Here is a 56,373-nt window from a genome sequence, read left to right on the forward strand (position 1 = left end):
TTGAACAGCGACCCCGGCGCGGCTGAACATGGCCGGCGCGACGGGAAGAAAACCGACGGCGGGCGTGCGCGCCGCGGCATCGGCGGCTCGCACGTTCCGTCAGTGCGGCGAGGTCAGGTCAGTCAGGTCAGGACTGCACGAAGGCGAGCAGATCGGCGTTGAGGACGTCGGCGTTCACGGTCAGCATGCCGTGCGGATAACCGGGATATGTCTTCAGCGTGCCGTTTTTCAGCAGCTTGATGGACTTGAGCGCCGCATCGGCGTAGGGCACGATCTGGTCGTCTTCGCCGTGCAGCACCAACGTGGGCACGCTGATCGACTTGAGGTCTTCCGTCTGGTCCGTCTCCGAGAAGGCCTTGATGCCCTCGTAGTGGGCCTTGGCGCTGCCCGTCATGCCCTGGCGCCACCAGTTCTGGATGACACCTTGATGAACCGTCGCATTCGGGCGGTTGAAACCGTAGAACGGGCCGGCCGGCACATCGAGGAAGAATTGCGCGCGGTTGTCGGCGAGCGCCTTGCGGAAGCCGTCGAATACGTCGAGGGGCAGGCCTTCCGGATTGGCTTCGGTCTTCAGCATCAGCGGCGGCACCGCGCTGACGAGCACTGCCTTCGCGACGCGTCCCGCCGGTTCGCCATGCTTCGCGACATAGCGCGCCACTTCGCCGCCGCCGGTCGAGTGCCCGATATGCACTGCGTTCTTCAGGTCGAGCGCTTCGACGACCGCGAAGGCATCGGCGGCGTAGTGGTCCATGTCGTGACCTTCGGAAACTTGCGACGAACGTCCGTGCCCGCGCCGGTCGTGCGCGATCACGCGATAGCCCTTTTGCACGAAGAACAGCAGCTGCGCATCCCAGTCGTCCGAAGACAGGGGCCAGCCGTGATGGAAGACGATGGGTTGAGCGTCCTTCGGGCCCCAGTCCTTGTAGAAGATCTCGACGTTATCCTTGGTCGTGACGAACGGCATGATGAACCTCGCTGGTTGGAAGAAGGTGGAACACGACGTCGTGCCGATGCGCGACGGCGGCACAGGTCCGACGAGCATGCGAATGGATCAGAGGAGACAACCGGCGTTCAGCCGGACTTCACGATTGAGCGCCGGCGATGAACCGCCGGGGAATTGCATGAGGCGGGTATCGGCCACGAAACGTCAAGCTTTGCGTCCGGTTTCGTCGCCCGAGTAGAACAGTACACGTTTGCTGTGTCGACTGGATGGATCGCCCGTCGGTGAATGGGGTTGTCGACGCGCGTCTGACGCATCACGCCGGTCTCCCCGTCACGACGACCGTGTTGGCGACGCGGTCATGCAAAGCCTGTTTGCGTGGATTGAACCAGATCCAAAAAAAGCCCGCACCGAACATGGCAAAGGTCAGCAGATAGCCGACGGTGCGCAGGATGGACTGGCGCGGCGTCATCGGCTCGCCGCTGTCCGCATCGACGATCCGCAGTTTCAGCACGTGCTTTCCCGGCGAGGTTCCCCAAACGGTCCACAGCACGCCGGTAATCAGTATCGGAACGCATTGCGCGAGCATCAGCCAGAGAAACATGTCGGCGGCGAGTGCATCGGGTGACAGCGGCATCGTGTCGAGCGAGGGTCCGAGGGGGACGAACAGCGCAATGAGCGTCCACCACAGCGAATCGATGAACAACGCGCGGCCACGCTCGGACACCGTGGCGAGGCGCATGGGGAAGGAATCGGGTTGGTCGGGCAACGGGCGTCCTGGGATAAAGTCACGCAATCATCCGATTTGAGCACACTCACGTGAAACGGAACCTGAAAGCGGGCATCAGGCGCGCGATGGCTGCGGCGTTCATCGCGCTGGCTGGAAGCCAGGCGGCGGCGTCGGACTGGAGGCTGATCGCGTCGAACCCGTCGTTCGATCTGTTCGCCGATGCATCGAGCTTCGTCGGCGGGCCGGTCAGCCGGGTGTGGGTGCGCTTCGAAGGCAAGCCGCCTTATAAGGAATTGAATGGCCGCGTGCAGGTGAAAGGGATGGAAAGATGGTCGATCGATTGCGCGGGCAGGCGGATTGCGACGAGCGACTACACGGGGTACGGCGCCGACGGCGAGCCGGTGGTGAGCGAGCCGGGGTCGGCCGATGATTTCCGTGACATCCCGCCGGATTCGGTCTGGGATGTGGCGGCGGAGAAGATCTGCGGAGCCGAAGGAATGGAGTGAAATAACGACGCCTCCGCAAACCTGAAGCGCATAAAGGAACGGCCGCACGGTTCATGGCTCAGGACCAGCCGCCGCCAAGGGCCTGAATCAGGCCTACGGAGGCAGTCAACCGTCGGGTGCGCAGGTCCAGCGACGAGATTTGCGCATGGAGTTCGGTGGTCTGCGCCGTCACGACATTCAGATGACTCACTGCCCCATCCCGGTAACGCGACATCGCGAGCGCCAACGTCGATTGCGCCGAAGCGAGGGCCTCGTCCTCGTTTCTGGACGCGTCCCCGAGGTGGTGCAGCAAAGCCAGTTCGTCTTCGACTTGCTGGAATGCGGCAAGCACCGTTTCGCGATAATTGGCGCCGTTCTCCGCGAGCTTCGCGCGTGCAACGGCCACCGCCGCACGTCGTCTGCCGCCGTCGAACAGCGTGAACATGAGCTGCGGTCCGATGGACCAGATCTCGTCGGGTGCGGCGAGCCACGGCGAGAAGGTATCGCTCTGATAACCGCCGTCGAGTCCTAGCGTGACATCAGGGAAGAATGCTGCCTTTGCCACGCCAATGTTCGCGTTGGCGGCGGCAACGCGTCGCGTGATGCCCGGATTGATGTCCGCCTGGCCGCCATCCGGGGCCGATCCTGCCGGTTGCGTTGCGGCAACCATGGTGTCTTGCGCTTGCGGCGTCACGGCCTGGGCGAATGCGGGAATGACAGCGGATGCCATGGCGGCGGCGGTGACTTGCACGAGCTTTTTTCATGAATCTCTCCAGGGAGGGGTTACCTGTCCAGACAAGCGGATTGCCTGCTGTCGGTATGGAGAGACTACGGATTCGCCACTGTGCGAATTGCCCGAAAACCATGAAGAGTTTTTTATCTTTCGCGTCACGCACCGGTTTCTTCCGCTGCATCGAATCCAGTTCGCCACGCATCACCGTTTTACGAAGATCAGTCTTCCCGGAATTCGGAACATTGATGTTTGAAGGTTCCTTGATCTGCCACCGCGCCTGGCAGACTGGTTCGTACGCGATTTCCGCGTGCCACACGCCGCCCACGAAACCAATCTCTTGCTCGGGGTGCAGAAGGATGAAGAAAACGATGGTGGCCGCCACACTGCCCGCTTTGATGATGATGTGCGGTGTGGTCCATGCGCAGAGCAGCGTTACGCTGTACGGCCTGATTGACGAAGGTCTGGATTTCACGAGCAACGCCAACGGCCATCATGCTTACCAGATGGTGAGCGGCGACACGATGGGCAGCCGCTAGATATGAATTTCGCATGCTCATCATTTCCCTGGAGTGGAGTGACGGGCTGGGGTCGCTGGATGAGCCGCAGTCGAGAGGACGACTGAGACAGCTTGAGTCTCATAGGTGACTGTGAGGAAGCTGCGATTGGTGTTCACCTGGCTTTGCCCTACAGGCTCGGAACGACTTTTGTTAGCTTCTCCGGGTAGTTGAATCAACTGGTTTTTTTCGCTCTTCGAACAGTCCACACAAACTCGAGCGCCCTCCTTGTCGCTCCCATCCTTTAGCCCAGATAGGAAAAACGCACGCATTAGTTCGGCGGCTATCGAGTCGAGCATAGCCATAGGGCTCCTTTCGCACGTTTGTTTCTGCGTGGTTGCTGGACATCGGTTGCGCAAGAAATTGATTCCGGCTAACTCAGGGTTAGCAGATGGAAGCAAGCGCATTGGCGCGCAACTAAGAAATCGAAATGCCTGCAACGATGCTACGAAACAGAGACGGCGAGATTGCGCCTGATACAAACGTTTGCTAATGTTTCTGGATGAAAAGCCTTTATTCAGCCTATTTGCTGAACGCTTTATAGGAAAGATTGACCAGCTGCAGTAGTTGAATCATGTAGGTCTGACTCTTGTACGTAGATTGACTTGGATGAACATCTCGTCATCCAACACCTCATACAGGGCGCCAAATGTTCACGCTGGTCAGGAAGCTCGCTCGACGACGTCCGGCCAAAACGCGCAAGCTACTATCTCGACGCGTTCGAGCCACGATTTTTTCTTTCCTTTTCATCTTAGCCGGGCAGTGGTCTTCGCCGGCAACGGCGACCGAAGGTGCGCTTGGTCGACCGGTCGCTGGCACGAGCGTCTTGTCAGGCATCGGCCTCGTTCCTCCCGAAAACATAACGATCGTCAGCCTGCAGCAGCTCTACATCGACGGGTCAATCAGTGGCGGTCGGCAGGTACCTATCGCCGGCAAGGCCTCCTTAGGCATTGACGGCGAAGTCGCGCTGACGCTTGCATCGCTCGTTCATGGGTGGGGCGGATCAGGGGGATGGAATTTTGCATCCGGCATCACGCTCCCGTACATATGGACGAAAGTTACGGGCAGCTTTGCAGCCGGACGATTCGCCAGTTCGACCAGCGACCGGGCGTCGAACCTCTACGACATGTATTTCACGCCGATTGAGGCGGGCTACAACCTCTCTGAAACGGACCATATCTCACTGAGTTTCAATTTCTGGGCGCCAACGGGCAAATATGATTCGAACGCGCTGGCAAACCCTGGATTGAACAACTGGACCTTTATCCCGCAACTCGCTTACACCAAAAGTTTCCCTGAATACGGCCTTGAGTTTGATGCAGTTGCAGCGGTTCAGTTTTACACGCGCAATCACGACACCGACTACCAAAACGCTCCGCTTTTTACGCTGGACGTGATGGGCCTGAAGAAGTTTTCCAATGGAGTCGGCCTCGGGCTCGTCATGGGCACGGTTCAACAACTTGGGAATGATTCTGGTCCGACTGCTGACCGTCTAAACGGCTTCGTGGGACATGACTTCGCGCTCGGCCCCATCGTTACCTACGACACAAAGCTGGGTGGAAAGGCGCCGTTCTCGGCGAGTCTTCGGTGGGTACCCACTATCACCAGCACCAACCGGTTGAAGAGCACAAGAAGCTTCATGGCAACGGCGACACTCATCTTCTGAGCTGCAGCCGTTCTCTATACGCAAGGTTTTGAGGATTCCCTGATGGACTTCAAAGGCTTCGTCGGCTTTTCGTCACTCGTTGTTGTAATCGTCTTCGCCGGCTGCGCGTCCCCAGCTGGCTCCTCGCCGTCAGTCAGCGACACGCCCGCGGTTGCCGCAAGCGCGCCGCAAGCAGCATCCGCAACGCCTGCGACGCAAGAAGACACGACGACCAACGTAGCACCGTACGACCAACAGGCAGTTGGTGCTCTCTCACAGATGGGGGACTACCTACGGTCCCTGTCGCAATTCGAGGTCCGTGCTGATTCATCCACCGACCTCGTGCTCGACAATGGCCAGAATGCAAGCTATCTGCATCACACGGTCATCAAAGTCAGAAGACCGAATCGACTGCGCGCCGACATATCTGGAAGTCGTAGAGACAGAGGCATCGTCTATGACGGACGAGACTTCGTCATCTTCAACACGGGCGACAAGTATTTTTCTCGAAATCCAGCTCCGCCTACGATTGATGGCCTCGTCCAGGAGCTTGCCACGACCTACAACATCGAAACACCGCTTGCCGACCTTTTTTACTGGGGCAATGGCAAGGTGGACGACCTTGCATTGACCTCAGCCCAGAATTTAGGGCTTGAGCGCGTTGAGGGTCATTGGTGCACGCACTATGCATATCGACAGTCCGGCATCGACTGGGAGCTGTGGATTGAGAAAGGCAGCCGCCCGTTACCTTGCCGCATGGTCATCACAGATGTGAGTCAAGCGTCTCGCCCTCGTCACGAGGTCACCTATCAATGGAATACCCACGTTTCCTTTGGCCCCGGCACCTTCATGTGGCGACCGCTCGCCGGTTCCCATCAGATTGAATTGAAGCCAGCCACCGGCTCGCCTCTGCAGGAGGCGCAATGAAACGTACCTTCCGTCTGACGGCACTCTCCCTGGTCGTGGTTCTGCCGTTGTCGTCAACGACTGCTCTCGCATTCCGTGGGATGGCACGTACCAGCGTTCACCCCATGCCGCACGGCAATTTCGAAGGTGGGCATGCACCTCACGGGGCGCCGCCGAGTGGGCAACTTCATGGAGCGCCGCCGCCAGGACCGGCCCCGCATCCTCCGGGGCCAAGCCCCCAGCCTGGCCCGAGCCCGCAGCCGAACCCTCATCCTCCGGGACCGCCGCCGGGGCCACACCCGCCTGGACCGCCGCCGCCGGGGCCAGGACCGCATCCGCCAGGACCTCCGCCCCCGCCGCCGCCCCATTATTGGGGGGGCTGGTACGCGGACCCCGTTGCTGTTGGCGTAGCGGTTGGTGTCACCACGGCACTTGTCGTTGGTACTGCCGTAGCGACGCTGCCTACGAGCTGCTCGGCCGTCGTCGTCAATGGCATCACTTATCAGCATTGCGGACCGAACTGGTATCAGCCGCAATACGCAGGGACGACTGTGCAATACATCGTGGTTAGTCCACCGCGATAAACCGGACCAGTGAACATAAAAAGCAGTCAACTTCCGAGGGCAACACGTGGCTTATTCAAAGGTGCGGTGGTGGGGGGTGTTCACGCTGGCGCTCGTCGGCGTGAGCGCGCGAGACGCTGGCGATAAAAGGTTCAGGAAATTGCTGGTGTTCTGCAGCGAGCCGCCGAACACCGACGGCTCGTCACCTATCAACGCTTGCACTCACTCTTCAAACCAGGCGATTCACTTACAGAGCGATATCGCTTGCTGCACGACGCGGCCGATTCCCTCTGCGATTGCGCGCGCCTCGATTACGGCTGTTTGATGGCGCTGGATAACGGCTTGCCGGGCGAGGACTTCTTCCAGCGCTTCAAGCACAACAGGCCGCACGAGTTCGAAGCAGTGATGGTTATGCGGCACCGGGGCGCTCAACGGTAAAGCGCCGTCTTGTTGCGGAGGCTGAACGAAGACGAGTCTTTCAACATGCGGCCACAACTAAGTTGCGAACGAATTCTTTCCAATCATCACCCGGCAGAGTTTGACGAAGGCGGGGGAGGCGAAATGACGAGACATGAACGGCTTGTCCTCCTCAGTAACAAAGTTCTGGGCGAAGCCCTTTGGTTGCCAGATGATGTCGCGCAGGGGCTGACTGAAGAAGCGATAGCGGAGGCGCAGAGTGAAACCACCAACGTGCGCTTCGTCATAGGCGCTGAAGCGGAAGTGGGCGGACGGAACCGTTTTGTCTCAGTTGTCTCACCCGATATTGAACTGCCTGCTAGCGACTCAGACCACAATGACCAATGACCGGAGATGGAAAGGCATGATGCTCAAGCGTGTCGCCGTCGCCTTGCTGACAATGAACCTTCCATTCGCTGCTCTCGCACAAAGCGCGGCCGAGGACGCGAACAAGAGCAACAACCCGCTGAATCTTGCCTCGTCGTTCAACATTCAGAACTTTTACACACCAAGTCTCTTCGGCGTAAGCGGTCACACGAACGATTTTTTGCTGCGTCCGACTATCCCCGTCGGTCCTAACAGTCTTATTCCGGTGCCCGAGATTTTCCGATTGACTGTACCTGTGAGTACAAGACCTGACCCATCTGGCGGATACAACACGGGCTTGGGCGACATCAATTTGTTCGATATCTTTCTCCTTCACGGAGGAGAGACACAAATCGGCGTCGGACCACTTGTGACGCTGCCCACCGCAACGGACCGAACACTCGGCACAGGCAAATGGCAGGCCGGTCTCGCTGCAGTCGTGGTGAACGCAAACAAGCAACGACTTCTGGGTGCCTTGGTTCAGTGGCAACACTCGTTCGCCGGCCAAAGTGACCGGCCGACCGTGCAATCCTTGACCACGCAGCCGTTCATCATCTGGAACTTCCCAGAAGGCTGGTACCTCCGCTCAACCGGGACGTGGACGTTCGACCTCCAACACGGCAGCTACTACATTCCGGTAGGCCTCGGCGGAGGCAAAGCCTGGAAGGGCGGCACAACCATCTATAACTTATTCGTCGAACCGCAGTATTCCGTAGCGCACTCGGGCAACGTCCCGAAATGGCAGATTTTCGCTGGCCTGAACATGACCTTTGGAAAATGACATGAATCGCGCACTCAAGAAGATTGCTTTCGCCACATTCGCCACCGCCGCTACGCATATCGCCGTTGCTCAGACGGGCCCTGCCCAACCATCGCAATCGGCTGCGGCGACTACACCGGGCCCTGTGCCCGGTTATGTGATGTCGGAGGCATATGCCCGGTCTATCGCGCGCACACTTTACGTTTGGGCGTGGCCCATGACCAACGTTTACAACCGCTTGCTGGCTGCGCGACAAGTCAAGGAGCCTGGCTTGAACGAAGGAATTGTGCCGCTCGGGCCGCCCAATCAACTCTCGATGCTACACGACTACATGGAGCCAGCGGAGCGCTTTGTCGCCTGTCCTAATCAGGACGTCGTGTATGGGTCGGCGACCTTGGACCTCGACGCATCGCCTGTTGTTGTGCAGGTGCCCAACTTCGGAAGCCGTTTCTGGGTGTTCCAGGTTGTCGATACACGAACCGACAGCTTCGCCAATCTTGGCAAGATGTATGGGACGAAGCCGGGCTTTTATCTACTCGTTGGTCCGAACTGGAAAGGCTCGGTGCCGAAGGGCATCAGCAAAGTGTTCCGCTCGCCCACGTCGACGGGCCTCGTGATTCCGCGCGTGTTCATGGACGACACGCAAGAAGACCGCCAGGCAATTCAACAAGTCATCAACGGCATTGGCGTCTATCCCGCAAGCGAGTATACCGGCAAGCCAAAAGCCACCGATTGGTCGAAGTTGCCTACCATCAATCAAAACGCCGGCAGTGGTGAAGGCGAGATTCGCTTTGTCGATCCGGAGAAATTCTGGGATGAACTTCCGTTGGTCCTGAAGGCAGCGCCACCCATGCCTGGAGAAGCCTCGCTTTACTCGCAGGCGAAGGGCCTCCTGATGGCCGCGCAACAGGACCCTGCAATCAAGGCCGCGATTATTGACGAGAGCAAGAAGGCAGAGACAGAAATCATCTCACCGCTGCTCAACTTCAACAGCTTCGGTAAGCCGCTTGCTAATCACTGGAACACCATCAGCAATGGCGCTGCGTTCGGCACCGACTACTTCACGCGTACGGCGGTTGCCAGGTCGAACATTCTCGTGAACAAGAGTAACGAGACCAAGTATTTCTACCTGGATAACGATGCCGGGGGGCAACGGCTGAATGGCTCACACGCCTACACCGTCACGTTTGCGAAAGGCTCGACGCCGCCCGTCAAAGGCTTCTGGTCGTTGACGCTTTACAACGCTCATCACTTCTTCGCGCCGAACGACATCAAGCGCTATTCGGTCGGGACAAAGAACAAGGACCTCAAGCTCAATCCGGACGGGACGCTGACCGTCTACATCCAAAGCACGCCACCGGAGGGCGACAAGCGAGCGAACTGGCTACCTTCTCCCGCGAATGAAGACTTCTCATTGTATGTGCGGGCGTACTGGCCGGAAACAGCGACCTTGGATGGGACGTGGAACCCGCCTGCGGTCCAACCTGCACAGTGAACTTAGGAGAGACTGCGAATGAACACTCGACTTCGTATTGCTGCTTGCGTTGCATCGCTCCTCGCGAGCGGTGTTTCGAGCGCGCAATCCACGCACTATAGTGAGCTTGCCAACCTTCCGTTTCCCGGCGGGTATCCCGCGCCCAAATCGGTTCAGCCGTTGCAGGACGAATGGCTGTTCCAGCGCGCAGTCCAGGTCTATCTATGGGCCTTGCCGGCTCTCAACGTCTACGCGATGAAAGAAGGCTCAGAGCAGAAGTTTGGTGCTGGTTACAACGTGCTGCCTATCTTCAAAAAGCGGCTCGACGCGAAGACCCTTATCACGACGCCGAACTCGGACGTCATCTACGCGCTGGGATATCTCGACCTCGCCAAGGACGGCCCGCTCGTCATCGAGGTGCCACCCGGTTTGCAAGGCATTCTCGACGACTTCTTCCAACGGCCTATCTGCGGTCCGCAAATCGAGGCACATACTTGGTGCGGTGATGTGGGTCTTCCTGGACCGGATAAAGGAAAAGGAGGCAAGTATCTGCTCGTGCCTCCCACATATAAAGGCGATATACCGGACGGCTACTTTGTCTACCGGCCGCGAACGAATGGAGTCTTCGTGTTCTGGCGAGGCTTCTTCAAAGACCCGAAGGACCTGGAGGGTCCGGTCAAAGTTCTGGAGCAGACGAAGATTTATCCGCTAGGCCAGGAAGCTACCGCCAAGCCGATGCAATTTCCTGACGCGTCGGGTGTTCCCGTGAACATGCTCTATCCGACTGACGGCACCGCATTTGACATGCTCAAGCGGTTCATCGACAGCGAGTATCCTGACCCTTCTGACAGCGAGATGCGCGGCATGGTCGCCAGCCTTGGCATCGTCAAGGGCCAGCCCTTTAACCCTGATGCCAGGTCAAGGAAGCTTCTGGACGAAGCGGCCAAGACTGCCGCCAAGATGGCGCGCGTAGTTGCAGTTGCGCCCCCAGCGAATGGCGCTGCTCCGAAATACTATCCGGACCGACAGTATCTAAATGTCTTCCCCGGCAATGCCGAGTTTACGTCGCCGACATTCACTTACATCGACCAGCGCACCGGTTTCTTCACATTCGCGTACTCGACAAGCCCAGGCATGGCCGTCAACATGGTCAACGTCGGGGCAAAATATCCCGTGACGTTCCGGGACGCCGAAGGCAAATTGCTGATGGGCGAACACAGCTACAAATTGCATTTGCCGCCAGACATTCCTGCCGCCATTTTCTGGTCGGTAACAGCGTACGATGCCTGGAGCGGCTCGGGTTTGCAGAACGGCCAGCCATTCCCGTCAATCAACACAATGGACCAACCGGCGAAGAACGCTGATGGCTCGGTTGACATTTATTTCGGGCCGAGCCGGCCTGCGGATGCAAAGAACTTTATCCGCACGGTTCCCAAGAAGGGCTTCTTCGTTATCGTCCGGTTGTACGGCCCGACGCAACCTTTCTTCGACAAGATCTGGAAACCCGATGACATCCAGAGGGTCGGCGTCGATTAGGCGAAGAAGGTTGCTGTGAGTAGCGGGCACGCTGACATAGATCGAGGACTTGAATCCATCGAGTCGCTGCTGACCTTTGTCTAGGCACGCTGTCGTTACGCCCGCTCCGTATCTTGTTCGTGGTATGGAAACGGTCGGTTCAGCAGCGTTTCAACGAAGCTGGCAAAAGCCCGAGCTTTTGCCGTGGCCATCCTGCCGGTTGGAAACACGGCGTACGCATCAAGGGCTGGCAGGCTCCACTCGGTTAGCACCGAGATAACTGCGCCTCTGGCCAGCTCTGGGGTGAACATCCAATTGGATGCGACAGTTAGCCCGAGGTTCGAAAGAACAGCCTCCCGTATCCCTTCGGCTGCGCTCAGCCTCGTTCGTCCTCGCATACTCACGGATTCTTCCGCGGCGTCACGCGTTAAGGTCCAGGTCGTCGGTAATTGGCTATAGATGATTGCCTCATGCTTCTCAAGGTCAGCAGGCGCGCGCGGTACCCCCGCGCGCTCAAAGTAGGCCGGCGTGCCCAGCACAAGGAGGCGGCCGCTTGCAAGCTTGCGAGCAACCACAGACGAGTCGGGCAACGACGTCATGATTCGAAGCGAAACATCGATACCTTCGGCGACGAGGTCAATGACTCTGTCGTCCATCACGAGGTCGATTGAGAGGTCTGGATGCTGCTCGAGAAATGTCGGCAGATGTGGAACAACGTGGATTCTCGAGAAAGTAGTCGTTGCTGACACACGAAGCACGCCCGAGAGGCCCACCCCCGCGCCACGCGCGGTAAGTTCGGCTTCGTCCGCTTCGGCTAACGCCGCTCGCGCGCGCTCGTAATAGCGCTGGCCAGCCTCAGTAGGAGTGAGCCCGTGAGTCGAGCGACTTAGCAGACTTACTTTTAGCCAGTCTTCGAGTTGCGCCACCACTTTCGAGACGGCCGGCTGACCCACGCCCAGTTGGAGGGCAGCCGATGAAAATGAGCCGGTGTCCACAACCCGAATGAAGGTCTCCATTGCGCGAAATCTATCCATGTCATTCCTCGATGGAATAGCCGTTATTGTATTCGCGCTTCTACCATTCCAAATCTTTGGGGCCTATCTTTCCCCTGCGCCTCGATACGAGGTATTGCCTTCAGGAGAAATCAGATGAGTCTGCAAGCCAAACTAGCCGCGTTCAAGAAAAACTTCGAAGCCGGCGGCCCGCCCTATAACGCGCCGGAATGGATTCACGAGCCTATGCGCCGCGCGACGAACGAGCTAGTCGCTGCAGGCATCGCGAAGAATGCGGAAAAAGTCGGCGACGTCGCGCCAACCTTCCGATTGCGAGACGCGGACGGAAACGAGGTGTCCTCCCTCGAAATGCTGACGCAGGGGCCGCTGGTCATTAGCTTCTATCGTGGCGTATGGTGCCCTTACTGCAATATGGAACTGCAAGCATTGCAGGAAGCACTTCCGCACATCCGGGAGCTTGGCGCCAACCTGGTCGCAATTTCCCCGCAGACGGCACCAAACAGCCGTCGCTCAGCGCGCGAAAACAAGCTCGAGTTTCCGATTCTCTCCGACCCAGGCAATGAGGTTGCTGCGGCGTTCGGACTGCGCTTTGCACTGCCAGACTACCTTATCGACCTCTACAAGAACGTGTTCAAGAATGATTTGGGAATCGTCAACGGCAACCCAAGCTGGACGCTGCCGATGCCAGCCCGTTACGTCATCGGACAAGACGGCATCATCGTCTACGCGGAGGTGAATCCTGACTACACGACGCGGCCGGACCCCGAAGAGCTCTTGCCTGCTCTGCGTAAGCTCGCTGACGCTGGCAAGTAAGCGCGGCGAATCGCTACAGTGACTATCTGATTCACCTTTATGTTGCGAATCAGATGGCGACAGATAATCGCAGGCGCCACACCTGCGATGGACACTTCTTCCTCTCCCGTAGTTGTCACACACGCGTCTGACAACCAGCCGCCGATTTCCGCGGCCTCCCTGGCTACGACTCTCCTCTGTGTTGCGTTTGGCGACATCGAATTCGTCGCACGCGAACCGGCGCTCTCACCGGCGATGGTGGCGTGCATGCGGCGGGCTGGAGCCGGCCTGCAATGTGTGAGCGAGGTTCTCGAGACAGGGGCGAAAGTGGAGTCAGACAGTCGTTTTTGTGACCAGACGCGAGGGGAAGCATGGTCGTAAGTCGTCGAGCTAGTGCGGGGTTATTTGGAAACATGGCCGGATGACCACATGAAGGTGCTCTTGGAGCAGCTCACCGAAATAGCACTGACGGTCGGCGCGGGGAGCACCGAAAGTTAATTGGCAGAGGGATGTTTGGTGCGAGGTAGTTTGCGGGTCAGGTGTGCTGGCCGCGAAAAGTTGGGAATCAGGTCGTGATTCGTCCCAATCCCGCAATCACGTACACATCGATACGTGGTCGCTCAGCCGTCGAACCAAGGCCTTCGCAGGGGATGTCCCAGTCTTTCACTTCGCCGACGAAAAATTACGCACTTTCGCGACAACTGTGCGCGGACTGTTTTGCGTTGTTACAGGTATTTGGTTCAAGCGTGCGATGCCTTTGGTGACAGGGGTTCCGGGCGTGGAACCCCATTGCCAACAAGAGTGGGTCCGCGGCCCGCGCGGACCTCCTTCGAAGTCGCTAACCCCGCCCATCCAAACCGCCCCCCTCACTCCACCGTCACCGACTTCGCCAGATTCCTGGGCTTGTCGACATCCGTCCCTCGAGCACAAGCCGTGTGATAGGCCAGCAGTTGCAGCGGCACGACGTGAAGAATCGGCGACAGCGCCCCATAATGCTCCGGCATGCGGATCACATGAATCCCGTCCTGACTGACAATCCGCGTATCCGCATCCGCGAATACATACAGCTCTCCCCCACGCGCCCGCACTTCCTGCATGTTCGACTTGAGCTTCTCCAGCAGCGCATCATTCGGCGCCACGGTCACCACCGGCATCGCTTCGGTCACCAGCGCGAGCGGTCCATGCTTGAGCTCACCCGCCGGATACGCCTCGGCGTGGATATACGAAATCTCCTTGAGCTTCAACGCACCTTCGAGCGCAATCGGATAATGCAGTCCGCGCCCGAGGAACAACGCATTCTCCTTGCGCGCAAAGTCCTCCGACCACGCGATGATCTGCGGCTCCAGCGCCAACACGCTGTTCAGCGCCGCCGGCAAATGGCGCAGCTGCGCAAAATACGCCGCTTCCTGCTTCGCATCGACACGACCGCGCATCTTCGCCAGCGTCACCGCCAGCACGAACAGCGCGACGAGCTGCGTCGTGAACGCCTTCGTCGATGCCACGCCGATCTCCGTGCCCGCATGCGTCAGGAACGCGAGTTCGGTCTGGCGCACCATCGCGCTCGTCGCCACGTTGCACACGGCGAGCGTGTGCTTGTGACCGAGCGACTGCGCATGCTTGAGCGCCGCGAGCGTATCGGCGGTTTCGCCCGACTGCGAAATCACCACGACCAACGCCTTCGGATTCGGCACCGACTCGCGATAGCGATACTCACTGGCAATCTCGACCTGCGTCGGAATCTTCGCGATCGATTCGAGCCAGTACTTCGCCGTCAGGCCCGCGTAACTGCTCGTGCCGCACGCAAGAATGAGAATGCTGTCGATGCCCGCGAACACTTCTTGCGCGCCTTCGCCGAACAGCGCCGGATCGAAGTGATCGGCTTGCGGAATCGTGTCGGTGATCGCGCGCGGCTGCTCGAAGATTTCCTTCTGCATGAAATGCCGGTACGGCCCGAGTTCCACCGCGCCGCCATACGCCGTCACCGTGCGGACTTCACGCGCCGCCGGCAGGCCTTCGCGATCGACGATCTTCACGCCATCCAGTCCGATCTCGACCACATCGCCCTCTTCGAGGAACGCGAAGCGGTCCGTGCTGCCCGCGAGCGCCAGCGCATCGGAAGCAAGAAAGTTCTCGCCCTGCCCCACGCCGACCACGAGCGGCGAGCCCTGGCGCGCGCCCACGACCGTATGCGGCTGATCCTTGTGAATCACGGCGATCGCATACGCGCCGTGCAGCATCTTCACCGCCTCGCGCACGGTCTGGAACAGGTCGCCGTGATACATGCTGTGGATCAGATGCGCGATGACTTCGGTGTCGGTCTGCGAGACGAACTCGTAGCCCTTGCCCTTGAGCATCTCGCGCAGCGTCTCGTAGTTCTCGATGATGCCGTTGTGCACCAGCGCGACCGTATCGCGCGAAAAGATCGGATGGGCGTTGTCCGTGATGGGCGCGCCATGCGTGGCCCAGCGCGTGTGCGCGATGCCGGTCATGCCGGCGAGATTCGAGTCGCGCACCTGGGCATCGAGGTCGGACACGCGCGCGACGCTGCGGGCGCGGCGCGGTTCGCCATGGCTCAGCACGGCCACGCCGCACGAGTCGTAGCCGCGATATTCGAGGCGGCGCAGCCCTTCGACCAGCACCGGGACGATGTTACGTTGCGCTACCGCGCCGACAATTCCGCACATGGGCGTTCATCCTTTGAAACCAGTATCTGAAAGCGCGGCCCACCGGGCCGCGCGCGTCTGACTGCGTCAAACCAACAGCCTTACGACTTGTTCTTGTTCTTGACCGGGCGCACGTAGCCCGTCTTGCTCACTTGCGTTTTCTCGTTGAGCACGAGTTCCTTCTCGCCGATGTCCTTCCACACCGTCGTGCCCGCCGCGATCGTCACGCCGTTGCCCACGCGCACCGGCGCGACCAACTGGGTATCGGAGCCGACGAACACGTCGTCGCCGATCACCGTGCGATGCTTGTTCGCGCCGTCGTAGTTGCAGGTGATCGTGCCCGCGCCGATGTTCACGCGCGCGCCGATGTCGGCATCGCCGATATAGGTCAGGTGGTTCGCCTTCGAGCCGCGCCCGAGCACCGCGTTCTTCACTTCGACGAAGTTGCCGACGTGCGCTTCATCGGCCAGCTGCGCGCCCGGCCGCAGCCGTGCATACGGCCCGAGTACCACGTTCGCGCCGGCCGTCGCGCCTTCGATATGCGTAAAAGCATCCACCCGCGTCCCGGCGCCGATATCGGCATCGCGGAGCACGCAGTTCGGGCCGATCGTCACGTTGTCGCCAAGCGTCACGCGCCCTTCGAACACACAATTCACGTCGATGGACACATCCGCGCCGCATTCGAGCGTGCCGCGCACGTCGATGCGCGCCGGGTCGAGCAGCGTCACGCCCGCATCGAGCAGCGCGTGCGCGACGTTGCGCTGATGAATCCGTTCGAGTTCGGCCAGCTGGACCTTGCTGTTCACGCCGAGCGTTTCCCATTCGGCGTCGGGCTGGGCGGTGACGACCTCCACGCCCGATTCGATCGCGCGTTCGACGACATCGGTCAGATAGAACTCGCCTTGCGCGTTGTCGTTCCTGAGCGATGCGAGCCAGCCTTCGAGCGCGCGCGTCGGCGTCACGACGATGCCCGTGTTGATTTCCGCGATACGGCGTTCTTCTTCGGACGCATCCTTCTGCTCGACGATCTTGCGGACCGAGCCGGCCGCATTGCGCACGATGCGTCCATAGCCGGTCGGATCGCCGACGTCCACGGTCAACACGCCATATCGGTTCTCGTCTGCCGCATCGATCAGGCGTTCGAGCGTGCTGGCGCGCGTGAGCGGCACATCGCCGTAGAGCACGAGCGTGGCCACCGAGGGATCGAGCAGCGGAAGCGCTTGCTGCACGGCGTGTCCGGTGCCGAGCTGCCGTTCCTGCAGCGCGAACTGCACGTCCGGCGCGCCGACAGCCTCACGAACCTGGTCCGCGCCATGTCCGACGACGACCACGAGGCGCGTCGGCGAAAGCGTGCGCGCCGTGTCGATGACATGGGAGAGCAGCGGCTTGCCCGCCAGTGAATGAAGTACCTTCGGCAGGGCGGAGCGCATGCGCTTGCCCATGCCGGCAGCCAGAATCACGATGTTCATGCCGGGAAGCCTTGCTGGGTGTGACGAGCCGCCAATATAGCATCCGGCTCCTTGATGCAATGCGGCGAAAGCCACGCCGCATCCTGCTCCGACAACGGTTACAGGTCGTCGAACTGCACAATTGAAATGGTGCCCGCCGACGTTGACGGTTCGCTTGCGCACGGTTCTTCGTCGAACGCGATATCGCCCTGCGGATCCGCTTCGCCCGTCGCGCGCAATCCGGCGAACGGAAACAGCGCGCCGTCCATCAGATGCGACGGCACGACATTCGACAGCGCGTTGAACATGTTCTCGACCAGCCCCGGGAAACGCTTGTCCCATTCACGGATCAGCGCTTTCATCTCGGCGCGCTTCAGGTTCGGCTGGCTTCCGCACAGGTTGCACGGAATGATCGGAAATTCGCGCAACTCCGCGTATTTCTCCAGATCGGTTTCCTTCACGTAAGCAAGCGGACGGATCACGATGTTCTTGCCGTCGTCCGATTGCAGCTTGGGCGGCATGCCCTTCAGCTTGCCGCCGTAGAACATGTTGAGCAGCAGCGTCTGCAGGATGTCGTCGCGATGATGGCCGAGCGCGATCTTGGTCGCGCCGAGTTCGCCCGCCACGCGGTACAGGATGCCGCGCCGCAGCCGCGAGCACAGCGAGCACGTGGTCTTGCCCTCGGGCACCAGGCGCTTGACGATGCTGTACGTATCCTGATTCTCGATGTGAAACGGAATGTCCAGCTTCGCCAGGTATTCGGGCAGCACGTGTTCCGGAAAGCCGGGCTGCTTCTGGTCGAGATTGACGGCGACGAGCTCGAAGTTGATCGGCGCGCGCTCGCGCAGGCGCATCAGGACGTCGAGCATCGCGTAACTGTCCTTGCCGCCGGACAGGCAGACCATGACCTTGTCGCCTTCCTCGATCATGTTGAAGTCGCCGATCGCCTCGCCAACCTGCCGCACGATGCGCTTGTACAGCTTGTTGTTCTCGTACGCTTCCTTTTGCTGGCGCTTCGTCAGCGCCTCGCGGACCGGTTTGACCTCGTCCGGGGTGTCGAGCGTGTCGCGCGCGTTCATGCCTGTTCCTCCTTGATGCGGAAGACTTCGACGCCGACCGCGTCGCAATCGGGATAGACGTCGGGCTTTTCCGTCGATACGGCCACCGCGCGCACGTCCGGATGCGCCAGCAAGGCGGCGGCGACGTCGTCGCACAGCGTTTCCTGCAGATGGATATGGCCGCGCTTCACGCGTTCCGCGATGGTCGAGCGCATGAAGTCGTAATCGACGACTTCGGCCAGCTTGTCCGCGACGGGCGTCGACAGCGCGAGCGGCACGTACAGCTCGACATTGATCACGACGCGTTGCTCACCGCGCTTCTCGAAGTCATGCACACCGATGTTGATGCGCACTTCGTAGTTGCGCAGAAAAAGCCGCCGGCAATCGGTCAGCCGGGGGTGCGAAAGTGCGGCAAGCATGGTCTCATCCAAAAGTTGGGCGCGTCAGTGATTCTGCGCGCCGATCATGTACATCACGTCGCGCGGGCTCGGCACGAGGTGCTGGCCGCCATCGACAACCAGCGTCGTGCCGGTCACGCCGTGCGCATTCGCGAGATAGCACGCGGCCTGCGCGACATCCTCCACCGTCGACGCGCGATTCAGCGGCGTCACGCGATGCGCCGCCGCGAACGTCGCAGGCGTCTGCCCGGCGGAGATCATCGTCAAACCCGGTGCCAGGCCCACCACGCGCAGCTTCGGCCCGAGCGCCTGGGCCAGCGCCACCGTGGCGTTGTCGAGCGCGGCCTTCGTCAGCGTGTACGACAGGTAATCCGGGTTCATGTTGTAAAGCTTCTGGTCGAGCACGTTGATGACCACGCCGCGCAGTTCGTCGCGATCGGACGCGGCGTCCGGCAGGATCTCGTGCAGCATGCGCGCGAGCAGCAGCGGCGCGGCGACGTTGATCGCGGTCATCTCCAGCAGCTTCGCGTAGTGGAAATCGCCGGCGGTGTCCTCGTCGAAACGCGATGCGCAGTTCACCACGCACTGCAGACCGCCGAACGCCTCGACGCACGCCGGCACCAGCCGTGCGACTTCGGCTTCGACGCCGAGATCCGCTTTCAGCGCCACCGCGCGCCGCCCGAGCGCCTCGATGAGCGCCACGGTTTCGCGCGCTTCGTGCTCCGAGCCGCCGTAATGCACCGCCACGTCCCAGCCCTGCCGCGCGAATTCCAGTGCGATGCCGCGTCCTACCCGCTTCGCCGCGCCGGTCACGAGCACGGCGCGGGAACGATGGGCGGCGCCGGAAGACGGCGCGTTAGCGGAAGAAAACGGTGTGGAGGCGCTCATTTACAATGCGGGGATGAACTCGAATGCTCGACAATCCGATAGTTTACCTGCTCCGGGCGCCGACGCGCTCGCGCAATCCGAAGCGCTGACCGGGCTGATCCGCGAACGCATCGCCGCTGCGGGCGGCTGGCTGCCGTTCGACCGCTATATGGATCTGGTCTTGTACGCTCCCGGCCTGGGCTATTACAGCGGCGGCGCCATGAAATTCGGCCGCCGCTGGGAAGACGGCAGCGACTTCGTCACCGCGCCCGAGTTGTCCCCGCTGTTCGCGACCACGCTCGCCCGTCCCGTGGCGCAGGCGTTGCAGCAGAGCGGCACGCGGCAGCTGATGGAGTTCGGCGCCGGCACCGGCAAGCTCGCCGCCGGCCTGATGAGCGCCCTCGCCCAACTCGACGTGCCCTTCGACAGCTACGCGATCGTCGATCTTTCCGGCGAATTGCGCGCGCGCCAGCGTGAAACCATCGAACGGGACGCGCCCGCGCTCGCCGCGAAGGTGCAATGGCTCGATTCGCTGCCGGACAGCTTCGAAGGTGTGGTGATCGGCAACGAGGTGCTGGACGCGATGCCCGTGCGCCTCGTCGCGCGCAAGCTCGGCGCGTGGCACGAGCGCGGCGTGGTGCTGCTGGACGACCGCCTGGCCTTCGACGACCGGCCGATCACGCCCGACGCGCAAGTCGAACTGATCGATGCCGCCATCGACGACGCCAACGACGAACCCTTCGCCGAATACGTGACGGAAACGCACGAAGCGGCGCTGGGCTTCACGAAGACCGTCTGCACGATGCTCGTGCGCGGCGCGGCGTTTTTCATCGACTATGGATTTCCGCGCCGCGAGTTCTATCACGCGCAGCGGGCGGGCGGCACGCTGATGTGTCACTACCGGCATCGCGCGCATCCGGATCCGTTTCTCTATCCGGGCTTGCAGGACATCACCGCGCACGTGGAATTCACGGGCATCGCGGAAGCCGGGGTCGAGACCGGCGCGGATCTGCTCGGCTTCACCTCGCAGGCCCGCTTCCTGTTGAACGCGGGCGTCACCGACGTGCTCGGCGAACTGGATCCGTCCGATGTGCGGCGTTTCCTGCCGGCCGCCAATGCCGTGCAGAAACTGCTCTCCGAGGCCGAGATGGGCGAGCTGTTCAAGGTGATCGCGTTTTCGCGCGGCATCTCCGGCACGCTCGACGCCTTCGCCACCGGCGACCGAACTCACACCCTGTGATTTTTATCCATCATGATCCGCTGGCTGCTGACCACCTTCATCGCGCTCGCGATCCTCTCCGGCTCGATGCCCTGGCTCAGGAAGTTCGGCATCGGGCGGCTGCCGGGTGATTTCACGCTGCGGCTGTTCGGCCGGGAATACTCGTTTCCCTTCATGTCGACGCTGCTGCTTTCCCTTTTGCTCTCACTGATCGCGCGCGCACTCTGAGGTCGGACGATCAGACGCCCAGCGCGTCCTTCACGGCGGCGACCCGTGCGTCGTGTACCGCATCCTTGATCTTCGACGGCTGGGCCGCGTGCTGTTGCGCGACGGCGCCGGCATCGACGGAACGGGCCGCAACGAGCGCCTCGCGCAGCCGCTCCGCCTGCGGATACGGTTGCCGGTCGAGTCCCAGCCGGCCGCGCGCGTCGGCCACGCACGCCTGCAAGGCCTCGGCGAAACGCGCCGGCTTGCGCAGCGCATCGGCGCGTTCGAACAGCCGCACCAGCGCGGCCGCGCCCATTTCCATCACGCGATGGATGTTGCCGTGCTCCCGCGCGACCAGCACCGCCAGGTCGCGGCATTCGTTGGGCACGCGCAGGCGTTCGCACAAGGGCCGCAGCAGATCCACGCTGCGGCCCTCGTGACCGAGATGGCGCGGCAGGATGTCTTCCGGCGTGGTCGCCTTGCCGAGATCGTGCGTCAGCGCCGCGAAACGCACCGGCAGCGCGAAGCCTTGCGACGCGGCGTAGTCGAGCACCATCATCACGTGCACGCCGGTGTCCACTTCCGGGTGATAGTCGGCGCGCTGCGGCACGCCCCACAGCGCATCGACTTCGGGCAGGATGCGCGCCAGCGCGCCGCAGCCGCGCAGCACCTCGAACATGCGTGACGGCTTCTTCTCCATCAGCCCGCGCGACACTTCCTGCCACACGCGCTCGGGCACGAGCGCATCGACTTCGCCGGCCGCGACCATCTTTTGCATCAGCGCGGCGGTCTCGGGCGCGATGTTGAAATCGGCAAAGCGCGCGGCGAAACGCCCGACGCGCAGAATCCGCACCGGATCCTCGATGAACGCCTCGCCCACGTGCCGGAACAGCTTGTTCGCGAGATCGGCCCGGCCGTCGAAGGGATCGATGACGGGACCCGTCAGCTCGCCCGCCGGCGTGACTTCGCGGGCCATGGCGTTGATCGTGAGATCGCGCCGCGCGAGATCTTCTTCGAGCGTCACGTCCGGCGAATAGTAGAACTGGAAGCCGTGATAGCCTGCGGCCGTCTTGCGTTCGGTCCGCGCGAGCGCGTATTCCTCGTGCGTCTCGGGATGCAGGAACACCGGAAAATCCCGCCCGACCGGCCGATACCCCTGCGCGACCATCTGTTCGGGCGTCGCGCCCACCACGACGTAATCGCGATCCACTACCGGCACGCCGAGCAGTTCATCGCGGATCGCGCCGCCGACCGCATAGATGTTCATCGCGCCGCCTCGCGCGCGCCGTCGATCCACGCGGCCACTGCCGACAATGCCGTGACGCGCCGCGCGTAGTCCAGCGAGATCTGGCTCAGCTTCGGCGCATAGGAGTTGAAGCGCATGACGACGGGCGCGTACATCGCGTCCGCAATGCCGAACTCGCCGAACAGGAACGGCCCGCCCGACGCCGCGAGGCACTCGACCCAGATGGCTTCGATGCGCGCGATGTTCGCGAGCGCACCCGGCGTCGCGCCCGTGCCCGGCGCGTGGACCGAGAGGTTCATCGGCATGTTCTGGCGCAGGTCCGCGAAACCCGCGTGCATCTCGGCGCTGATGCTTCGCGCGCGTGCCCGGGCGGCGGCATCGCGCGGCCACATCGCGTGCTGCGGGTGCAGTTCGGCAATCGTCTCGGCAATCGCCAGCGATTCCCACACGGCAGCGCCCGTATCGGTGATGAGGCATGGCACCTGGCCATTCGGCGAAAGCGCCAGAATCTGCGCCTTCGTGTCGGGCTGGTTCAGGCGGATCAGCGTCTCCTCGAACGGGATGCCGAAATGCGTGAGCAGCACCCACGGACGCATCGACCAGGAAGAATTGAGCTTGTCACCGATAACGAGTTTCATGCGATCAGAGTAAGGGGTTCAGCGGTGCGCGGTGGCGCGGAAGGCGTCGAAGCGCGAGCGCGATGCATTGCCGGTCAGGTACAGCGGCGCGATGGCCTCGATGCTCGCCGGTTCGTCGATGCCGAGTTCAGGCGCAAGCGGCCCGCTCGCGATGTTCGGCGTTTTCATCGAGTCGAGATTGTCGCGCGAAATGAGCGGCTCGCCGGGCGCCATTTCCATGGTCATCGCCTGCAGACGGCCAAGGCTCTCCGGCAGCTTGATGATGCGCGAATGCTTGCCGATGGTCGCGCCCGCGAAGCGCACCAGTTCCGCCAGCGTATAGACGCCGGGACCCGCGAGTTCATAGACCTGATGGCCGGCGGCGTCGAGATCGAGCACGTTGACCATGGCCTTCGCCACGTCGCCAACGAAGACCGGCTGGAACTGCGCGTCGGCGCATGCGAGCGGAATCACCGGAAACATGCGTTCGAGGAACGCGAACTGATTGAGCAGATTGTCTTCAGGGCCGAATACGACCGAACTGCGGAACACGGTCCAGTCGAGTCCGGACTCGCGCACGATCTTTTCGCCCTCACCCTTCGAGCGCAGATACATGCTCGGGCCGTCGACATCGGCGCCGAGCGCGCTCATGTGCAGCAGCCGCCTCACGCCCTTCGCCGCGCACGCCGCCGCGATCTTGCGCGGCAACTCGACATGCGCCTTCGCGAACTCCGGCCCATACGGATCGCCGCGCCGGCCCTGCAGCACGCCGACGAGATTGATCACCGCATCGCACTGGTCGATGAAGGCGGCCAGCTGCACGGGATCGTGGACATCGGTTTCGATCACGTCGATGGGCAGCCGCGTCAGATGTGCGGCACTGGCGCGACGGCGCGTGGCCACGCGCACGTTCTTGCCGAGATCGACGAGTGCATTGACGAGATGGCTGCCGATGAATCCCGATCCGCCGATCAACGCTATGTGTTGGTGTCGCATGGCTCGCCTCTTGGGTCGTGGCTGGACGGACGTGTCTTGAAAACCGTCTTGAAAATCTGAAGCGGGAAAGACAACGCCCGCGAATCCTTTCCAGGACACGCGGGCGTGAGGTTCGCTTGGGGACGCCGTCAGGGAGCGATGTAGCCCAGACGCGCCTTCAAGGACTGCGGACGGCCTTCGAACAGCGCGGCATAGTAGACGGTGTTCGACAGCACGTTCTTCACGTAATCGCGAGTCTCGGTGAACGGGATGGTTTCAGCAAAAACCGCGCCCTCCACGGGCGCCCGCAAGTCCTGCCGCCACTGCCGCGGCCTGCCCGGCCCGGCGTTGTAGCCGGCGGTGGCGAGCACAGGCGAGTTGTCGAATTGATTGTAGATCATCGACAGGTAATTCGTGCCGAGCAGGATGTTGGTGTTTATCTCGTTCATCTGCGCGCGCGAGACCGGACCCATGCCGATCTTCTTCGCGACGAGCTGCGCCGTGCCCGGCATCAGCTGCATCAGGCCGCCCGCGCCCACTTCCGAACGCGCGTTGATGATGAAGCGCGATTCCTGGCGGATCAGCCCGTACGCCCACTCGACGTCCAGGCCGGTGTTCTGCGCGTCACGCTCGACGATATCCCGGTACGGCGACAAGTAGCGCAGCGAGAAGTCGTGCTCGGCCTTGGTCTTGTCGGCGGTGTTGACGGTGCGGTCGAGCAGTTCGATGCGCTTCGCATACTGCGCGGCGGCGAGCAACTGGCGGTCCGTCATCGTGCGCAGCGGCCAGTTCCATTCGCGATTGCCTTCGAGCCGCATGTTCAGCGCATAGAACCGTTGCGCCAGCGCGAAGCCCGGCACCGACTGCATCTGCGCGATTTCCTCGTCCGTCACGGTGGTGCGCGGCGGCACGGTGATCTTCTGTCCCAGTTCTTCCAGCGCGAGCTGGCCATAGAAGTTGAACTGGTCCGCGATGCTCTGGAATTCCTGATTCGCCGTGGCCGTGTCGCCGGCCTGCTTGACGGCGCGTGCATGCCAGTAAACCCACGACGGCTGGCTGCGCAAGCCGGGCGGCATCTGCTCGATGGACCAGCGCACCATGTTCCAGTCGCCGGCGAGCAAGGCGCTGCGAGTACGCCACTCATACGCCGGGTTCGACAACTGCGCATTGGCCGAGAGCCGGTACCAGTCCGCCGCCGACGGCATGCGCTTGACCGCCGCCTGATAGCCGATCGTGCCCCAGCCGATGGCGCGCTCGGTCGGCGTCAGGCTCGGCGCGACGGAGCTGAACGTGGCCGCGGCCATGGCCGGATCGTTGCGGGCCATGCGCGTGATGGCGAGCAACGTGAGCTGATGCGCCGGGGTGTTGGGCATCACGCCACGCGCGAGATAAATGGGCGGCTTGCTGACGGCGTCGTCGAGCAGCGAGTCCTTGGGCTTTTCCTGACCCAGCGTCTCGACGATGTTGCCGCCGGTGTTGGTGTAGTTCTGCTCGTAGGCGAGACGGATCTGCTGCCAGATGTCATCGCTCGTGAACTGGCCCGACTCGGCCAGCGCGCCGATCAGGTCGACACAGCCGTCGCCGTACCATTTCGGATCGACAAGCAACGCGCGCGCGGCATCCGCGACGTTTTCACCGCGCGACAGGCGCGCCTCCAGCGCGTAGCACTTGACCTGCGTGTCGTCGTTGAGCACGAAGCGCGCGTATTGCTGCTCGAAGTTCTTCCAGTCGTGACGGCTGCCGAGCACCACCAGGTAGTCGTTGCGCATGCGGTCTGCAATGGCCTGGCCGTCATAGCGCTGCAGGAACGACAGCACGGGCGCATCCGGCGCGTCGATGCGCGCGTGACCCTGCGAATCGAACAATTGCGGCTTGAGCGTGAAGTATTCGAGATAGCTCGGCGCCGGATAGGACGGAATCTGCGCGGCGAGCGCAGCGGCTTTGCCGGCGTCGTTTGCGCGGGCGGCGTCGCGCAACTGCAGGAAGATGCGGTCGTCGGAACCGGGGGTGAAATCGGCGTCGGGAGGGACAGCGGAGGCCGTGCCGCAGGCAACGAGGGAAAGCGCGGCAAGGGCGGCGCAGACCGCGGGATATACTCGGTTGAGGCGTTTTGACATCTTTATTTCTGGAGCGCGAATGGTCTTGAAGCGAGTCCTGAGGTCGGAAGAAAGCATATCACGCAACGTTTGCGCGACATCGGAACACGCGCCGGAGAAATTGCTTAAGAGTGAGCCCAAGAGTGCGCTGCGCGCGACCCTGCTCGAACGTCGCGAAGCGCTGGCTGAACAGCCGGGTTACGCCGCCCTGCACGCCGCCCTCGCCGCGCGCCTGCGCGAGGCCCTCGAACGCCACGCGGCGCAGTGCGTCGGCTTCTACTGGCCGGTGGCGGGCGAGTTCGACGCGCGCGATGTCATCACGCGCTGGCTCGCCGAAGACGCGTCACGTGAAGCGGCGCTGCCGGTCGTCGTCGAGCCGCGCGCGCCGATGGTCTTTCACGCATGGCGCGCCGATATGCCCATGAAGGAAGGCCGCTACCGGATTCCGGTGCCTGCCGAAGAACGCGTCGGGGTGCCGGATCTGCTGCTGATTCCGTGTGTCGGTTTCGACGCGGATGGTTATCGGCTGGGATATGGCGGCGGCTATTACGACCGCACGCTGGCCGCGTGGCCGGGTGCGCGGCGGCCGGTCACGCTGGGCGTCGCGTTCGAGGCATGCCGCTGCGGCGCGCTGCCGCGCGAAATCCACGACCTGCCGCTCGACGCGATCGTCACGGAAGCCTGAGCCGGGCGCTACCTTGATTTATAGCGATGCCGCCGCGCGTGCGGCGGTGTCATACAGACCGGAAGCATTGCGCATCAGCTGCGCCGCTTCGCCGATCTGCTCGTTGGTGAGGCCGCTCTCGCGCAGCGTCTCGATCAGGCAAGCCTCGCGCACCTCGCGATACCGCCCGCACAATTCGCGCCCTGCCGGCGTCGCGGAGAAGAACACTTCCTTGCCGGTCTTCTCGCTCTGCACATAGCCGCGCCCGACCAGCTTCTTGAGCGCATAGGTGGCGACGTGCGTGTCCTCGATATTCAGCACGAAGCAGATGTCGGCGAGCTTCTTCTTGCGGTCGCGATGGCTCACGTGGTGCAGCAGCGACACCTCCACTGCGGTCATGTCCTTGGCTCCCGCTGCCGACATGCAGCGCACCATCCAGCGATTGAACGCGTTTCCCGCCATGATGAGCCCGTACTCGAACTCCGACAGTTCCGCGCTGGTTTCGGACACGAGATGTTCGGAGGAGACGATCTTGGTGGGATGGCGCGGCATGGCATTCGCCCGTTATTAGTGTGCGTTGGAGTGTAGCGCAGGGCGTTTTTACCAGCGTACCGCGCGCCTCGGCGAAAACCTGTATTGATAATTTCTTGATAATTTATTGACAATGTACCATTCTGCGACGATGCGATGAGCGCCCGACCGGCACTTTTTCTTGTCGCGAAACAGCGAACTCAAGGCATGACCCAACCCAGTATTCATCCGCTCGGCGATTCCGCGCTGGTGCTCGACACCGCGCCGCCCGCCACGCTCGACTGCCAACGCCGCGTCTGGGCGCTGGCGGAACACGCCCGCCTGATGCCGCACGTCGTCGAAGTCGTGCCGGGCATGAACAACCTGACCCTCGTGTTCGACCCATTGGAAGTGGACTACGAAACGCTCGCGGCGCAGCTGCAGAGCGGCTGGGACGCCGTCCAGGCCACTGAAGCCGAGGCGGCTGAGATCGAGATTCCGGTGCGCTACGGCGGCGCGGACGGCCCGGATCTCGTCGAACTGGCGCGGCAGGTGGGCCTGTCCGTTGATGAAGTCGTGAAGCGGCACACGCAAGCCGAATACATCGTGTTCTTCCTGGGCTTCCAGCCGGGCTTCGCCTACCTGGGCGGGCTCGACCCCGCGCTGCACATGCCGCGCCGCGCCGAGCCGCGCCTCGAAGTGCCGGCGGGATCGGTGGGGATCGGCGGGGCGCAGACGGGCATTTATCCGGCGGTGTCGCCGGGCGGCTGGCAACTGCTTGGCCGCACCGAACTCAAGCTGTTCGATCCGGCCAAAAACCCGCCGACGCTGATGCAGCCCGGCGACCGCGTGCGCTTCACGGCGCTGGAGGTCCGCGCATGATCGACGTGATTCGCGCGGGCGTGCTCAGCTCGGTACAGGATCTTGGCCGCCCCGGCTATCGCCATCTGGGCGTGAGCTCGGGCGGCGCGCTCGATGCGCTGTCGCTCGAAGTGGGCAACCGCATCGTCGGCAACCGGCCGGATGCGGCGGGCATCGAGGTCACCTTCGGGCCGACCGTGCTGCGCTTCAAGCATGCGACACGCATTGCCATCGCTGGAACCGATTTCGGCGCCACGCTCGACGACAAGCCGGTCTATTCCTGGTGGAGCCTGCCGGTGCGCGCGGGCCAGGAACTGACGCTGCGCGCGGCCAAGCGCGGCATGCGCTGTTATGTGTGCATCGCGGGCGGCATCGACGTGCTGCCGATGCTCGGTTCGCGTTCCACCGATCTCGGCGCCTGCTTCGGCGGTCTCGGCGGCCGCGCGCTGCGCGACGGCGACCGTTTGCCCGTCGGCGTGCCGCAGCCGCACAAGGGCATTGCGTTCTCACCGGAAGAGCCCGCGTTCGGCGTGAAGGCGCCGGCGTGGTGCAAGTTCGTGCTGGTCGACGAACCGGTGCGGCGCGGCCGTCACGCGCCGGGCCTGGCGTGGGCGGTCCCGGTGCGCGTGCTGCGCGGTCCGGAATACGACAGCTTCGGCGATGCCGCCCAGCAGGCCTTCTGGAACGAGGAATGGACCATCACGCCAAACAGCAACCGCATGGGCTTCCGCCTCGCGGGCACGGCGCTCGAACGAACCCGCAAGGTGGAACTGCTGTCGCACGCGGTGTTGCCCGGCACGATCCAGGTGCCGCCGAACGGCCAGCCCATCATCCTGATGGGCGATGCCCAGACCACGGGCGGCTATCCGAAGATCGGCGCGGTCATCCGCGCGGACGTGTGGAAGCTCGCGCAGGTGCGGCTGAACGGCGGCGTGCGCTTCATCGAGACATCGGTGGAAGAGGCGCGCCATGCGCTCGCGGAAGAACGCCAGTATGTGAGCCAGGTGGAAACGGCCATCGCCATGCACGAGGAACGCATCGCGCGCGCAGGCGCATGAGGGCCGCGCCGGACGCCGCGCGTCGCGCGCAACATTCAACGTAAGGACTTGTACGAAACATCATGGAAATCGATCTCAATGCCGATCTCGGCGAAGGCTGCGGCACCGACGAAGCGCTGCTCGACCTCGTCAGCTCCGCCAACATCGCGTGCGGCTGGCACGCCGGCGGCGCCACCGCGATGCGCGACTGCGTGCGCTGGGCCGTCGAGAAAGGCGTGGCCATCGGCGCGCATCCGAGCTTCAACGACCCGGAGAACTTCGGCCGCAAGGAAATGGACCTGCCGCCCGAAGAGATCTACGCGGGCGTGCTGTATCAGCTGGGCGCGCTGTCGGCGATCGCGCAGGCGGAGGGCGGGCGCATCGCGCACGTGAAGCCGCACGGCGCGCTCTACAACCAGGCGGCGAGAAGCACGGACATCGCCGATGCGATCGTCTCCGCGGTGCGCGACTTCGACCCGTCGCTGCTCGTGTTCGGACTCGCCAACAGCGGGCTGGTGGAGGCCGCGCGGCGCGCCGGACTCATCGCGATCGAGGAAGTGTTCGCGGACCGCGGCTACCGCGCGGACGGCTCGCTCGTGCCGCGGAAGGAACCGGGCGCGCTGCTCGACGATGAAAACCTCGTGCTCGACCGCACGCTCGCGATGGTCCGCGAACAGCGCGTGCAGGCCGTGTCGGGCGAATGGGTGCCGCTCAACGCGCAGACCATCTGCCTGCACGGCGACGGCGCGCACGCGCTGGCGTTCGCGCGCCGGATCCGCGGCGCGCTCGCCGATGCGGGCATCGAGGTTCGCGCGGCGCACGCCGAATGACGCCTTCTCACTGAGTCAAAGCGCATCCCGCGCAACCGGGGCGCGTCAGCAAGCGGCCGGCAGAGCCGCGCAGTCGCAAGCAGCAAACCACAAGCAATAAAACCACGCGCCCGGTTCGAGGCGTGACGCTTGATCCGTTTGGAGAACTCATGGCAACCGCAGTCAACACCGCAGTCAACCTATGGCCGCTCATTGGCGTGGCCGTCATCATCGTGGGCTTTGTCCTGCGCTTCAATCCGATGCTGATCGTCGCCGCCGCCGCGATCATCACCGGGCTGGCGGCGCACTTCCCGGTCGAGAAAATCCTGACCGCGATCGGCAGCGGCTTTCTCAAGACCCGCAACATTCCGCTCATCATCTTGTTGCCGCTCGCGGTGATCGGACTGCTGGAGCGTCACGGCCTGCGCGAACGCGCGCAGATGTGGATTTCCAGCATCAAGGCGGCGACGGCCGGGCGCCTGCTGATCGTCTATCTGTTCGTGCGCGAGATCACGGCGGCGGTGGGCCTGACCGGGCTCGGCGGTCATCCGCAGATGGTGCGCCCGCTGCTCGCGCCGATGGCCGAAGGCGCCACCGAAGCCCGCTACGGCAAGCTGTCCGATACGGTGCGCCACAAGCTGCGCGCCTACTCGGCGGCGACTGACAACGTCGGCCTGTTCTTCGGCGAGGACATCTTCGTGGCGTTCGGCGCGATCGTGCTGATGACCACCTTCCTGAAGGAGGCGGGCATCGTGGTCGAACCGATGCATGTCGCCGTGTGGGGCATTCCCACGGCGATCTGCGCCTTCCTGATCCATGGCTTCCGCCTGTGGCTGCTCGACCGCAGGCTCGCGCGCGAACTCGGCGCCCTGACACGCAACGTCGCCGGAGAGAAGGCATGACGCTCACGATCAACTATCTGTTCTATCTCGTCGGCATCGTGCTCGTGGTCGTCGCGGGCATGATCCTCACGGACAAGTCGCATCCGCGCCGGCTCACCGCGGGCGGTTTCTGGCTGATCTACGCGCTGATCTTCCTGATCGGCGACTGGATTCCGGTGCCGGTCGTCGGCGTGCTGGTAGTCGCGATGGCGCTGATCGCCGGGTTCGGCGGCGTCACCGGCGCGAAGCCGAAGATGCTCTCCGAAGAAACCCGTCGCCAGAGCGCCGTGCGTCTCGGCAACAAGCTCTTCATTCCGGCGCTGACCATTCCGGTCGTGACCGTCGTCCTCACGCTCGGCGCGAAGTATCTGGTGTTCGGCGGCACGCCGCTGATCGAACTGAAGAACGTGACGCTGATCGGCTTCGGCGTCGGCTGCGTGATCGCGCTGGCGATTGCCTGCGTGATGACGCGCGATACCGTCGGCCAGTCGATGCGCGAAACGCGCCGCCTGATCGACGCGCTGTCGTGGGCCGCCGTGCTGCCGCAGATGCTCGGCATGCTCGGGCTGGTGTTCTCGGATGCGGGCGTGGGCAAGGCCGTCGCGCACGTGACGACCGCCTACGTCAACATGGACTACCGCTTCGTCGCGGTGGCGGTGTACGTGATCGGCATGGCGTTGTTCACGATGGTCATGGGCAACGGCTTCGCGGCGTTCCCGGTGATGACGGGCGGCGTCGGCGTGCCGATCCTGGTCGGCGTGTTCCACGGCAATCCCGCGACGATGGCCGCCATCGGCATGTTCTCGGGCTACTGCGGCACGCTGATGACGCCGATGGCCGCGAACTTCAACATCGTGCCTTCCGCGCTGCTCGAACTGCCCGACAAGAACGCGGTCATCAAGGTGCAGGTGCCGACCGCGCTGACGCTCCTGATCGCCAACATCTTCCTGCTGAACTGGCTGATGTTCATCTGAGCATCGGCGTGAGAGCACGCGGCTTCCGCGTGCTCTCGTGAAACTTCCCTCCTCGCAGTCCCCTTCCTTTCTTCCGCTTGTTTCCGCTTGTCAACCGCGCGCCTGCGTCCATAGCCGAGGCGGTTCGTCTCGTCCACTTCCCACGCGGCATCAGAACTTCGACGCAGGTCCGTCCGGATTTTTTGATGCTCGTCATCAGCATTGCAACCCGTGAGCATTGCGCTCAGGCATTCGAATGCGCGCGTGTGATCGCGATATTGGGCGCGGGAGTCAGAACCCTCTGACGACTGTCATTTGCACGAATCGGACACCGTCCAGATTCAGAGCGCGCCTATGGTTGCATCCCGCGTCGATCAAGGAGACTGCGCACGTTTGGTTCGGCGCTCGCTCGACAAGTGAGGATGCAGAGTTGCTCCGCAAGTAACTCGTTGGCGTACTGCGTGCGATGCCGATCGCGTGTTTCCTGAATGAACCGAGGCGTGGCTTTTTCCGCCTTTCGCACATCGCGACTTTCGGGGAACTGATCTTTCGTCATCGATCCTGTCATGCGTTTGCCGACTTACAGCCATTTTCTGAATTTCCCGGCGGCCCCCGATTTGCTGTTTCGTTTGCTCGAGACGCTGCTCGTCATGGTCTGCTCGCTGGTCGCCGAAAGCCGCTTCGGTCACGCGGCCAACGCGGGTTACGACAGCGCCGTCACGGCCTTCGCGATCGTATTCGCGTTGAGTCTGTCGTCCGGTCTCCGTCTCAAGCGTCCGGCCCGGCGGGCATTGGCGCGGCACGTCCTGCTGCCGGCGCTGGGCTGGATCGTGTGCGAAGCGCTCGCGGTCGGGGTGGTCAACCGGATGCATCGCGGCTACGCGCCTTCGATGGACTGGTTCGTCTGCCTGAGCGGCCTGACGGCGGGTGGCGTGATCCTCTGCCGACTTGGTGAACGCATGGCGGGCGCGCGACGCTTTTCAGTGGCGGTGGTCGGTCGCGGCGAGCGCTGCGCGGCATTCGTGCGGCGCGTGATGGCGATGCGCGACGCGGGGTGCGGGATCGGCGCCGTATTCGACCTGGATCCTGAATCGGATGCGCGTTACCCGGGCGCGCTGCGCTTGCGCGACATCGAGACATTCGCCGCGCACGTGCGCGCGCATCGCATCAACGAAGTGTGGCTCGTGCTGCCGCTCACCGACGAAGCGACGCTGCAGCGCTTTCTCGAGACATTCCGTAACGATTTCGTCAACATCCGGTTCATTCCGGACGTCCGCGGCGTCGCGCGCTTTCGCAGCGAGAGCGCCGATCTCGATACCACGCTCGCCATCAACCTTGTCGCGGCGCCCCTCACCGGCGATGCGGTCGCCGCCAAGACGCTGTTCGACCTGGTCTTCGCCACCTGCGCGATCGTGGCGTGCGCGCCGCTGCTGATTGCGATCGCGCTGGCCATCAAGGTGTCGTCGCGCGGCCCGGTGCTGTTCCAGCAGCGGCGTCACGGTGCGAACGGCCAACCCTTCCAGATTTACAAGTTCCGCACGATGCGCGTGCATCAGCGCGAAGACGGCGTGGTGGTGCAAGCCACCCGGAACGATCGGCGCATCACGGGCGTCGGCGCCTTCCTGCGCCGCACCAGCCTCGACGAGTTGCCGCAGTTCTTCAATGTGCTGCGCGGCGACATGTCCGTGGTCGGCCCCCGGCCGCATGCGATCGAGCACGACGCGCTGTATCAGAACATCGTCGACGACTACATCCACCGCTATCGCATCAAGCCCGGCATCACCGGCTGGGCCCAGGTCAACGGCCTGCGCGGCGAGACGAGCTCCGTGGAGATGATGCGGCAGCGCGTCGAACACGATCTCTTCTATCTCAGCAACTGGTCGTTCGCGTTCGACTTGCGCATCGTCGCGGCGACCGTCGTGCGCGGCCTCGTGCATCGCAACGCGTACTGAAGTGCAGGAACCCGACATGAAGCACTCGATACCGTCCCACATCGTCGCCGCGCTCGCGCTGACGGGGCTGCTGGGCGCCTGCGCGTCGGCGCCGGGCTTTCACATGCCGGTCGGCCCGAACGTGGCGGCGGGTCAGGAGGACAGCCGCTACACGGAGCCTTCGGCAGCCGCGCCCGCGCTGCCGGTCACGGAACTCGACCTGAGTCTCGTCCAGCGCTTCGCCGCCGAGCGCAAGGGACGGCAGGACCAGCAGGCAAAGCGTCTGTTCGCTGCGCCGGAGACCTATACGGTCGGCGCAGGCGACGTGCTGCAGATCGTCGTCTGGGACCACCCGGAGTTCGCCGCGGCGCTCGGACCGGCGCAGGGCCAGGGATCGGCGAAGGCGAGCGATCCGGCGGCAGGCTTCGTCGTGGACCAGGACGGCACGCTCCAGTTTCCGTACGCGGGCACGCTCAAGGTCGCGGGCCTGCGCACGGAGCAGATCCAGCAGCGCCTGCGCGCCGCGCTCGCGGCCTATCTGATCAAGCCGCAGGTCACCGTACGCATGGCGTCGTACCGCTCGCGCCAGGTCTATGTCGACGGTGAAGTGCGCAGCCCGGGCGCCCTGTCGTTGACCGACGTGCCGCTCAGTTTCTACGACGCCGTCGCCCGCGCGGGCGGCTTCAGCGAGAACGCGGATCAAAGCGATGTAGTCCTGGTGCGCGAGGGCGTCTCGCAGCGCATCGACGTGCCGCAGCTGCTTGCGCAGGATCTCAGCCCGTCACGGCTCTACCTGAGGGCCGGCGACATGTTGCGGGTCGCATCGCGCGATGAAAACGCGGTCTATGTGCTGGGCGAAGTCAACAAGCCGGGTTCCGCGCGGCCGCGCCGCGACGGCCGCCTGTCGCTCGCGGACGCGCTCGCTCAGGCGGGCAGCATCAATGCGAACACGGCCGACACGGCGCAGATGTTCGTGATCCGTTCACTCGATGGCACGCCGCAAGTCTTCCATCTCGACAGCCGTTCGCCGGTGTCGATGCTCGTCGCGAAGGACTTCGAGCTGCAGCCGAACGACGTCGTCTATGTCGACGGCAACGGCCTCGTGCGGTTCAACCGCGTGCTGACCTTGCTGATGCCGCTGATCAGCTCGGGACTCACGGCGGGAGTGATCGCGAAATGATCCGCTCCGTGCTGATGGTCTGTGAGGGAAACATCTGCCGTAGCCCGTTGGCGGCGGCGCTGCTCGCTCAGGCGATGCCGGGGATCGAGGTGGGATCCGCCGGCACGCATGCGCTGACCGGCCAGCCGGCGGACCCGCAGGCTGTCGAACTGATGCGGGCGCGCGGCATCGACCTGTCGGGTCACGTGGCGCGCCCGGCGAGTTCCGTATTGCTGCGTCGTCACGATCTCATCCTCGTCATGGCGCTCGGCCAGCGCGAGACGCTGCTCGCGCGCCACCCCTTCGCGCGCGGCCGTGTCTACCGGCTGATGCACGCCGCCCAGCGCGATGTCGGCGATCCATACCGGCAGGGCCGCGCGGCCTTCGAAGCTGCGCTCACGCACATCGAATCCGGCCTGCGCGAATGGCTCGGCCGTCTGCGCCCTGCCTCGCATGCCACGCCCTGAACCCGACCAGCGCAATCGCACCGTCCGACCGGCCGCTGCCCCGGTGCGCCGCGCTCCACTTTCCAGATAGATCCATTCATGCCCTACCCCGATCGACACGGCCTGGCCGCCAGCGCCGAACTCGATGTCATTACGCTCCTCGACACGCTTCTCACGAACGCGCGGCGCATCGTCCTGATCGTGTCCGTGGTCGGGCTGGCCGGCATCGGCTGGAGTTTTCTGTGGCCGCCGAAGTATCAGGCGGACATCCTGATCCAGGTCGAGGACGGCGCCGCCGCAGGCTTGGCCGGCAATCTTCCCAGCCAGATGTCGACGTTTTTCGACGTCAAGTCCTCCGCCGCGGCGGAGGCTCAGATCATCACGTCGCGCCTCGTGGTCTCGCGCGCCGTCGAGAGGCAGTATCTGCACATCGAGGCGGCGCCGGTGCGTTTCCCGTTGATCGGCGATTTCGTTTCGCGCTTTCAGGAGGGTCCGCTCGCTCCCGGCGTGTTCGGCTTTGGCGGCTACGCATGGGGCCGCGAGCGCGCCGACGTGAGCCGCTTCGACGTGCCGGCGCCATGGCAGGACGAGCCCTTCATGCTAAAGGTGGAGGCCGGAGGCCGATACACGCTCGCCGGCGCCTTGCTCGACGTCCCGCTGCACGGGCGCGTCGGCGCCGAGAGCCGCGTGAACACGCCGTCCGGGCCGCTGATCATCACCGTGGCGAGCCTCGACGCGCGTCCGGGCACCGCCTTTTCCGTGATCCGGCACGGCTTCGACGACACCGTCGTCAAGCTCCAGCAACGCCTCGACGTCCAGGAAAAGGTCAGGCAGTCGGGCGTGATCGTCGCGACCTTGCTGGGACGCGACGCAGAGCGCACCAGCCGCACGCTGCGCGAGATTGGCGAGCAGTACGTCCGCCAGAACGTGGAGCGCAAATATGCCGATGCGGCTCAATCGCTCGGCTTCCTGATGGCGCAACTGCCTGAGCTGAAACGGCAGCTTGATGACGCGCAGGCGCGCTACACCCGCATGCGCGACGAGCGCGGCGTCATCGATGTGCCGACGCAGATCGCGACCGGAATGCAGCAGCAGGCGGAAGCGCGTGCCCAGTTGATCGTCCTGCAGCAGAAGCGCGCGGAACTCGCGACCCGCTACACGCCGCAGCACCCGGGCGTGGTGGCGGCGGACCGGCAGATCGCGCTGCTGCGTGCGCAGATCGCCGCCTTCGACTCCGCGCTGGCCCGCCTGCCCGATATCGAACAGACGGCCGCCCGGCTCACGCTGGACGTGAAGGTCAGCACCGACCTCTATACCTCGACCCTCGCCAACGCGCAGCAGTTGCAACTCGTCAAGGCCGGCAGGGTCGGCAGCGTGCGGATGATCGACGCGCCGATCGTCGCGCAAGATCCCGCGTGGCCGAAACGGCCGCTCGTGGCGGCCGCTTCGCTGCTGGGCGGCCTGCTCGCCGGCCTTGCCTATGCATTCGTGCGGGAGTTCCTGGCCGGCGCGGTCCACTCGGCCGATGAAATCGAGCGCGGCACGGGCTTGCCGGTGCTGGCGACGGTGCCCTTTTCAGCCGCGCAGCGTTTGCTTCGAACTGCGCTCGCGAGCCCGGAAGCCACGCGTGCCGCGCTGCTCGCCGTCGAGGCGCCGCACGATCGAGCCATCGAAAGCCTGCGCAGCCTGCGCACCGCGTTGCGCATGACCGGGCCGGATACGCCGGGCAAGGTGGTCGTAATCACGGGCGCGGCACCGAATGCCGGCAAGTCGTTCATCGCGCTCAATCTCGCCGCGGTGCTGGCCGCGACGGGCTTGCGTGTGCTGCTCATCGATGGCGATCTGCGCAGACCCTCCCTCAATGTCTGTCTGGGCGTGACGCGTGGCCCCGGCTGGTCGGACCTGATTGCGGGAAGCGTGAGCCCGGAGCGTGTCATTCACCGGATCGAAGCGCCTCGTCTGGATTTCGTCGCGGCGGGCTCACCGTCCGACCGCCCCGCCGAATTGCTGCTGTCCGCGCGGGCCGGCGAGCTGATCGACGCCCTGCGCGGCGCGTACGACTTCGTACTCGTCGACACGCCGCCGGTTCTCGCGGTGGAGGACGCGGCGTCGTTCACGTCGCAGGCCAGCGCGGTGTTGCTGGTGGCGAGAGCCGGCGAGACCCGGCTCGGCGAACTGAACGAGACGGTCAAGCGCCTCGGACATGGCGGCACGAAGCCCGCAGGCCTGATCCTCAACGGGCTGTCGATGCGCTCCGTCCGCGCGTCGCTGGGCAGAACGGGCTACCGCAGTTATGGCTACGGCGAGCCCCCCAGGGCGCAATGGCGAACCGCCCTTTCGTTGCTGCGCAGCCGGATGAAACGCACATGAAGCCGCCCGTTTCCATCAAGGGCAGCATGACGCCTGCCCGCGGGCGGCAGGCGCGCGCGGCCGACGTCGCAGCACAGCGCCGCCTGCGCGTCGCCATCGTGGTGGAAGCCGCGGCCGGCGGCATCGCCACCCATCTCGCCGATCTGCTTCCCGGTCTCGCGAAGCGCGGCGTCGAGGTGCATCTGATCGCGCGCCCCGATGGGGATCGCTTCGATTCTCACTGGCTGACCGCCGACTGCCTTGCCTCATGCTCGACGGTCACGCGCCTGCCCATGCAGCGCGCCATCGGCGCACGCGATCTCGTGTCCTTCGCGCGGCTCTACAGGACGCTCGCCGCGCTGCGACCGGACCTCGTGCACTCGCACAGCTCCAAGGCCGGCGTGCTCGCGCGCGCATGCCGCGGGCCCTGGCGTCACGTCTACACGCCGCACGCGGTCTTCACGCTGAATCCCACGCTCGGCGCCGTCGCGCGGCGGGCGATCGGCGCTGTCGAGGGCGGTTTCGGGCGCAGGCTGACCGATCGCATCATCGCTGTTTCGGATGACGAAGCGCGTCACCTGCACGAGGACCTGCACATCGGCCGCCCGCGTATCGCGACCATTCATAACGGCGTGCCCGAGTTCGAGCGCGTGAGCCGTGAAGCGGCGCGGCGCCGCCTGGGCCTGCGCGATGACGCCTTCGTCGTCGGCCTGGTGGGGCGCTTCGCGTTCCAGAAGGGTATCGATCGCTTCGTGTCGATCGCACGTCAGGTCGAGGAGCGGCTCGGCCGGCGCGTGCAGTTCGTCTGCATCGGCAGCGGCGACTTCTGCGCCGCGGCCGGCGTGGCGCTCGACGCGCTGCCGGCCAATCTGCACGTCGTCGGCGCCGTGCCCAACGCCCGGCGCTACTTCGGCGCATTCGATCTCTGCGCGCTGCCGAGTCGCTACGAGGGCTTCCCCTACGTCTATGTCGAATCGGTCGCCGCCGGCGTGCCGATCGTGTCCACGCGCGTCGCGGGCGCGGACGCGCTGGTCGCCGCACGCGACACCGGCGTCGTCGTGCCGAATCACGACGACCCGACGCCCTTCGCCGAAGCGGTGATCGCGCTCGCGACCGATGCGCAACGGCTCGCGCGGCTCAGATCCAACTGCGCGAGCGCTGCCGCCCATTTCACCTCCGAGCGGATGGTGGACGAAACCCTCGCCGTCTATCGGCAATGCATCCACGCCTGAACCATGAAAACGATCGAAAACATCGTGCTGTTGCACGCCTATAGCCGTCGCAATTCCGGTGACGGGTTGCTGGTCGATCTGTCCGCCGCCCTGTTGCGCGAGGCCTTCGGCGCACGCATTCGACTGGCTGTCGTTGCCGCGGACCCGTCGTCGTTCCCGGAATACGACGACGTGCTGCCCGCGCCGGTCATCGCGTCGAGCGGTCTTGCGCGGGTCGCCGCCGCGGCGGGCACCGCCTGCCGCGTCGTCACGCCCGCGGCGGCGCGATTGCGCGAGCGTCTGTCGCAGTGCGATCTGATCGTCGGGGTCGGCGGCGGCTACTTGCGTGCGCGCAATGGCGTCGAGGCGGCCAAGCTGGCGCTCGGGCATCTCGTGCAGGCGGACGCCGCACGCGCCGCGCGCAAGCCAACGGTGTATCTGCCGCAAAGCATCGGGCCGGCGATGAGCTGTTCGTCCGCCCTGTCGGATCGGGCCGCCGGCCGGCTGCGCGAAGCACTGGCGGGGTGCGCTACGGTGTGCGTGCGCGACGACCGCTCCGAGGCCTTTCTTGCCGGCAACGCGAACGTCATGCGCATGCCGGATCTGGCCGTGCTCGAATTCGCCCGGTCGCGCGACGCCGCGCTGGCGCAGGCCGCAGCACGTCCGCACGGCGTGCGGCACGTCGCCCTGGTGCTGCGCGACGCGCCGAGCTGGAGCCGCCCGCAACGCGAACGCTACGCGCAGTCGACGCGCGAACTGATCGCCTTGCTGCGCAACGAGTGCCGGCTCAGTTTCGCGGTGCAGAGCACGGGGCGCGGCAACGACGACGCCGCCTACTACCGGCGGCTGGGCATCGGCGAAACGCTGCCGGGTCTGCGCCATCTGCTGGAGCACGACACGCCGGATGTGGTCGTGTCGGTGCGCCTGCACGGCGCACTCGAGTCCCTGTTGCATGGCGTGCCCGCGTTCCATCTCAGCTACGAGCGCAAGGGCTTCGGCGCGTACGGCGACCTCGCCATCCCGCGCTGGGTGGCGAATGCCGCGGATTTCGACGCCTCGTCGGTCGTGCAGCGCCTGTTCGCGCCGCACGCGCTGCCGGCGTTCTGGGACGCGACGGAGCGCGCGCTGACGCGTATCGCCGGGCAGCGGGCCGCGCTCATCGAGATACTGCGCCACGCCGCGGGCACGAAGACGATGCTCGGCCATCCGCGCCGCGACGCGCAGCGTCCGGTCGAAGCCTGAGGAACCGCGACGATGGTCTGGCGCCTCCTGTCGCGTGCGCTGTCCCTTGCGGCCAAGTTCGGACTGACGATCGTCCTCGCACGCACCTTGGGCCTGGGCGCGGTCGCCGACTACGGCTTGGCCGTCGCCGCTTCGGTCATCGCGTCGAAATTGTGCGGACTTGGTTTCGGCGCCGAACTGAACCGGCGCTTGAGCGAAGCGGATCCGCGTGCCGCGATCGCCACGGCGCGTGCGCTGCGGCGCGTCTATGGGATGCTCCATGCGAGCGCCCTGTGCGGCGCCATGACGGCTTCGCTGTGCGGCTGGCTCCCGGGCGCCGCATCCGACCCGCGAACGCTGGGTCTGCTGCTGTTGGTCGCGGCCAGCGAACACTATGCGATGGAGGTCAACGCCTATGTGTTTTCGGTGCACCGCGCGCGCGCCGGCTCCGCGATGTTGTTCGTGCGTACCGGCGGCTGGTCCGTCTTCGCCATAGCCGGTCTGCTGACGGGCGCGCTTGACGACGTGCGGGCCGTCTTCGTGCTGTGGACGGTGACGAATCTCGCGGTCATCCTGTGGGGCTGGGCGCTGCTTTCACGGCTGGCATCGGACGGCCGCATGCAGCATGGCGCGGCGCGTCCGGCAGCGGCGCTGCGCCCGGTCTGGCGCGCAGGCGTGCCGTTCCATGTCGGCGGCGTGCTGCTCGCCGGTTTGCAGTACGCGGAACGCCTTATCGCGTCGGCCTTGCTCCCGGCCGGGGAAGTCGGGCGCTACGTCTTCCTGTGGTCGGTCGCGAATGCGGTACAGACGATCGCGTTCGCGAGCGTCGGGGTGATCGCGGGGCCGCGTCTGGCGCGGGCGGCGGGTGGCTTGCAAGAGACCTGGCGCGCCACGCTGCGTGCGTCCCTGCGCAGTAACGCCGCCGTGAGCGTGGCGGTGGCGCTGGGCATCGGCTGTGCCGCTCCACTCATCTTCTGGATGGCGAAGGAGCGCGCCACGGGGTTTGCCTGCCTGACCCTCGCCGTTCTGCTGGTTTCGTTCCTGCTGCGCTCCACGGGCGATGTGCTCTGGGCCGCCTGCATCGCGCGTAGCAGGGGGCGTCGGATCGTCGTTGCCCTGTGCTGCGCGGCGCTCGCTTCGCTGCCCCTTTCTTTCTGGCTCATTGCCGGTGACGGCGCGGGTCCGGGTACCGTCCGGATCGCGCTGGCTCATCTGCTCGCCAGCACCACGGCGCTGATCGCGCTCGGATGGGCCCAGCGCGGCCAACCGGCGGGAGCGCGCGCCGATGCTTGAGCGGATCATGCTCACGGGTCCCCGTCTCAGCCGCGGCGTGACGGCCTGGCTGGCGGGACTGGCTTCGTGCGCGTACCTTCTGCTGTTCGTGGCGGGCAGGTCGCTGCTGCCCGACTTTCTGTTTCGGGACGCCGACAAGATCCAGGCGCAGATGGACGGCGCGAGCACCTACGAGGGTTCGTCCTTCGATGCGGTGGGCCAGTTTTTTGCGCTCTTCGGTCCGACGCTGCTCGATGTCCTCGTGGTCGCGATTGGCATCGGGTTCATCCAGTGCATGCTGGCCCGCGCCAGACATGCCGGGGCGCTGGGGGTGGCGCTTCTGCTCGGCGCGCCCTGTGTCTTCTTCAACTTGTTCGTTGCATCGAAAGATACGCTGGTGGTGGCGATCTCACTGCTGATCGTGTGGTCGCTCGCGCGATGGCGCGTGGCGTTCACGGTGGCGGTCGGCGTGGGCGCCTATGTCGTCTACGCGCTGCTGGTGCGCCGCTATTTCCTGCTGATCGGCGCGGCTGCCGCGGCCGTGCTGCTGTTCCGGCGTGCCGGCCGGCGCGGACGGATCGTGCTGGCGGGCCTGCTCGTGCTCGCCCTGCTGCTGTTGCCGTCGGGCGCGTACACCGCGCTCTTGCTGCCCCGCGACATGGCGGTCGACTATCTCATGGTCCAGTCGCCCTTCGGCGCGCGCACGAGCTTTCACAATCTGATGCCGCCGGATTCCTTCGCGGCGTTCTGTATCGACTATCTCCATGCCGTGGTGAGGCTGCATCTGCCGCTGCTGTTTTCGCCCGATCCGCGCGGCCCTTCCGGCACATCGCCGACGCGAACCCCGTCATGGACGTGCTCGCGTGTCTGGTCATGGGGCATATCGCCGTTTCAATGCTGTTCGAGCCCGATCTCGGCAGCTACGTGCGGCATCTGTCGAGCGTGTCGCTCTTCTGCATGACCCTGCTCGCTGCCCGGGCCGATGCCGCCCGGTCCCTGCATGCCGGGCATCAGCGGCCGCCGGACGCCTTGCCGACATAGTCGAGCACCGGTGCGAGCGCGGGCTTGGGCGCGCCGTCGGCGTCGACGAGGCCGAAACTGCGTTCCCGCTCATTGCCCGCCCGCGCGGTGTCCTTCCACTCGTAAAGGGAGACGAGGGAGGCGCTCAGTGTGTCGAGCGCGGCAACGAACGCATCGACGCGGCTTGCCTGCCCTGCCGGGCTGCTCGTGACTGCGCCCCGGGACGGCGCGCCCCATTCGGTGATGGCCGCAGGCAGCCCGTAGCGGTCGCGCAGACGTCGGGCGGTGGCGTTGATCTGGGCGGAGGTCATTCCGTATGCGTGATACGACACGGTATCGATGCAGCCCGGCGACGCTGCGAGCACGGCGTCCAGCAGCGCTCCGGCCGTATTGTCGCGGCGCGGCGCGTGCGCAAAGCCGAAGCCCGCCACTGGAACGTGAAGCGGCGCGCGCCGGAGTTCGTCGCAGACGCCGTGCATGAACGGCGCAAAGGTCTCGCGGACGTTTCCCGTGGGCCAGTAGCGGTCCAGATCCGGCTCGTTCCACAGCTCGATGCCGATCAGTTCGGGCGCATAGGTGCGCGCCACGGCGCGCACCTGCATGCCGAAACGCTTGCCGGCGAGGTTCAGAAGCCGGCCGCCCGTCTCGCCCGATGCCAGCAGCGGACGGGTCGAGCGCAGGGTCAGCAGGACGGGCAGCCTGGCGCGCGTCGCGAGGTCGAAAGCCGACGCGACACGCTGCATGTAGGCGGTATCGTCCATGTGGTCCGTCCATACGCCAAGGCGAATGAAACGGAAGCCGGCGCGCGCGATCGCTCTGGCGTCCTGCTCAGTGAAGGTCTCGATCTTGACCTGCACGCCGACAGGCGGAGGACCCGCGCTTGCGGAGATCGGCGCGGCATCGCCGGAACGGGCTCGGGCCGGCGCCAACGAGAAGATGAATGAGAGGATGAGCGCGATAGCCCATGACATCGCGATGAAGCAGCGAATCAGCAATGGCGTGCGCACGGGTGGAGACAGGTGTGCGCGGTCGGCGCAGCGGATAGGAAGCAAAGACGCAGTGTAGAGTCTTTCCCTCACCGCGCATGTGAAGAAGTGTCGTCACGCGGGGAAGCATCGTCAATCGATGTGGATCGGCCTCACGCCGGCTCGACCACGAAGCCTCGCTTCCTGAGCAGCTCCAGCACGCCGCGCGGCCCGCCCAGATGCAATGCCCCGATGGCCACGAACACGGGTTTATCCGGCGCCGCCATCTGCACCATGCGCTGCACGAAGCGCCGGTTGCGTTCATACACCACGCGATTGTCGACCTGGGCGGCCAGCGACCGGTTCCTGGCCAGCTTGCTCGACTTCGCATCGTCCCAGGCCTTGAGCGCGTCCGCATCGCCGATGCGCCACAGCCGGTGCAGTTCCTTTACATCCGCGATGTTCTCGGCCGGCGTCTGCACGAGATCCTGTCCGAGCATCTCGCGCTGCTGCGCCGACGTCAGCCGCGTGAAGGTGGAAATCTGTTCGTTCAACGACTCCAGCCCGACAATCTTTCCGCGCGCCCGCAGATAGACGTTCTGCAACTGCGCCTCGGTGCCGTACTCGCTTTCGAAACCGGCCTTGAGCGTGTCGTAGGTTTCGATCAGCATCGACGCCAGCCATGGCCGCGTGTGCCGCAACTGCTTCAGCGCTTCCGGATGCGAGCGCATGCGCGTCTCGACCTGTTGCCACATCGGATCCGGCAGATAGTCGAGCAGGCACTCGCTGCGGCACATGCCGTAGCGGTTCACGTCTTCCTGGGACAGCAGGAGGTCGTCGGGGGAAATCTCGAGCGCGAGCGTAGGCGACGCTTCGAGCGCGGCGAGTATGCGTGCGCGAAACGGTTGCTCGGGCGGATAGTCGTTCGGGAAACCGACGTGCAGCGTGCCGAGCACGTAAATGGTTGTGGCGCCCTTGGTCGCGACGTAGAACGGCATGCGCGGCGGCTGCGCGCGGACCGGGCCGCTTGCCGTGGTGCCGTTCGAGCGGTCGGTGCGCGGCGGAGGTACTTGCCGGGAAGGCGCGGCGGCCGGTCCGGCGTCGCCGGCGGCCTGCGGGGTGCGCGAACCGCCGACGGCAAAACTGTCGGAAGCGACGCAAAGTCCGGCCGTAAACAGCACGAGCGACAGCGCAAGGGCTGTCGCATGGGCGAACGCCGCGCGGAAGAAGCGCGGCTTGACGTGTGAATCCGGCACGACCGACATCTTAAAACATTCGTGTGTCGGCCCGTCCATTCGTCTGCATGAAGCAACGCGAAGTCGCGCAGCGCCGACCGGGAAATCAGCCCTCGTCTTCGCCGACCTCCTCCGCGCGATGACACGACACCTGCCGTCCGTCCACCACGCGCAGCTTCGGCTCCTCGGCGCGGCAGCGTTCGATCGCATACGGGCAGCGCTGATGGAACGTGCAGCCCGAAGGCGGATTGAGCGGCGACGGCATTTCGCCCTGCAGCTTGATCTTGATGCGCCGGTCTTCCTCGAACAGCGCGGGCGTGGCGGACATCAGCGCGCGCGTGTACGGATGGCGCGGCCGGGCGTAGATGGTCTCCTTGTCGCCGAGTTCGGCGATGCCGCCAAAGTACATCACCATCACATCGTCGGCAATGTGCTCGACCACCGAGAGATTGTGCGAGATGAACACATAGCTCGTGCCGAACTGCTCCTGCAGGTCCATGAACAGATTGAGGATCTGCGCCTGGATGGAGACATCGAGCGCGGAGACCGGCTCGTCCGCGACGACGATCTGCGGATCGAGGATCATCGCGCGCGCGATCGCCACGCGCTGGCGCTGTCCGCCGGAGAACATGTGCGGATAGCGCGACGCATGCTCCGGACGCAGCCCGACCGTGCGCATCATGTGGGCGATGCGCTCGGCGCGTTCGGTGGCGCTGAGCTTGGTGTTGATCGCAAGCGGTTCGCCGAGCGTCTGCTCGACGGTCTTGCGCGGGTTCAGCGAAGCGAACGGGTTCTGGAACACCATCTGGATGCGTTGCCTTAACTCGGCGACCTTCGCCTTGCTCGCGCCGGCGACATCATCGCCTTCGATCAGCAGGCGGCCCGACGTCGGCGTTTCGATCATCGTCAACTGACGGGCGAGCGTTGACTTCCCGCAGCCCGATTCGCCGACGACCGCGAGCGTATGCCCGCGCTTCAGTTCGAACGACACGCCGTTCAGCGCCTTCACCGTGCCGTGCTGGAACGCGCTGCGCTTCACGTCGTAATGTTTCGCGAGCTGGTCCGCCGCCAGCACGATGTCCTGATTCAGCTGCTTGGGTACGGCGTTCATCGCGCGCCTCCTTCCACCACTACGTCGATGTTCAACGGCTTGATGCAGCGCGCGCGCACCGCCGGATCGTTGCTGTCGAGCGAGAACAGGTCCGGCCGGCCCTTCCAGCATGCCTCGACGACATACTTGCAGCGCGGCGCAAACAGACAGCCGCTCGGGCGATCGTCCTTGCCCGGCACCATGCCCGGCAGCGCCGCCAGCCGTGCGGCGCCGCGGCTATGCTCGGGAATCGCGGCGAGCAGCGCTTCGGTATAGGGATGATGCGGCTCACTGAAGATCGTCGGCACGTGATTCGTTTCGATGATCTCGCCCGCGTACATCACCGCCACGCGCTGCGCCACTTCGGAGACCACGGCAAGATCGTGCGAGATCAGCACCAGCGCCATGCCGCGTTCCTTCTGCAGGCGCACGAGCAGTTCCATGATCTGCGCCTGGATGGTCACGTCGAGCGCGGTGGTGGGCTCGTCGGCGATCAGCAGCTTGGGGTTGCACGCCACCGCCATCGCGATCATCACGCGCTGGTTCATGCCGCCCGACATCTGGTGCGGGAACGACTCGATGCGGCTCTTTGCATCCGGAATGCCGACCTGGTCGAGCAGTTCGACCGCGCGCTTGTGCAGCGCGTCGCCGCGCAGGCCCTCGTGCAGCTTCAGCACTTCCTTGATCTGATAGCCGACGGTGTAGCTCGGGTTCAGGCTCGTCAGCGCGTCCTGGAACACCATCGCGATGTCCTTGCCGATGATCCTGCGACGCTCGCGCGCCGAGGCCTTCAGCAAGTCCTTGCCGTCGAAGGTGACCTGGTCGGCGCTGACCTTGCCGGGCGCGTCGATGAGGCCCATCAGCGCCATCATCGTGACGCTTTTTCCCGAGCCGGATTCGCCGACCACGCCCACCACTTCGCCGGGCTTCACGGACAGGTCGATGCGATCGACGGCCTGCGTGCCGCCGAACGTCACCTGCAGATTGCGGATAGTCAAAAGGTCATTCATGTCGTCAGCCCATCCGCTTCAGTTTCGGATCGAGCGCGTCGCGCAGCCCGTCGCCCAGGAGATTGATGACGAGCACCGAGATCAAAATCGAGAGGCCCGGCATGGTGACGATCCACCAGGCGCTTTCGATATAGTCGCGCGCCGAGGCCAGCATCGCGCCCCACTCCGCCGCCGGCGGCTGCACGCCGAGGCCGAGGAAGCCGAGCGCGGCGGCATCGAGAATGGCGGACGAGAAACCGAGCGTGGCCTGCACGATCAGCGGCGCCGCGCAGTTGGGGAGCACTTGCGAGAACATCAGGCGCACGGTGCCCGCGCCGGCCACGCGCGAAGCCGTCACGTATTCCTTCTGCAACTCGCCGAGCGCGGAGGCGCGCGTGAGCCGCACATAGCCCGGCAGCGCGACGATGGCGATGGCGAGCATCGTGTTGACGAGTCCCGGCCCGATGATCGCCACGACCGCGACCGCCAGAAGCAGCGAGGGCAGCGCGAGCAGCACGTCCATGACGCGCATGATCGGCGTGTCGAGCCAGTGGAAGAACGCGGCCATGAGACCGAGCACGATGCCCGGAATCAGCGCCAGCACCACGGACACAAAGCCGATCCAGAACGACAGCCGAGCGCCGTACATGAGACGCGAGAGGATGTCGCGGCCGGCTTCGTCGGTGCCGAGCAGGAACATGCGGTTGCCGCCATCGAGCCACGCGGGCGGGATCTTCACGTAGTCGCGATATTGCTCGATCGGGCTATGCGGTGCGATCAGCGGCGCGAACAGCGCGACCAGGATCAGCAGCAGCACGATCAAACCTGCCACCACGGCGCCGCGATTGCGTGAGAAGTTGGCCCAGAATTCGCGGGCGGCCACCATGCGGCCGGAAGGCGGCGGCGTGATCGCTTGCGAGGGGAGATTGTTTTGGATGTCAGCCATGATCGTGTCGTGATTACCTCGTATGGCGAATGCGCGGATTCAGCACGCCGTAGAGCAGATCCACGACCAGATTCACGACGATCACGAGCGTCGCGATCATCAGAATGCCGCCCTGCACGACGGGATAGTCGCGCCGCGAGATGGCGTCGATGAGCCACTTGCCGACGCCCGGCCACGAGAACAGCGTCTCGGTCAGCACCGCGCCCGCGAGCAGCGTGCCGACCTGCAGGCCGATCACCGTGACGACGGGAATCAGCGCATTGCGCAGCGCATGCACGATGACCACGCGCAACGGCGAGAGCCCCTTGGCGCGCGCGGTACGGATGTAGTCCTCGCGCAGCACTTCGAGCATCGAGGAGCGCGTCATGCGCGCGACCACTGCCAGCGGAATCGTGCCGAGCACGATGGTCGGCAGGATCAGATGGCTCACGGCCGAGGTGAACGCGCCTTCGTCGGATGAGAACAGCGCGTCGATCAGCATGAAGCCGGTCACGTGCGGAATGTCGTATTCCACCGCGATGCGGCCCGACACCGGCGTCCAGCCGAGCTTCGCCGAGAAGAACATGATGAGGATCAAGCCCCACCAGAAGATCGGCATCGAATAGCCGGTGAGCGCGGTGCCCATCACGCCGTGATCGACGACCGTGCCGCGTTTCAGCGCCGCCGCGACACCCGCCGGCAGGCCGACGACGAGCGCGAAGATCATCGCGCAGATCGACAGTTCGACCGTGGCCGGAAAGCGTGCGAGGAACTCGCCCATCACGCTGGTGTTGGTGATGATCGAGGTGCCGAGATCGCCCTTGAGCGCATGCCCGACATAGGTGAGGTATTGGAGCGGAAGCGGCTGGTCGAGGCCGAGGCGCTTCATGGCTGCGGCGTGCATGGCCGGGTCCACGCCGCGCTCGCCCATCATCACTTCGATGGGATCGCCCGGAATCAGGTGGATCAGCGCGAACGCGAGAATCGTGATGCCGATGAACGTCGGTATCACCATGCCTATGCGTCGCAAAACGAATCGGAACATGATCGCCCTTTTCGGTCTTGGGGGGACAAAAACGTATCCGGCGGCTTGGATCTCGTGGACCCGCGCCGCCGGACCTTGTACTTGTTATTTAGTGCAAAAAGCGTTCTGCTGCAAAGACTTGCCGCAAAGCTTATTGCATGCCGACGCCATCGAAGCGCACGTAGCCAAGCGGCTCGATCTTCATGTTCGTCACCTTCTTGCTGACCGGCTGATAGACCGTCGAGTGCGCAATCGGCGAGAAGGGCAGCTGCTGCGCGAAGATCTGCTGGGCGTCGGTGTAGGCCTTGGTGCGCGCGGCGACGTCGGTGGTCGAGCGGCCCTTCACGACGAGATCGTCGAACGGCTTGTAGCACCACTTCGAGAAGTTGCTGCCCTTGACCGCATCGCAGCCGAGCAGCGTGCCGAGCCAGTTGTCGGGATCGCCGTTGTCGCCGGTCCAGCCGATCAGCAGCGCATCATGCTCGCCCGCGTGCGCGCGCTTCAGATACTCGCCCCACTCGTACGACACGATGTTCGCCTTCACGCCGATCTTGGCCCAGTCGGCCTGGATCATCTCCGCCATCAGGCGCGCGTTCGGGTTGTAGGCGCGCTGCACGGGCATCGCCCACAGCGTGATCTCCATGCCGTTCGGGAAGCCTGCCTTCGCGAGCAGCGCCTTCGCCTTCGCGGTGTCGTACGCCTGGCCCTTCAGGTTCTTGTCATAGGACCATTGCGTGGGCGGCATCGGTGCGGTGGCCGGCTGGCCTGCGCCCTGATACACGGAATCGATGATCGCCTTCTTGTTGATCGCCATGTCGAGCGCGCGGCGCACGTCGGTGTTGTCGAGGCCCTTCTTGGTCACGTTGTACGCCACATAACCTTCGTTGAAACCCGCCTGCGACGGCGTATCGACGTTCGATGCCGACTTCAGCGCCGCGATGTCGCCCGGACGCGGATAGCTCATCACCTGGCACTCGTTGCTCTTCAGCTTCTGCACGCGCACGGCGGCGTCCGGCGTGATCGAGAAGATCAGCTTCGAGATCTGCACCGCGTTCGGCTTCCAGTAGTCCGGGTTGCCGTCGAAGCGGATGGTCGCGTCCTTCGTATAGCTGCGGAAGATGAACGGGCCCGTGCCGACCGGCTGCTGGTTGATGTCGGCGGCCTTGCCGTCCTTCAGCAGCTTGTCCGCGTACTCGGCGGACAGGATCGATGCGTATTCCATCGCCATGTTCTGGATGAACGGCGCGCTGACTTCCTTCAGCGTGAACTTCACGGTGTACGGATCCACCTTCTCGATCTTCGAGATCAGCTTGTCCATGCCGAGGTCGGTGAAGTACGGGAACTGGACGTTGTATGCCTTGCGGAACGGATTGTTCGGGTCGAGCATGCGGTTGAACGTGAAGATTACGTCGTCCGCGTTGAATTCGCGCGTGGGCTTGAAGAACGACGTCGTCTGGAACTTCACGCCATGACGCAGGTGGAACGTGTAGGTCAGGCCATCCGGCGACACATCCCATTTTTCGGCGAGACCCGGCTCGACCTTCGTGCCGCCGCGCTCGAATTCAACCAGGCGGTTGTACACGGTGAACGTGTTCGCGGTGAAGTCGGTGCCGGTGGTGTACTGGGCGGGATCGAAGCCGGCGGGGCTGCCTTCCGAGCAGTACACCAGCGTCTTGTTGGGGATCGCGGCGTGCGCGACGGTGGCCGCGAACAGCGTCGCCGTAGCGATGGCGCCCGCGAGCGCAGGTCCGCGGACGGCTCGCAACAGGCTGTTTTTGTTCATGTTTTCCTCCAGGTCGATGCCGGCTTTCATTCCGGCGTAGCGCGAGTGTATAGGATCGCGTCGGGTGCTTTTTCAAGCGTTTGCGCGAATGCGGGCGCTACCGTAGCACGAACAAAAGTGGCTTGCGTAGTTGGTTTTCCCCACTAGAGTTTGTCGCCGATGGCGGGTCGATAAGGGCAGGTTATCGACCATACGCGCAAGTAATAGACCTTGGCGCGTCCATGCGCAAAGAGGAGATTCGTAAGGGAAGGGAAAGAACCGCGCGACGGACGCCGCGCGGTCAAAGCAGAAAGTGAAACTCAGGCAGACACTCAGGCGCTCTTGAAGCCGAGCCGCTCGCACACGGTCTTCGCGGCCCACGCGCCGTTCAGCGTGTAGAAGTGCAGGCCGGGCGCGCCGCCGTCGATGAGGCGCCGGCACAGGCCCGTCACCACATCCACGCCGAAGGCGCGGATCGACTCGCGGTCGTCGCCGAAGCTTTCCAGCCGGCGCGCGACCCACTTCGGCACTTCGGCGCCGCACATGTCGGAGAAGCGCATCAGTTGCGAGAAGTTGGTGATCGGCATGATGCCCGGCACCACGGGTACGTCCACACCGAGCTTGCGCGCTTCCTCGACGAACCTGAAGTACGAGTCCGCGTTGAAGAAGTACTGCGTGATCGCGGAATTCGCGCCCGCCTTCACCTTGCGGGCGAAGTTCTCGAGATCGGCGCGCGGCGACTTCGATTGCGGATGAAACTCCGGATATGCGGCCACTTCGATGTTGAACCAGTCGCCGTGCTCCTGGCGGATGAACGCCACGAGTTCCGACGCATAGCGCAACTCGCCGACTTCGCCCATGCCCGAAGGCAGGTCGCCGCGCAGCGCGACGATATGGCGGATGCCGTGCCCGCGATAGTTCGAGAGGATCGCGCGCAGATTCTCCTTCGAGGAGCCGATGCACGACAGATGCGGCGCGGCTTCGAAGCCTTCCGCGGCCATCTCGAGCACGGTATCGAGCGTGCCTTGCTGCGTGGAGCCGCCCGCACCGAAAGTCACGGAGACGAACTTGGGCGAGAGCGTCTTCAGTTCGGCGCGGGTGGCGCGCAGCTTGTCCACGCCCTCTTGCGTCTTCGGCGGGAAAAACTCGAATGAAAGTTCGATCGGTTTCATGATGAGAAGGGATCGAGCGGCGGCGACGCAGGGGCGATCTGACTCAGCCGAAGTTGCGGTTGCCGAAAATCAGCGCCGACAACAGCCAGGACACGATGCTGTACAGGATCGAGCCGAAGAACGCGGACCAGAACCCCGAAACCTCGAACCCCTTCAGCAGTGACGAGCACAACCAGAAACACAGCGCGTTCACCACGAGGATGAAGAGGCCGAGCGTCAGGATCGTGACCGGCAGCGTAAGGAGGATGAGGACCGGGCGCAGGATGGCGTTGATGAGCCCCAGCACCACAGCGATGATGAGCGCCGTGCCGAAACTGCGAATATGAATCGACGGCACGAGATAGGTGATGATCAACAGCGCGAGCGCGTTGATCAGCCATGTCAGCAGCACGGTCATCGATGATTCTCCGGTTGATGCGTCAGGTCGCCGGCGCCGCACGGATGCGCGGGCATCCGTGCGGACGCGGGTCGCCGCCGGCGGTTAATAGCGGTAGTGGTTCGGCTTGAACGGACCGTTCTTGCCGACGCCGATATAGCCGGCCTGCTCGTCGGACAGCACGGTCAGTTCCGCGCCGATGCGGCCCAGATGCAGGCGCGCGACCTTCTCGTCGAGATGCTTCGGCAGCACGTAGACCTTGTTCTCGTACTTGTCGCCCTGGCAGAACAGTTCGATCTGCGCGAGCGTCTGGTTCGTGAACGAGTTCGACATCACGAAGGACGGATGGCCCGTTGCGCAGCCGAGGTTCACGAGGCGGCCTTCAGCCAGGATGATGATCTTCTTGCCGTCCGGGAAGATGATGTGATCGACCTGCGGCTTGATGTTGTCCCAGGTGTACTGGCGCGTCGAGGCGATGTCGATTTCGGAGTCGAAGTGGCCGATGTTGCAGACGATCGCGTTGTTGCGCATGGCCTTCATGTGATCGTGGTTGATCACGTGATAGTTGCCGGTGGCGGTCACGAAGATGTCGGCCTTGTCGGCGGCGTATTCCATCGTCACGACGCGGTAGCCTTCCATCGCGGCCTGCAGCGCGCAGATCGGATCGATTTCCGTGACCCACACGGTGGCGCCCAGACCGCGCAGCGACTGCGCGCAGCCCTTGCCCACGTCGCCGTAACCCGCAACCACGGCGACCTTGCCGGCGATCATCACATCGGTGGCGCGCTTGATGCCGTCCACGAGCGATTCACGGCAGCCATACAGGTTGTCGAACTTCGACTTCGTGACCGAATCGTTGACGTTGATGGCGGGGAACGGCAGGCGGCCTTCCTTTTCCATCTGATACAGGCGGTGCACGCCCGTGGTGGTTTCTTCCGTCACGCCCTGGATGTGCGACAGGCGCGTGGAATACCACGTCGGATCGGCATCCAGATGCTTGCCGATGGACTTGTACAGCGCGACTTCTTCTTCGTTGGTCGGCTTGCTGATGACCGAGCGGTCCTTTTCAGCCTTCGCGCCGAGGATCAGCAGCAACGTGGCGTCGCCGCCGTCGTCCAGGATCATGTTGGCGAATTCGCCGTTCGGCCATTCGAAGATGCGGTGCGAAAATTCCCAGTACTCGTCGAGCGATTCGCCCTTGAACGCGAACACCGGCGTGCCGCCTGCGGCGATCGCGGCGGCGGCGTGATCCTGCGTCGAGAAGATGTTGCACGATGCCCAGCGCACGTCCGCGCCCAGCGCCGTGAGCGTTTCGATCAGCACGCCCGTCTGGATGGTCATGTGCAGCGAACCGGCGACGCGCGCGCCCTTCAGCGGCTGCTGCGCCTTGTACTCTTCGCGCGTCTGGATGAGACCCGGCATTTCCGTTTCGGCAATGTCGAGTTCTTTCCGGCCCCATGCGGCCAGCGACATGTCGGCGACGACGTAATCCTTGGAATCCTTGGAATCGAGAACTGCGGCGTTCATCACGCCCTCCTTTTCTAAAAAGACTAGAAATGTTGACGTGAGCGCCGTTCGAATGCGGGGGCTCTGGGGGGCATTGCACATGCCTTCGAACCGTCCGGATTGAATGCTCCGAGCCTGGCGGGCGTTTTGAAAGCCCGTCGCAACGCTCCTCGGAAGCGAACGCCGATTGTAGCAAAGACTCGTCGGACGAAGGCGCAACGGCCGCGCGCCGAAGCGGGTTTTTGGCGGGCCGGTGCGAGACTGCCGGGCCGCGTTTCGGGATCAGAAAGGAAGGATGGACAAGAGCGGCGCGAGCAGGACCATGGCGACGCCCGCGATCATCATGGTCAGGCTCGCGACGACGCCTTCCTCGCTGCCGAGCTCACGCGCCTTCGCCGTGCCGACGCCATGCGCCGCCGCGCCGAACAGCGCGCCGCGCGCGAGCCGCGTGCGCAGCGGCAGGAGCGCCAGCACGATTTCGCCGAACAGCATGCCGCACACGCCGGTGGCGATCACGAACAGCGCGGTGAGGTCCTTGGGCGCATGGATCTTGTCCGACACGGCCAATGCGAACGGCGTGGAGACGGAGCGCGTTGCGAGGCTGCGCTGCAGTTCCGGCGACAGATGCAGCAGCTTGGCCAGCGCCAGCGAGCCGCCCACCGCCACCAGAATGCCGACCGTCACGCCGACGGTCAGCGAGATCCAGTGCCGCTTGATGAGCGTGCGGTATTCGTAGATCGGCACGGCGAAGGCCACGGTGGCAGGGCCGAGCAGCCACATGAGCCAGCGCGTGTCGGCGAAGTAGACCTGGTACGGAATGCGGGCCATCACGACGATGATCCCGAGCACCACTGGCACCGCCAGCAGCGGCGTGAGCCACGGACGCCGGAAGCGTGCGTAGAGCTGCTTGGCCGCGAAGTACAGCGCCACGGTCAGAACCAGGCAGCCCGCCGCGATCAGACGGGCGGAATCGTCGGCGAACAGGGATTCGTAGAAGTGGTTCATGGCGGCGCTCGGGGTGTTCAGACGCGGGCGGCGTGCCGCGTGACGAGCGCGCGGCGCAATGCGAGACGCCGCTCGAGACGCGCGGCACGATCGACGGCGAAGGCCACCGCGACCATCACCATCAGCGTTCCGCCGACCACCACCAGCGCGAGCCGCCAGCCGTCTTCCAGAAACAGGCCGCCGTACTGGACCGCCGCGACGGCGGCCGGGATGAAGAACAGCAGCATGTCCGCCAGCAGCCAGTCGGCGCCGGCCTTGACCCAGCGCGGCGCGATGCCGCCGCAGAACAACAGCGCCAGCAGCGCGACCAGCCCCACGACGCCGCCCGGAACCGGCAGCGACAACTTGCGCGCGACAAAATCCGCGGCGGCCCAGATCGCGGCCAGCACTGTCGATTGCAGTGCGACGCGCACGAAGCGGCCAAACGCGCCACGGGCGTTGCGGGTTTGGGCGGGGCTGGCGAGGGCGGCGGACATGGCGGTCTTCTCGGGGTCTTGGGCGTTGAACTAGGGTTAACCTGTAGACCGAGTATATGGGCGCCCCAAGCATAATAAAAATGACTTAACCTTATTCAAATCATTCCAATCCGGAATCCGGGAGCCGACGATGGAACTACGCGCTTTGCGGTACTTCATCGAAGTGGTGAAGCAAAAGAGCTTTACCGCCGCCGCCGAACACATGTTCGTGACCCAGCCGACCATCAGCAAGATGGTGAAGGCGCTGGAGGACGAGGTCGGCTCGCCGCTGCTGCTGCGCGAAGGCCGTCAGATGGTGCTCACCGATGTCGGGCAGATCGTCTGGCAACGCGGCGCCGAAGTGCTGGCCGCGCACGCGCGTCTGGAAGCCGAACTGAACGATCTCGGCACCTTCGGTCGCGGCACGCTGACCATCGGCATTCCGCCGATGGGCGGATCGCTGTTCACGCCGGCCATCGCCGCGTTCCGGCAACGGTATCCGAAGGTCGAACTGAAGCTGTTCGAGCGCGGCTCGAAGGCGATCGAGGCGGCGCTGCTCGACGGCGAACTGGAACTGGGCGGCGTGCTGCAACCCGTCGATGCCGACCTGTTCGACGTGCTTCCCGTCAGCCGCCAGCTGCTGTGGCTGGTGGCGCAGAAGGGCTCGCGCTGGGACGACGCGCAGGAAGTCGCGCTCGCCGATCTCGCCGCCGAACCCTTCGTGTTCTACGGCGAAAGCCTCGCGCTCAACGATGTCGTGCTCGCCGCGTGCCGCGACGCGGGTTTTGCGCCGACCATCGTCGGGCGCAGCGGGCATTGGGACTTCATCTCGGCGCTGGTGCAGGCCGGCATCGGCATTGCGTTGCTGCCGGCGCCGTATTGCCGGCGGCTGGACGCCGAAGCGTTTACGTGCCGACCGGTGGTCAAGCCGGAGATCCACTGGGACATGGCGCTCGGCTGGCGGCGCAACGGCTATCTGTCGCATGCGGCGCGCGCGTGGATCGAGGTGGCGCGCGAGATGCTGCCCGCCAATCTCGACCAGGACTTCATGGCCGACGGATTTTCTCGCGGGCGCCGTGGCAAGCCGGCCGAATAGCGGCGCGCGGTGAACCTGCACAGCCTATGATTTGTTGAGTATCCGTCGAGCGGGACCCCGCCTGCCCGCCGACAACCGGCGCGGCCCGTCCGGTGCGCGCCGCGCCCAGGAGACCGAAGATGTCCGCGATTTCGCCCGCCTCATCCGACACCGCTGCTCTGCCGTTCCAACAAACCCACGAAGTCACCAATCAGGTCGAGCCGCTTGTCGGCTATGACGCATTCGCCTTCGATCACGCGCTCGTCGCGGCGCTCCGCCGCGAGGGCGCGCAATGGCACGCGGAGGCGCTCTCGAACGATGGCATGGCGCTGACGCAGCCGGATGTCGTCGCGCTCGCGGAGCTGGCCAACCGGCACGAACCGGCGCTTTCGACCCACAGCCCGCGTGGTCAACGCATCGACGCGCTGGAGTTTCATCCGGCCTGGCACGAACTGCTGCGGCGTCTGCGCCGGGCGGGCGCGCACGCGATGCCGTTCGAGCCGTCCGCGCAGCCGGGATCGATGGCCGCGCGCTGCGCCGCGTATTTCCTGCACGGGCAGCTGGAATCGGGTTCGCTGTGCCCGATCACGATGACCTTCGCCAGCATTCCGGTCTTGCGCAACGAGCCCGACCTGTACGCGCGGCTTGCCCGGCCGCTGCTGTCGCGCGAGCACGATCCGCGCGACATCCCCCTGGAAGCCGGCAAGCATTCGATGATGATCGGCATGGGCATGACCGAGAAAC

General features: G+C 64.3%; 52 protein-coding genes, 2 pseudogenes and 1 riboswitch (1 of these 55 cut by a window edge). Of the genes and pseudogenes, 28 read left to right on the forward strand and 26 right to left on the reverse strand.

Annotation, left to right across the window (positions count from 1 at the left end):
• Positions 1-127: 127 nt before the first annotated feature.
• On the reverse strand, positions 128-964 hold the full coding sequence (locus QCE62_RS14340; RefSeq protein ID WP_309811730.1) for an alpha/beta hydrolase: 837 nt from the start codon (positions 962-964) through the stop codon (positions 128-130).
• Between the two features lie 292 nt (positions 965-1,256).
• Positions 1,257-1,682, reverse strand: a complete 426-nt coding sequence (locus QCE62_RS14345; RefSeq protein ID WP_309919867.1) for an RDD family protein — start codon at positions 1,680-1,682, stop codon at positions 1,257-1,259.
• Between the two features lie 77 nt (positions 1,683-1,759).
• On the opposite strand from QCE62_RS14345, the gene QCE62_RS14350 reads away from it, so the two are divergent.
• Positions 1,760-2,176, forward strand: a complete 417-nt coding sequence (locus tag QCE62_RS14350) for a surface-adhesin E family protein (protein ID WP_309918985.1) — start codon at positions 1,760-1,762, stop codon at positions 2,174-2,176.
• A 58-nt stretch (positions 2,177-2,234) separates the two neighbouring features.
• On the opposite strand, the pseudogene QCE62_RS14355 reads toward QCE62_RS14350, so the two are convergent.
• Positions 2,235-2,753 (reverse strand): annotated as a pseudogene (locus tag QCE62_RS14355) (TolC family protein); the annotation flags it as partial.
• 491 nt (positions 2,754-3,244) lie between these two features.
• Between QCE62_RS14355 and QCE62_RS14360 the strand changes: the two are divergent.
• The 8 genes and pseudogenes from QCE62_RS14360 to QCE62_RS14395 form a co-directional block, all read left to right on the forward strand.
• Positions 3,245-3,421 (forward strand): annotated as a pseudogene (locus QCE62_RS14360) (porin); the annotation flags it as partial.
• A gap of 670 nt (positions 3,422-4,091) precedes the next feature.
• Complete coding sequence (locus QCE62_RS14365) at positions 4,092-5,108, forward strand: transporter (RefSeq protein ID WP_309918988.1); 1,017 nt, start codon at positions 4,092-4,094, stop codon at positions 5,106-5,108.
• Between the two features lie 42 nt (positions 5,109-5,150).
• Entirely contained in the window at positions 5,151-6,014 is an 864-nt protein-coding gene (locus QCE62_RS14370) for a DUF2092 domain-containing protein (RefSeq protein WP_309918990.1), read from the forward strand.
• An 806-nt stretch (positions 6,015-6,820) separates the two neighbouring features.
• Complete coding sequence (locus QCE62_RS14375; RefSeq protein ID WP_309918993.1) at positions 6,821-6,994, forward strand: hypothetical protein; 174 nt, start codon at positions 6,821-6,823, stop codon at positions 6,992-6,994.
• A gap of 45 nt (positions 6,995-7,039) precedes the next feature.
• Complete coding sequence (locus tag QCE62_RS14380; protein WP_309918995.1) at positions 7,040-7,360, forward strand: hypothetical protein; 321 nt, start codon at positions 7,040-7,042, stop codon at positions 7,358-7,360.
• A 16-nt stretch (positions 7,361-7,376) separates the two neighbouring features.
• Positions 7,377-8,159 (forward strand): hypothetical protein, encoded by a 783-nt coding sequence (locus QCE62_RS14385; RefSeq protein ID WP_309918997.1) that lies wholly within the window; start codon positions 7,377-7,379, stop codon positions 8,157-8,159.
• A 1-nt stretch (position 8,160) separates the two neighbouring features.
• Positions 8,161-9,633 carry a DUF1254 domain-containing protein gene (locus tag QCE62_RS14390; RefSeq protein WP_309919000.1) on the forward strand — a complete coding sequence of 491 codons (1,473 nt, stop codon included), beginning with the start codon at positions 8,161-8,163 and terminating at the stop codon, positions 9,631-9,633.
• Between the two features lie 18 nt (positions 9,634-9,651).
• Entirely contained in the window at positions 9,652-11,148 is a 1,497-nt protein-coding gene (locus QCE62_RS14395; RefSeq protein WP_309919002.1) for a DUF1254 domain-containing protein, read from the forward strand.
• A gap of 95 nt (positions 11,149-11,243) precedes the next feature.
• Here QCE62_RS14395 and QCE62_RS14400 read toward each other — a convergent pair whose 3' ends face one another.
• Positions 11,244-12,161 carry a LysR family transcriptional regulator gene (locus QCE62_RS14400; protein WP_309919004.1) on the reverse strand — a complete coding sequence of 306 codons (918 nt, stop codon included), beginning with the start codon at positions 12,159-12,161 and terminating at the stop codon, positions 11,244-11,246.
• Positions 12,162-12,275: 114 nt separating this feature from the next.
• Between QCE62_RS14400 and QCE62_RS14405 the strand changes: the two genes are divergently transcribed.
• Complete coding sequence (locus QCE62_RS14405) at positions 12,276-12,953, forward strand: peroxiredoxin-like family protein (protein ID WP_309919008.1); 678 nt, start codon at positions 12,276-12,278, stop codon at positions 12,951-12,953.
• An 845-nt stretch (positions 12,954-13,798) separates the two neighbouring features.
• Here the strand turns inward: QCE62_RS14405 and glmS are convergent.
• The 5 genes from glmS to QCE62_RS14430 all read right to left on the reverse strand — a co-directional run bounded on the left by glmS (position 13,799) and on the right by QCE62_RS14430 (position 19,387).
• Positions 13,799-15,616, reverse strand: coding sequence for a glutamine--fructose-6-phosphate transaminase (isomerizing) (glmS, locus tag QCE62_RS14410; RefSeq protein ID WP_309919010.1), 1,818 nt, complete (start codon positions 15,614-15,616; stop codon positions 13,799-13,801).
• 80 nt (positions 15,617-15,696) lie between these two features.
• Positions 15,697-17,064: a bifunctional UDP-N-acetylglucosamine diphosphorylase/glucosamine-1-phosphate N-acetyltransferase GlmU gene (gene glmU, locus QCE62_RS14415; protein ID WP_309919012.1), complete on the reverse strand. Its 1,368-nt coding sequence runs from the start codon at positions 17,062-17,064 to the stop codon at positions 15,697-15,699.
• A gap of 98 nt (positions 17,065-17,162) precedes the next feature.
• Positions 17,163-18,122 carry a tRNA 2-thiocytidine(32) synthetase TtcA gene (gene ttcA, locus QCE62_RS14420; RefSeq protein WP_309919015.1) on the reverse strand — a complete coding sequence of 320 codons (960 nt, stop codon included), beginning with the start codon at positions 18,120-18,122 and terminating at the stop codon, positions 17,163-17,165.
• Positions 18,119-18,520 carry a dihydroneopterin aldolase gene (locus QCE62_RS14425; RefSeq protein ID WP_309810591.1) on the reverse strand — a complete coding sequence of 134 codons (402 nt, stop codon included), beginning with the start codon at positions 18,518-18,520 and terminating at the stop codon, positions 18,119-18,121. The genes ttcA and QCE62_RS14425 overlap by 4 nt, the downstream gene beginning before the upstream one ends.
• A gap of 24 nt (positions 18,521-18,544) precedes the next feature.
• Complete coding sequence (locus QCE62_RS14430) at positions 18,545-19,387, reverse strand: SDR family oxidoreductase (RefSeq protein WP_309919018.1); 843 nt, start codon at positions 19,385-19,387, stop codon at positions 18,545-18,547.
• Positions 19,388-19,400: 13 nt separating this feature from the next.
• Here QCE62_RS14430 and QCE62_RS14435 point away from each other — a divergent pair, with 13 nt between their 5' ends.
• Together QCE62_RS14435 and QCE62_RS14440 are read left to right on the forward strand one after the other, a co-directional pair.
• A complete protein-coding gene (locus QCE62_RS14435; RefSeq protein ID WP_309919021.1) occupies positions 19,401-20,606 on the forward strand; it encodes a class I SAM-dependent methyltransferase in 1,206 nt (401 codons plus the stop codon).
• 12 nt (positions 20,607-20,618) lie between these two features.
• Complete coding sequence (locus tag QCE62_RS14440; RefSeq protein WP_309810593.1) at positions 20,619-20,813, forward strand: DUF2905 domain-containing protein; 195 nt, start codon at positions 20,619-20,621, stop codon at positions 20,811-20,813.
• A gap of 10 nt (positions 20,814-20,823) precedes the next feature.
• Here QCE62_RS14440 and QCE62_RS14445 read toward each other — a convergent pair whose 3' ends face one another.
• From QCE62_RS14445 to QCE62_RS14460, 4 genes are all read right to left on the reverse strand, one after another.
• On the reverse strand, positions 20,824-22,059 hold the full coding sequence (locus QCE62_RS14445; RefSeq protein WP_309919024.1) for a multifunctional CCA addition/repair protein: 1,236 nt from the start codon (positions 22,057-22,059) through the stop codon (positions 20,824-20,826).
• On the reverse strand, positions 22,056-22,676 hold the full coding sequence (locus tag QCE62_RS14450) for a glutathione S-transferase family protein (RefSeq protein ID WP_309919027.1): 621 nt from the start codon (positions 22,674-22,676) through the stop codon (positions 22,056-22,058). Before QCE62_RS14450 ends, QCE62_RS14445 begins: the two co-directional genes overlap by 4 nt.
• A gap of 18 nt (positions 22,677-22,694) precedes the next feature.
• Positions 22,695-23,651, reverse strand: a complete 957-nt coding sequence (locus tag QCE62_RS14455; RefSeq protein WP_309919031.1) for a complex I NDUFA9 subunit family protein — start codon at positions 23,649-23,651, stop codon at positions 22,695-22,697.
• 128 nt (positions 23,652-23,779) lie between these two features.
• The gene (locus tag QCE62_RS14460) at positions 23,780-25,747 is read right to left on the reverse strand and encodes a transglycosylase SLT domain-containing protein (protein ID WP_309919034.1); all 1,968 of its coding nucleotides are present in this window, start codon (positions 25,745-25,747) and stop codon (positions 23,780-23,782) included.
• 19 nt (positions 25,748-25,766) lie between these two features.
• Here QCE62_RS14460 and QCE62_RS14465 point away from each other — a divergent pair, with 19 nt between their 5' ends.
• Complete coding sequence (locus QCE62_RS14465) at positions 25,767-26,411, forward strand: 5-formyltetrahydrofolate cyclo-ligase (RefSeq protein WP_309919037.1); 645 nt, start codon at positions 25,767-25,769, stop codon at positions 26,409-26,411.
• A gap of 18 nt (positions 26,412-26,429) precedes the next feature.
• On the opposite strand, the gene QCE62_RS14470 is transcribed toward QCE62_RS14465, so the two are convergent.
• Complete coding sequence (locus QCE62_RS14470; protein WP_309810607.1) at positions 26,430-26,942, reverse strand: winged helix DNA-binding protein; 513 nt, start codon at positions 26,940-26,942, stop codon at positions 26,430-26,432.
• 186 nt (positions 26,943-27,128) lie between these two features.
• Between QCE62_RS14470 and pxpB the strand changes: the two genes are divergently transcribed.
• From pxpB to QCE62_RS14535, 13 genes are all read left to right on the forward strand, one after another.
• Positions 27,129-27,782: a 5-oxoprolinase subunit PxpB gene (gene pxpB, locus QCE62_RS14475; RefSeq protein ID WP_309919040.1), complete on the forward strand. Its 654-nt coding sequence runs from the start codon at positions 27,129-27,131 to the stop codon at positions 27,780-27,782.
• Positions 27,779-28,819, forward strand: coding sequence for a biotin-dependent carboxyltransferase family protein (locus QCE62_RS14480; protein ID WP_309810612.1), 1,041 nt, complete (start codon positions 27,779-27,781; stop codon positions 28,817-28,819). The genes pxpB and QCE62_RS14480 overlap by 4 nt, the downstream gene beginning before the upstream one ends.
• A 62-nt stretch (positions 28,820-28,881) precedes the next feature.
• On the forward strand, positions 28,882-29,628 hold the full coding sequence (pxpA, locus tag QCE62_RS14485; protein WP_309810614.1) for a 5-oxoprolinase subunit PxpA: 747 nt from the start codon (positions 28,882-28,884) through the stop codon (positions 29,626-29,628).
• Positions 29,629-29,777: 149 nt separating this feature from the next.
• The gene (locus QCE62_RS14490) at positions 29,778-30,509 is read left to right on the forward strand and encodes a DUF969 domain-containing protein (RefSeq protein WP_309919044.1); all 732 of its coding nucleotides are present in this window, start codon (positions 29,778-29,780) and stop codon (positions 30,507-30,509) included.
• Complete coding sequence (locus tag QCE62_RS14495; RefSeq protein ID WP_309919047.1) at positions 30,506-31,462, forward strand: DUF979 domain-containing protein; 957 nt, start codon at positions 30,506-30,508, stop codon at positions 31,460-31,462. Before QCE62_RS14490 ends, QCE62_RS14495 begins: the two co-directional genes overlap by 4 nt.
• A 545-nt stretch (positions 31,463-32,007) precedes the next feature.
• On the forward strand, positions 32,008-33,393 hold the full coding sequence (locus tag QCE62_RS14500; protein WP_309919049.1) for an undecaprenyl-phosphate glucose phosphotransferase: 1,386 nt from the start codon (positions 32,008-32,010) through the stop codon (positions 33,391-33,393).
• Positions 33,394-33,409: 16 nt separating this feature from the next.
• Positions 33,410-34,552, forward strand: coding sequence for a polysaccharide biosynthesis/export family protein (locus QCE62_RS14505; RefSeq protein ID WP_309919051.1), 1,143 nt, complete (start codon positions 33,410-33,412; stop codon positions 34,550-34,552).
• Positions 34,549-34,998 (forward strand): low molecular weight protein-tyrosine-phosphatase, encoded by a 450-nt coding sequence (locus QCE62_RS14510; protein ID WP_309919054.1) that lies wholly within the window; start codon positions 34,549-34,551, stop codon positions 34,996-34,998. The genes QCE62_RS14505 and QCE62_RS14510 overlap by 4 nt, the downstream gene beginning before the upstream one ends.
• 78 nt (positions 34,999-35,076) lie before the next feature.
• Positions 35,077-37,347, forward strand: coding sequence for a polysaccharide biosynthesis tyrosine autokinase (locus QCE62_RS14515; RefSeq protein WP_309919057.1), 2,271 nt, complete (start codon positions 35,077-35,079; stop codon positions 37,345-37,347).
• Positions 37,344-38,558, forward strand: a complete 1,215-nt coding sequence (locus QCE62_RS14520) for a glycosyltransferase family 4 protein (protein ID WP_309919060.1) — start codon at positions 37,344-37,346, stop codon at positions 38,556-38,558. Before QCE62_RS14515 ends, QCE62_RS14520 begins: the two co-directional genes overlap by 4 nt.
• Before the next feature lie 3 nt (positions 38,559-38,561).
• Entirely contained in the window at positions 38,562-39,779 is a 1,218-nt protein-coding gene (locus tag QCE62_RS14525) for a polysaccharide pyruvyl transferase family protein (protein ID WP_309919062.1), read from the forward strand.
• A gap of 12 nt (positions 39,780-39,791) precedes the next feature.
• Positions 39,792-41,051, forward strand: coding sequence for a polysaccharide biosynthesis protein (locus QCE62_RS14530; protein ID WP_309919065.1), 1,260 nt, complete (start codon positions 39,792-39,794; stop codon positions 41,049-41,051).
• 7 nt (positions 41,052-41,058) lie between these two features.
• Positions 41,059-41,991, forward strand: a complete 933-nt coding sequence (locus QCE62_RS14535; RefSeq protein WP_309919068.1) for a hypothetical protein — start codon at positions 41,059-41,061, stop codon at positions 41,989-41,991.
• 49 nt (positions 41,992-42,040) lie between these two features.
• Here QCE62_RS14535 and QCE62_RS14540 read toward each other — a convergent pair whose 3' ends face one another.
• The 12 genes from QCE62_RS14540 to QCE62_RS14595 all read right to left on the reverse strand — a co-directional run bounded on the left by QCE62_RS14540 (position 42,041) and on the right by QCE62_RS14595 (position 54,575).
• Positions 42,041-42,811: a hypothetical protein gene (locus QCE62_RS14540; protein WP_309919071.1), complete on the reverse strand. Its 771-nt coding sequence runs from the start codon at positions 42,809-42,811 to the stop codon at positions 42,041-42,043.
• A 377-nt stretch (positions 42,812-43,188) separates the two neighbouring features.
• Complete coding sequence (locus tag QCE62_RS14545; RefSeq protein ID WP_309919074.1) at positions 43,189-44,280, reverse strand: TraB/GumN family protein; 1,092 nt, start codon at positions 44,278-44,280, stop codon at positions 43,189-43,191.
• Positions 44,281-44,356: 76 nt separating this feature from the next.
• The gene (locus QCE62_RS14550; RefSeq protein WP_309919076.1) at positions 44,357-45,361 is read right to left on the reverse strand and encodes a peptide ABC transporter ATP-binding protein; all 1,005 of its coding nucleotides are present in this window, start codon (positions 45,359-45,361) and stop codon (positions 44,357-44,359) included.
• On the reverse strand, positions 45,358-46,350 hold the full coding sequence (locus tag QCE62_RS14555; protein ID WP_309919079.1) for an ABC transporter ATP-binding protein: 993 nt from the start codon (positions 46,348-46,350) through the stop codon (positions 45,358-45,360). Before QCE62_RS14555 ends, QCE62_RS14550 begins: the two co-directional genes overlap by 4 nt.
• Before the next feature lie 4 nt (positions 46,351-46,354).
• Positions 46,355-47,275: an ABC transporter permease subunit gene (locus QCE62_RS14560; protein ID WP_309919082.1), complete on the reverse strand. Its 921-nt coding sequence runs from the start codon at positions 47,273-47,275 to the stop codon at positions 46,355-46,357.
• Between the two features lie 13 nt (positions 47,276-47,288).
• Positions 47,289-48,299 (reverse strand): ABC transporter permease subunit, encoded by a 1,011-nt coding sequence (locus tag QCE62_RS14565; protein WP_309919084.1) that lies wholly within the window; start codon positions 48,297-48,299, stop codon positions 47,289-47,291.
• Between the two features lie 130 nt (positions 48,300-48,429).
• The gene (locus tag QCE62_RS14570) at positions 48,430-50,061 is read right to left on the reverse strand and encodes an ABC transporter substrate-binding protein (RefSeq protein WP_309919087.1); all 1,632 of its coding nucleotides are present in this window, start codon (positions 50,059-50,061) and stop codon (positions 48,430-48,432) included.
• A gap of 311 nt (positions 50,062-50,372) precedes the next feature.
• Positions 50,373-51,212 (reverse strand): methylenetetrahydrofolate reductase [NAD(P)H], encoded by an 840-nt coding sequence (gene metF, locus QCE62_RS14575; RefSeq protein WP_309919091.1) that lies wholly within the window; start codon positions 51,210-51,212, stop codon positions 50,373-50,375.
• Between the two features lie 43 nt (positions 51,213-51,255).
• On the reverse strand, positions 51,256-51,609 hold the full coding sequence (locus QCE62_RS14580) for a phage holin family protein (protein ID WP_309810664.1): 354 nt from the start codon (positions 51,607-51,609) through the stop codon (positions 51,256-51,258).
• Positions 51,610-51,693: 84 nt separating this feature from the next.
• The gene (gene ahcY / locus QCE62_RS14585) at positions 51,694-53,115 is read right to left on the reverse strand and encodes an adenosylhomocysteinase (RefSeq protein ID WP_309810667.1); all 1,422 of its coding nucleotides are present in this window, start codon (positions 53,113-53,115) and stop codon (positions 51,694-51,696) included.
• A 32-nt stretch (positions 53,116-53,147) separates the two neighbouring features.
• A riboswitch (S-adenosyl-L-homocysteine riboswitch) is annotated at positions 53,148-53,273 on the reverse strand.
• A gap of 103 nt (positions 53,274-53,376) precedes the next feature.
• Positions 53,377-54,099, reverse strand: a complete 723-nt coding sequence (locus tag QCE62_RS14590; RefSeq protein ID WP_309919095.1) for an LrgB family protein — start codon at positions 54,097-54,099, stop codon at positions 53,377-53,379.
• Between the two features lie 17 nt (positions 54,100-54,116).
• Positions 54,117-54,575 carry a CidA/LrgA family protein gene (locus tag QCE62_RS14595; RefSeq protein ID WP_309919098.1) on the reverse strand — a complete coding sequence of 153 codons (459 nt, stop codon included), beginning with the start codon at positions 54,573-54,575 and terminating at the stop codon, positions 54,117-54,119.
• 130 nt (positions 54,576-54,705) lie between these two features.
• Here QCE62_RS14595 and QCE62_RS14600 point away from each other — a divergent pair, with 130 nt between their 5' ends.
• Both QCE62_RS14600 and QCE62_RS14605 read left to right on the forward strand, forming a co-directional pair.
• Complete coding sequence (locus tag QCE62_RS14600; RefSeq protein WP_309810676.1) at positions 54,706-55,650, forward strand: LysR substrate-binding domain-containing protein; 945 nt, start codon at positions 54,706-54,708, stop codon at positions 55,648-55,650.
• A 119-nt stretch (positions 55,651-55,769) separates the two neighbouring features.
• Positions 55,770-56,373: the start of an isovaleryl-CoA dehydrogenase gene (locus QCE62_RS14605; RefSeq protein WP_309919100.1), read on the forward strand. Its footprint extends 1,115 nt past the window's final position; 604 of the gene's 1,719 nt are visible here — the first part of the coding sequence; it begins with the start codon at positions 55,770-55,772; its stop codon lies beyond the right edge, outside the window.

The sequence above is a fragment of the Caballeronia sp. LZ033 genome, assembly GCF_031451265.1.
Lineage (GTDB): Bacteria > Pseudomonadota > Gammaproteobacteria > Burkholderiales > Burkholderiaceae > Caballeronia.

What these genes read in the sequence shown, in the direction of transcription:
- QCE62_RS14340 (WP_309811730.1), bottom strand. Translation starts at nt 964, where the DNA reads ATGCCGTTCGTCACGACCAAGGATAACGTCGAGATCTTCTACAAGGAC.
- QCE62_RS14345 (WP_309919867.1), bottom strand. Translation starts at nt 1,682, where the DNA reads ATGCGCCTCGCCACGGTGTCCGAGCGTGGCCGCGCGTTGTTCATCGAT.
- QCE62_RS14365 (WP_309918988.1), top strand. Translation starts at nt 4,092, where the DNA reads ATGTTCACGCTGGTCAGGAAGCTCGCTCGACGACGTCCGGCCAAAACG.
- QCE62_RS14370 (WP_309918990.1), top strand. Translation starts at nt 5,151, where the DNA reads ATGGACTTCAAAGGCTTCGTCGGCTTTTCGTCACTCGTTGTTGTAATC.
- QCE62_RS14380 (WP_309918995.1), top strand. Translation starts at nt 7,040, where the DNA reads ATGCGGCCACAACTAAGTTGCGAACGAATTCTTTCCAATCATCACCCG.
- QCE62_RS14385 (WP_309918997.1), top strand. Translation starts at nt 7,377, where the DNA reads ATGATGCTCAAGCGTGTCGCCGTCGCCTTGCTGACAATGAACCTTCCA.
- QCE62_RS14390 (WP_309919000.1), top strand. Translation starts at nt 8,161, where the DNA reads ATGAATCGCGCACTCAAGAAGATTGCTTTCGCCACATTCGCCACCGCC.
- QCE62_RS14395 (WP_309919002.1), top strand. Translation starts at nt 9,652, where the DNA reads ATGAACACTCGACTTCGTATTGCTGCTTGCGTTGCATCGCTCCTCGCG.
- QCE62_RS14400 (WP_309919004.1), bottom strand. Translation starts at nt 12,161, where the DNA reads ATGGATAGATTTCGCGCAATGGAGACCTTCATTCGGGTTGTGGACACC.
- QCE62_RS14405 (WP_309919008.1), top strand. Translation starts at nt 12,276, where the DNA reads ATGAGTCTGCAAGCCAAACTAGCCGCGTTCAAGAAAAACTTCGAAGCC.
- glmS (WP_309919010.1), bottom strand. Translation starts at nt 15,616, where the DNA reads ATGTGCGGAATTGTCGGCGCGGTAGCGCAACGTAACATCGTCCCGGTG.
- glmU (WP_309919012.1), bottom strand. Translation starts at nt 17,064, where the DNA reads ATGAACATCGTGATTCTGGCTGCCGGCATGGGCAAGCGCATGCGCTCC.
- ttcA (WP_309919015.1), bottom strand. Translation starts at nt 18,122, where the DNA reads ATGAACGCGCGCGACACGCTCGACACCCCGGACGAGGTCAAACCGGTC.
- QCE62_RS14425 (WP_309810591.1), bottom strand. Translation starts at nt 18,520, where the DNA reads ATGCTTGCCGCACTTTCGCACCCCCGGCTGACCGATTGCCGGCGGCTT.
- QCE62_RS14430 (WP_309919018.1), bottom strand. Translation starts at nt 19,387, where the DNA reads ATGAGCGCCTCCACACCGTTTTCTTCCGCTAACGCGCCGTCTTCCGGC.
- QCE62_RS14435 (WP_309919021.1), top strand. Translation starts at nt 19,401, where the DNA reads ATGAACTCGAATGCTCGACAATCCGATAGTTTACCTGCTCCGGGCGCC.
- QCE62_RS14440 (WP_309810593.1), top strand. Translation starts at nt 20,619, where the DNA reads ATGATCCGCTGGCTGCTGACCACCTTCATCGCGCTCGCGATCCTCTCC.
- QCE62_RS14445 (WP_309919024.1), bottom strand. Translation starts at nt 22,059, where the DNA reads ATGAACATCTATGCGGTCGGCGGCGCGATCCGCGATGAACTGCTCGGC.
- QCE62_RS14450 (WP_309919027.1), bottom strand. Translation starts at nt 22,676, where the DNA reads ATGAAACTCGTTATCGGTGACAAGCTCAATTCTTCCTGGTCGATGCGT.
- QCE62_RS14455 (WP_309919031.1), bottom strand. Translation starts at nt 23,651, where the DNA reads ATGCGACACCAACACATAGCGTTGATCGGCGGATCGGGATTCATCGGC.
- QCE62_RS14460 (WP_309919034.1), bottom strand. Translation starts at nt 25,747, where the DNA reads ATGTCAAAACGCCTCAACCGAGTATATCCCGCGGTCTGCGCCGCCCTT.
- QCE62_RS14465 (WP_309919037.1), top strand. Translation starts at nt 25,767, where the DNA reads ATGGTCTTGAAGCGAGTCCTGAGGTCGGAAGAAAGCATATCACGCAAC.
- QCE62_RS14470 (WP_309810607.1), bottom strand. Translation starts at nt 26,942, where the DNA reads ATGCCGCGCCATCCCACCAAGATCGTCTCCTCCGAACATCTCGTGTCC.
- pxpB (WP_309919040.1), top strand. Translation starts at nt 27,129, where the DNA reads ATGACCCAACCCAGTATTCATCCGCTCGGCGATTCCGCGCTGGTGCTC.
- QCE62_RS14480 (WP_309810612.1), top strand. Translation starts at nt 27,779, where the DNA reads ATGATCGACGTGATTCGCGCGGGCGTGCTCAGCTCGGTACAGGATCTT.
- pxpA (WP_309810614.1), top strand. Translation starts at nt 28,882, where the DNA reads ATGGAAATCGATCTCAATGCCGATCTCGGCGAAGGCTGCGGCACCGAC.
- QCE62_RS14490 (WP_309919044.1), top strand. Translation starts at nt 29,778, where the DNA reads ATGGCAACCGCAGTCAACACCGCAGTCAACCTATGGCCGCTCATTGGC.
- QCE62_RS14495 (WP_309919047.1), top strand. Translation starts at nt 30,506, where the DNA reads ATGACGCTCACGATCAACTATCTGTTCTATCTCGTCGGCATCGTGCTC.
- QCE62_RS14500 (WP_309919049.1), top strand. Translation starts at nt 32,008, where the DNA reads ATGCGTTTGCCGACTTACAGCCATTTTCTGAATTTCCCGGCGGCCCCC.
- QCE62_RS14505 (WP_309919051.1), top strand. Translation starts at nt 33,410, where the DNA reads ATGAAGCACTCGATACCGTCCCACATCGTCGCCGCGCTCGCGCTGACG.
- QCE62_RS14510 (WP_309919054.1), top strand. Translation starts at nt 34,549, where the DNA reads ATGATCCGCTCCGTGCTGATGGTCTGTGAGGGAAACATCTGCCGTAGC.
- QCE62_RS14515 (WP_309919057.1), top strand. Translation starts at nt 35,077, where the DNA reads ATGCCCTACCCCGATCGACACGGCCTGGCCGCCAGCGCCGAACTCGAT.
- QCE62_RS14520 (WP_309919060.1), top strand. Translation starts at nt 37,344, where the DNA reads ATGAAGCCGCCCGTTTCCATCAAGGGCAGCATGACGCCTGCCCGCGGG.
- QCE62_RS14525 (WP_309919062.1), top strand. Translation starts at nt 38,562, where the DNA reads ATGAAAACGATCGAAAACATCGTGCTGTTGCACGCCTATAGCCGTCGC.
- QCE62_RS14530 (WP_309919065.1), top strand. Translation starts at nt 39,792, where the DNA reads ATGGTCTGGCGCCTCCTGTCGCGTGCGCTGTCCCTTGCGGCCAAGTTC.
- QCE62_RS14535 (WP_309919068.1), top strand. Translation starts at nt 41,059, where the DNA reads ATGCTCACGGGTCCCCGTCTCAGCCGCGGCGTGACGGCCTGGCTGGCG.
- QCE62_RS14540 (WP_309919071.1), bottom strand. Translation starts at nt 42,811, where the DNA reads ATGGACGATACCGCCTACATGCAGCGTGTCGCGTCGGCTTTCGACCTC.
- QCE62_RS14545 (WP_309919074.1), bottom strand. Translation starts at nt 44,280, where the DNA reads ATGTCGGTCGTGCCGGATTCACACGTCAAGCCGCGCTTCTTCCGCGCG.
- QCE62_RS14550 (WP_309919076.1), bottom strand. Translation starts at nt 45,361, where the DNA reads ATGAACGCCGTACCCAAGCAGCTGAATCAGGACATCGTGCTGGCGGCG.
- QCE62_RS14555 (WP_309919079.1), bottom strand. Translation starts at nt 46,350, where the DNA reads ATGAATGACCTTTTGACTATCCGCAATCTGCAGGTGACGTTCGGCGGC.
- QCE62_RS14560 (WP_309919082.1), bottom strand. Translation starts at nt 47,275, where the DNA reads ATGGCTGACATCCAAAACAATCTCCCCTCGCAAGCGATCACGCCGCCG.
- QCE62_RS14565 (WP_309919084.1), bottom strand. Translation starts at nt 48,299, where the DNA reads ATGTTCCGATTCGTTTTGCGACGCATAGGCATGGTGATACCGACGTTC.
- QCE62_RS14570 (WP_309919087.1), bottom strand. Translation starts at nt 50,061, where the DNA reads ATGAACAAAAACAGCCTGTTGCGAGCCGTCCGCGGACCTGCGCTCGCG.
- metF (WP_309919091.1), bottom strand. Translation starts at nt 51,212, where the DNA reads ATGAAACCGATCGAACTTTCATTCGAGTTTTTCCCGCCGAAGACGCAA.
- QCE62_RS14580 (WP_309810664.1), bottom strand. Translation starts at nt 51,609, where the DNA reads ATGACCGTGCTGCTGACATGGCTGATCAACGCGCTCGCGCTGTTGATC.
- ahcY (WP_309810667.1), bottom strand. Translation starts at nt 53,115, where the DNA reads ATGAACGCCGCAGTTCTCGATTCCAAGGATTCCAAGGATTACGTCGTC.
- QCE62_RS14590 (WP_309919095.1), bottom strand. Translation starts at nt 54,099, where the DNA reads ATGAACCACTTCTACGAATCCCTGTTCGCCGACGATTCCGCCCGTCTG.
- QCE62_RS14595 (WP_309919098.1), bottom strand. Translation starts at nt 54,575, where the DNA reads ATGTCCGCCGCCCTCGCCAGCCCCGCCCAAACCCGCAACGCCCGTGGC.
- QCE62_RS14600 (WP_309810676.1), top strand. Translation starts at nt 54,706, where the DNA reads ATGGAACTACGCGCTTTGCGGTACTTCATCGAAGTGGTGAAGCAAAAG.